Here is a 57671-nt window from a genome sequence, read left to right as displayed (position 1 = left end):
TTCTTAAAAGATGTCCTTCCGACTATTTTTACAAAGCTTATTTGCGCTTTGTCTAATGCTTGAAGAGAACATGCGCCGCAGGCATTTAAAAAAGTTTCGGCATTAAAGAAATTGCCCAGGCTCGACCTATTCTTCGATAAAGCAGGGCTTGAGTTGGTTTCTGCTTTATAATTAAAACAGCAGGCTACCTCTTTCTTCATGCCGTGGACGTGGATCATTTTTGAAATTGCAGCCGGTAAGAATTGCCAAATTTTATTCCTAAAACGGTCATATTTAAAAAGATTAAGCAAAGGGTTTTGATAAGAAAATGCGCTATGCAAGAAATTACAGTAACCATCGATAAAATGGCATCTCTCATTTAAAATCAAACACTCGAATTCAAGGCCTTTCTCTTTTGAACAAATATCGCCGATCTCATCCAGAGTCAGTTGCCTGGGCAGAATTATCCTTTCAGCCCCCATACCTTTATAAAAACCGGCGGTATAGGCATTAAAGGTAGTTGCGCCCACGCCAATATGCGTCTTTACCCTATCCTTATATTTCTGCAGCTCTTTGATTAACCCTAAATCTGCCGCAATAAAAGCATCTATCCCGCAATCGATGGCTTTTTTTACCTGATCCTTGACGTTTTCAAACTGATCTGCGGTGTAAAATTCATTAAGGGTAAAATTAACTTTTACCTTACGTATTTTTGCTTTTTTAACCAAAGCCTCCAATTCCTTGAAGCTGGACAAATTTGAGAATAAAGAAGGACGCCGGTTAAGGCAATATATATTGGTCAGTGATTTATTTTCCTGCTCAGTCATTACCCCGCAATAAAATTCACTGGCGCCGGCGTTAATCAAAGGATCGACTTCGCTGATATTTGTTATGGGAGAAACTATTTTGATCATATGTTTATGGTTAATACGGAGTATAGGCAAAGGGGACCGATTGAGAACTCCGGCCTAAAAAAACCAATAATCCGAATAAAACTATTATAAGCGCAACAGGACTCAGCCACCAGACCAGGTTTACTTTTAAAAAAGTTAATATTTTAAACAGCAGATCTTTTTTCATTTGCCACCAATTGAGCTATAAATCGACTCGGCGATAATCCTGTGCAGGCTGGCATTCGGATGCGGATCTTCGGAAGAAACCCAGAAATCCCGCGCATTCTTTCCTTTTAAAGTTTCTGCCAGGTCGACGAAAATAATTTCCGGGTGTTCTCTTTTTATCTCTTTCGTAAAATTCCGCGCGGCTTCAAAAGAACCTTCTTTAAAGCTGTGCATTTCCGGTATATTGATAAATACAAAAGGTATCCGGCGCTTATCGGCAATCTCGATCATCCGGTTAATCGCATCTTTTGCTTTAAGCCTTAAATTTGGGTCTTGATATAGCTTTGAATAATAGGCCCGATAATCATTGTTGGGATAATAGTATTTTATATTGATTAATTTACTCCAAATAAATGCATAAAGATAGGAATGTCTGCTTAGAAAATAACTTATACCCGAAGAAGGCCGGATATCTTCAAGATCATTTATATAGAAACCCAATATTATCATGTCAGGTTCTAAGACGCTAAGCCTTTTTAAAGCTGATAACTCTGAAACTGAATTGTAATTACCTACCCCTGAGTTGATTACTTCCAAATTTAACTTGGAGCCTTTATTTATAAGGGTTTCCAGAATATAAGGGTATGTTTCTTTAAAACTTACTCCCCAACCCATAGTTATAGAATCTCCTAAGACCAGTATCCGCTTTAAATTTTGCGGTTTTGGCGCTAAATACTCCCTATCGCTCCTTAACCCCAGCGAGTTTGTCTTTATTTCAACTCCATAAAAGCGAAAACTTTTATTCGGGGCATGTTCATGAGTAATAGAGCGATCGGAAGCTTGCTTTTTTAAATTTATTCCATACCTCCACATCTCCATCGCATAATTTGAGTATAACGGATAAGTTAACCTCAAAATTATTTCGATCAACAATAAAGAAAAAAATAGAGAAATAAAAGAAACTGTTAATTTATCTTTGGTTTTTCCCATTTCCCCGAAAGCGCCTTAAAATAACCGGTTAACAGCAACATCGCTCCAAACAGCAAGAACTTAAAGGACACCCTTTTATTGACTATTGTTTTTATTACCTTGACCGGCCGAAAATAAAAACTGAACATTGCTTTTCGCTGGATATTCCTGAGTTCTTTTACGCTCATTAGACCCACTGTATAAAATTCATTATCTTTATTTTCAAACCAGTCATACCAGCTGTTAAACCCGCTTAAATTTCTGATTTTACCTATTTTTTCCATACTGAGCTCATATAACCTTGAGCCTGGATAAGGCGTAGCTAAATTAAATTTCACGAAGTCGCAATCTAATTCTTTGGCAAACTTTACAGTTTGCTCGCATTCTTCGGCAGTCTCGCCGGGAAGCCCAAGCATAAACAGGCCAAGAGTAAGAATACCGGCGTCTTTTGCATAACGGACAGCTTTTTTGCCCTGTTCCAGGTTAATTTTTTTTCCGAAGGTATCAAGCACCCTCTGGCTTCCGGATTCAAAACCAAACTCAAGCATATGCAGCCCAGCTTCTTTCATTTTCTTGGTCAATTGCGGGTCAATCAGGTTAACCACGGTCTCGGTAACCCACCTGACCTTTTTATTTAACCCCCTTTTTATAAGTTGTTCGCAAAATTCCATTCCATGCTCTATGGAAAAAGGGAAAAAGGCGTCCACAAAACCAAAATATTTCGCATTGTATATCGTATGCATATATTCCATTTCATCAATGACATTTTCAATTTTTCTGTATCTGGTTTTGGCAAAAATTTTATTTTGGGCGCAAAAAATGCAATCAAAAGGACAACCTCTTGAAGCTGAAATCACCAGGGCAATTTCGCCGTAAATCGAAGCCAAGGGGATCTCTTTATATTTATTTAAATCGAACAGGTGAAACGCTGGATATGGTAAATTGTCCAAATCCGGAATTATGTAATTTTCTCGGTTATTATACAGTTTGCCTTCTTCGATATAACCGATCCCCCCTATCCCGCTGAAATTAAGCTTTCTTTCTATCCTCGAAACAACCTCAAGCATGGTGTATTCACCTTCACCGTGGACAATAATATCCGCTATGCCTGCGTTTAACAACTGTTTGGCAAATATCGAAGCGTGAATATTGCCTAAAATAATTTTAATATCTTTATTGTAGTTTTTGATCCTCCGGGATAAAGAGATTACTGTATCCATGCTTGCGCTAAGACAGGTTATGCCAACCAGATCAGGCTTTTCGCTTACAATACTGGCGAATAATTTATCTTCATTCCATTTTTCGGCAACCTGGTCAAAAACTTTCACTGGTATCGTGTTTTTCTCCAGTACCGCGGCAATATAAGCTAAGCCCAAAGGAATAACCGGAGTCAACATCTCCCGCTGCCAAATACAGCTTTTTTCGATGGCCTTGGATTGGGGGTTTATCAGCAATACCTTCATTTAACTTTTTGCTTACCTTTCAAACAGATACAATATTATCCCTTTAAACAAACAGCTTTCTTTTTCTTTATAGTTATCCTGCATCCAGCGCGCTATCTGGTAGGCTTTGGAATCAAAACAGTTTTTTTCATTAAAAAACCAATCTGAACATACCAGCCAAATCCTTCTTTTACCAGATACAAAGTCGTCATAGTCAATATTTTTAAACTTACACCCTTTTAATAAAAGCTCCCTGGCTTCTATTTTGTTCTCATTTGCCGGGAATAATACAAAAGCGGGCCTTTCATTAGCGCTACTTAAACTACTTTTCTTCAGATAATACATAAAAGGCACTGTCGAGCTGTAAGAAGTATGAAAAACGATGTCCCCATCTTCCATGTTTTGCGCCAAATAATCCGCAGCATCTTTATAATCATACTTATAGACTATGCCGATGCAACTTGCAGCATCTAGAGATCGGCTTTGATAATAATTATTTAAAGAAAAGGCACAAAACAAAGCAACAACGCCTAATAATAAAAAGGCATATCTGGTCCTTATTTTTGCTAGGCTATTGCCTATTAGTATATAGTAAAAAGGTAGGCTACCCAATACATACCTGTCGACATACCAAACTTTGACTTTAGAGATTAAAAACATGCTCAATATCGGCAGGACAAAACAACATAAGCATAGGACATAGTTTTTGACTTCATTTTTCTTTAACCTAGTTATCCCGAAAGCCAATATGCCGGTGAGAAATACCGTAATAAATACATATGCCTGCTTTTCTACATTATAACCTATGCTGAAATTTTTGATTGTAAAAAAAATATTTTTGGCTCCGATGGTTTTAGCCCAAGAGGGCACCCAAAGATATAAATCAGGCCCCAGCGAAGCTTTCAGTAAAATGATGCTGTTTATAAGCCAGGGCGCTAATAAAACAAAAATTACTGAATTATAAAATATCCATTTTCTAATCTGATTTTTATAATCTTTCATAAAAATCAGGAAAAATACCACCTGGGCGAACAGGAAAAAAATTGTCATATAATGCAGGTAGATATTTAAAACGTTTAAAATAACGTAACCAGTCCAAAATGCCAAAGCCCCTTTTTCCAGGGCTTTTAGTAAAAACAATGCTGAGCCTAGGCTGATTAATAAAATCAATGAGTATGGCCTTAATTCTTGAGAATAATAAATATGGATAGGAGAAATTGCCAACAAAAACGCAGCAATTAAAGCGGTTTTCTGGCCGAAAATCTTCAACCCAAATTTATAGATAAGCCATATTGCGGCTATGCCGAATACTACTGAAAATAACCTGAGGGTAAATTCATTCCTACCTGACAAAAGTGACCAAAAATAGACCGGTATATCGGATAAAAACGAAGGATACCTGTCCGGTAATGCGCCGAGCCGAGAAACGACAGAAGCAAGGTATTGCCCGTTAAAAATTGTATATGCTTCGTCGAACCAAAGACTCCTTACGCCTAAATGATAGAGCCTTAAAATTAACCCGCAGACTAGCAGAATGGCTAGAATAACCGGATTTTTAAGTAAAGGCTTATCTTTATTTGGCATAAAAATATAATGAAATTGAAGGAAAATCTTTTATTAATTTAATTTCTGTTGATACCAAGCTTTTGTCGGGATTACGGACCAGGAATAAACATTTCTCAAGCGCGCCTATCGGAGAACTCTTATAAGTTAAAAGGTTAAGCGCCGTATTAGGGACCCTTTTTAGGCCTTTAGTTCCATAATATATAATTTTATTCGGCGCCTGCATCCAAATCCTGCGGTTTACGGAAGAAGGAAGATCCTCTCCATCTCCTACTAAAGAGGTAATATCATGTTTTTGGCAGTAACCTTTTAACCAAACGCCGGCTTCGATTATGGATTTTTCCTGCTCGGGGCTTAAAAACTCATTTTTAATCAAAGGGAATTTTTGAAGTTTAATAATAGAATACGGAAGATAAACGATTGAAATCGCGGCTATTAAAATATAAAGGTAGTCTCCCAGCCTACTCTTTTTAACTGCCTGAATTGTTTTCTCTAAAATAAAGGCGGTTAAAATTGCCAACAAAGGTACGGCCGGAATTAACTGCCTAATTTTATAAATAAACATCCCACTGTAAAAAAAAGGCATAATGAAAATTTCAAAAATAAACTGCAACAATTGGAAAACCAAAACCGCCTGAATTAACCAAAGTTTTCCATCTCCCAGATATTTTTTCCGGTTAAATACAGAAAGGAATATGAATAAAATTATCAACGGACAAAAGGTTAAAAAATAGAAATTAACAAATTCCCCGGGGGTCACCAGGCTGTCTAAAGGGGGATGTGGCATAAGTAAGGTTCGATAATAAAGAGTATAAAACAGAGAATGCCCCAAAAGAAGCATGTTTGTGATTGTCCACAAGACAGTCGGCCCAAAAATTAAAATAACCGGTTTAAATTTTCCTTTCTTAATCAACCAAGCCGTCCAGATAAGCAGGTAAATGAAACCGAATTGGCTGATTAGAGGAAGAAACGATACGGCTAAAGCGGAGGCAAAAAGCTTTTCTTTATAGGCTGACCAGATTGCAACTAAAAGGAAAAAAGAAAACATCGCTTCATTTATGACTGAAATTGAACCGAGGAAAAATAGGGGGAAAAATGCCGTAAGAATTATGCTTAAAACCACTGTTTTTTTAGACAGTTTTAAAAAAGATCCAATTTTAACCATTAATATGAACACACCGATAGAATAGACTGAATTCATTATCCTTAAGCTTAAGATATTCTCAGAAAATATCTTTAAAAACAAAAAACAGCTTGATGTAAAACCGACCTTGGCAAACGGATTAATTAAGGCTATCGGATAATACAATGCTGATTTAGCATAACAATAATGTAGCGACTCGTCGATATTAAACAACTCAAAACGGTCTAATTTTATACTATAAATCTGGTCGGAAGCAACCCAATCAAAATATAAATAGATTGCTGATAGGCAGAATAAGATATAAAAATATGAGGAAAATTTTAAGCCGAAAATTTTCATCTAATAATCCACTAGCTGCTTCCGCTTTAAGCAAATCATGTCGGCGATAAGCGAGAATGCTCCCTTTAAAACAACTTTAACTTCATTAAGCGTCCTAATCCTTAGTAAACACCTGATTATATAAAAAATATCTAGATAAAAATCCCTTGTCCCCTTCCTTACCCAAAAATCTATGTCCGAGCGGCTAAATTCGTTAGTAGTATACATCGGCCACTGAACCTTTGGTTCCAGAAAAATAGATCTGCCAAAAAAATTTTTTGAAACTATTTTTTCATTAATTGCCCGGTTATAAAGCTCTGAGGCCGGATCAGGCGCCAATGCGTTATAAAGCACATAATCTGGTTTTATCCTCCTGACCATCCTTAAAGTCTCTTTAATCGTATCTTTGTTTTCCCCGGGAGAGCCGACAATCAGGTAAGCAATTGAACGTATCCCGTATTTTCTTGTTAAAACAAAGGCAGTTTCAATGTCGGCTACTGTAATACCTTTGTTTAGATTCTTGAGTATCTTTTCCGAACCAGATTCAACGCCGTAAGAAATCATATAACAGCCGGCTGCTTTCATAATTTTTAAGGTTTCCGGGCTAACACAATCAACTCTAGTTTTACAGGTCCAGTGAAGCTTAAGCTTTTTATCAATTATCCTCTGGCAAAGCATTCTAATATATTCCTGGGATATCGTAAATGTGTGGTCGACAAAATATATCTCATTAATACCATAGGTTCTCTTCAAATAAACCATTTCTTCGACTACACTTTCAACTAGCCTAGCCCTGTAATTCTTGGATAAACAGCAAAATTCACATTTAAAAATACATCCCCTGCTAGTTTCCATGCTTATAACCGGAGAGTAAAGCCCAAAAGGCGGATGCAGGTAATAATGTTTAATATTAAGTAAATGGTAAGCCGGAAGGGGAAGTTCATCAAAGTTAATTAACTCGATTTCCTGATTATAAAAATAACTTCCGTTATGCCTGAAACAAACTCCGCCAATACCATCCCAGCGCGTTTTTGCGGCTAAAGAACTGCAGATCCGCTTCATTGCTACCTCGCCTTCCCCCTGGACAACAATATCGATTTCGGGGATGTTTTTAAGTATCAGTTCGGGTGAAAGCACCGTACATAAACCACCAAGGATAATAAGCGATTGCGGATCTACCTTGCGGATTAAAGCAGAAAATTTAATTACATCCTGAAAACCAAAAAGTGTGCTACTTATTCCGTAAATATCGCTCTTTTTCAACCCAACCCTGGCTTGAAAATCTTTAATTGAAATATTTTCAGCCGGAATATCGATTATTTCAACTTCATGCCCTTCTTTTTCCAAAACCGAAGCTAAATAAGCCAGGCCCAACGGCGGAAGAACGCCTAAAGTAGTAAAACGAAACCTTTTAGCCGGCAGATTTATTAAAGTAATTACCATAATAAAATAAATTCCTTAACAATTAATTATCGGGTATAAAAAAATATAAAAAAACTTCGGGTTCTTCTTTGATCATCCGGGACCTAAAACCGGCTGGTAAAAAAGCGTTATTAAGGCTTCTTTTCGTATGCAAAAAAACCCCTGAAATTTCCTTTGGCTCTTTAAATTTATAGGTAATCGTATCAAACAACTCTATTTTATCATTATTATTAAAGTCTTTTGTAAAACAATAGAAGTTATATTTCTTTTCCAAATACATCCAAATCCTGCGGACATATTTATCGGTTATATCTCCTCCGTTTAAAAGATATAAATTCTTTATTTTATTTTCATTCATAAAATTATTTAACCAATTAGAGACTGACTTCAATTTTTCCTCCTGAACAGGAGAAATCCGTTCGGCTAACACTCTCTTATTATTTTCTAAATAAAAAAATTGCATTGCCTGTGAACTGATTAAAATTAAAATAAAGAAAAATGTAAAATAACTGGAATTTTTGCTTTTGGGTAATTTCTGGCTAATATAATCAATGCCGTTTACGACGATAAACGAGAAAAAAGGAATAATTGGGACAAGATAGCGAAACTCCCACCAAAAAGACCTTTGCGTATTGATTAAATAAATATTATAGCCGATTACGATAGTTAATATCGGAAGGATAAACAGGTTAATCAACAGGTTTTCTTTCTTAATCCAGGAGTTTATCAAGCCAAAAATAAAAAATACAGCCATAGGTAAAAAGGATACAAAAAACAGCGGGTTAATCTGGCCTATAGGCAGCATTGAGTTTTCGGGAGGACGGGAATAAGGGGAAATCTTCCCGGGATAAAAAAATGTGTAAGCTAAACCATGTTTTAATATGATTTGGTTAAGAATCACCCAAAGTAAGGAAGGAAGTAAAATTAATAGGCAGTAATTGTATTTTCGTCTAGTAAAAAAATAGACAACTGCCGGCGCAGCGTAAATAACGCCTAACTGGTGAGTTACGGGAAGTAACGAAATTATTACGCTGCTTAAAAGGTATTTCTTTTTATAGAGCAAAAATACAGACAAAATAAGAAATAAGCCAAAAAACGGCTCTACTATAGCGGATAGACAGCTAAGAAAATAAAATGGAGAAATTAAGGTAAGGGCAACCGGTGCGGCAATAAGCCAATTGCGCATTTTCGATTGCCTGGTAAAAAGATACAATAAAAACAGGGTCAAGACCGATAAAAACGAATTAATAATCCTTAAAGTAACAAAGGAAGGAGAAAATATCTTTAATGTCAAGGCTTGGATTATGGTAGGCAGGGGTTTGGCATACGGATTTAAGAGTACAAGAGGATTAATTAAGGCGGATTTGGCGTAGCAGAAGTGGAATATATCGTCTACATTATATAATATATAGCTGTCAAATTTTGGCGAAGTTATAATTTTCGATACATAAAGATCTAAAAAAACAAAAAAAGAGAAAATGCTTAAAAAAAAACAAAGATATTTTCTCTTTTCATATTTGTTATTGTATATTAATGTTTATATCGGTAATATCCTCTTCTTTAGCCCCAAGAGGATTGGCGGAATATTCCCCCTTAGGAGAATTAAATCCGGGTTGGGATTCTCCGGGCAACAGGTTAAATGCGCCGATATAAATATCCCCTTGATTTTTTGCCACTTTTAGCGAATAATTTCCGGGTTTATCCAGAATAACAGAAGCAACGTTCGGGTAGCCAAATCCCGTATTATTTACGGTTACTACAACACGTCCTTCTTTGTAATCAGGCATGGAAACTTCACCAGAAATTGTAATGGTTTCTCCTTTATATCTGCTCATCACGGGTACGGAAGGGATCTCTAAAAACTCTATATCAGCATCTGTTATATCTTCGTCTGCGATTATTAAAGGATTATCCAAATAGGGAGAAAATGGCGCTAGGTCATTGCGCTCAGTTTCACTTCCGGGTATAAATGTTTCATTGGTAAGATTGAATACTTTTAAGTTAACTTTGCCCGTTCCCTTTGGCACTGCCAGACAATAAGCTCCTGGTTGAGATATAGTATATTTGATTATTGGCTCTTTTTCTTCCTGGCCGCCTATTACCCTCTGGACTGTAATTAACAGCCAGCCATTTTTAAAACTGGGGTATATAATTTTACCGCAAACATTAACCTTACTAGGATTTTCGGCAGCATAAGAATTTAAACAAAAGGCGGTAAGCGATACCAAGGCAATAAAAAGAGCCGTAAAGAAAAAAACTGATTTATTTTTCATTTCAAGTCCTTTCATTAATTTACCTTTGCCCATTATTTAACTTGCTCCGTAATTAAATAAGGCTTTTTACTAAAGTTATCATACCACATTTTCAGGAAATATTAATTTATTTTAGCTGGCTTTTTATGTTTTTACCGGACAACAATCTCCATTTAAGCGCTAATAAATCCGAAGCAATCGCCAAAACAGTTTTAAAATTCAACACCTTTTGCCTTCCATATAACCTGGGGTAGTGGGAAATCCCTACTTCTTTTATTTTTGCTCCGTTTTTAAGGGCCAATACAACCATTTCGGTATTAATAATAAAACCGTTCGAATTTAAAGTCAATGTTTTTAATAATTCTTTATTAAAAAACTTAAATCCGCAATCTATATCTCTTACCTTAATATTAAATATAATCTTTATAATAAAATTAAAAATATTACCTAAAATACACCGGTAAAACGGGTCCTGTCTTTTCATGCGAAAGCCTATTACCATATCATATAACAAACAATAGGGAATAAGCTTGGTGAGATCCGTAATGTCGAATTGTCCGTCTGCATCCATCATCATCACATAATCTTTTTTTGATTTTTCTAATCCCGATTTGAAAGACGCTCCGTATCCTTTATTTGACAGATGGCGGACAATTTTAATATGGTTACCGTAATCCTTTAAACCGTTTAAGATTTCAAAAGTTCTATCCTTTGAGCCGTCATCGACTACGATAATCTCGAAATCTGAAATAATGGAAGAAATTTTATTCAATACGGATTTGATTACCTCATCAATGTTTTCTGCTTCATTGTAAGATAATAAAATTACCGATAAGCTTCCAGTAAACATAACGTTTTTTAGAAAAGATTATTCTTGATATATTCTGCTAACAATTCTGCAACCAAGTAATGCCCTTTAGCGCTAATGTGCCCCTGGTCCTGAAACAGGCCGTTCTTTTGCCCATCTTTAAATAAAGGCGTAATATCTATGCTTGGTTGGCAACCATAGTCTTTATCGACATTAACCACTTTATCGTCTCTAATGCCCAGGCCCGTCAAAAAAATTATTTTTACCCCCTTATTTTCTGCTAGCTTTAACATTTCTGACAGGTTATCTTTATGCTCTTCCAAAGTGACCCTAACCAGGCTCTTAGATGAATTTCCTGACCTTTTATTTCTTAGCCGCCAAGAATCATTTAGCAAATTTTGTTTTACCAATCTATATATAGAGCTATTATCTTCCAAAAAGCAGGTTAAATTAAAAAAAATGGCCGGTAAAATTTTAACCTTAGAATCGCTAAACGGCGCCAGGCCCGAGAGTCCTAATCCATCCGCCTGTTCCGGGTTTACGATTATTAAATCCGGATTAAAATTTATCAGTTCATTTTTAAACAGCCTGAGCATTTGTAAAGTAGAATACCCCGGCATCCCAAAATTATAAACTTCAAAAGTAAGCGCCCCGGGCAAGCTATTTAATTTTTGTTCGACTATATTGCTAAACCTTTCATTTTCAAATAAACCTTCTCCGCATGTATTTGAGCCTCCTAAACAAAATATCCTGTAAGTTTGCTGGCCTTTTTCTTTACTTATTTCTCTTTCCCGAAAACCGATTGAATTAACTCTTAATACCCCTTTATAATGGGTGCTTGGCTTAGTATAAAACTTACTGGGAGAAAATCTCCAGAATAACAATCTGTCTCTTTTAAAAACTCCCGTATTAAACATTTCGCCTATGTTTGTAAATCCCGTCCTTTCGGAAATATCGTTTTTTCTCAAGAATAACTCAGCCGAAAAAAGAATAAAAATGCATACAATAAAACTAATCAAGGGTTTTTTTAAGTTTGCGGTTTTCATTGACTCTTCACCTAAAAAGAAAAATATTCCTATGGCCGGGAAATAATTTATGCCTTTGAATCAGCTTCCTTTTATTTATATTATCGCTTAATTTTTTAAGTAACTGACCTTCCAATAAGCAATTGGTTATTACAGGAGCTGAGCCGTCTTTTAAGCTACTATTGATCAATATCATAAAATTAAACTCACCGATTTTTTCAATAAACCTTTTTGCCATAGATTTGGCATTGGGCATTGAGCTTAAATCATCCGCCAGAATAAAAGCTTCAGAGTTATCCAGATACGCTCTCAAATAATAAGAGGCTAGGAAACCATTAATCTCCTCGTCTTTAGTCCCGATTATACCCACTAGTATTTTACGTTTAGAGCTTACATCTTTTTTTATTTTTTCAGCAAATCCCTGAATTATTTTTTCATAATTATTTATTTTTATCGGCGCTTTATATAAGCCTGTTCTTCCCCATTCAGGCAGAGGCACAACATTGTAAAATGCCACAAGCTTGACTATTTTAGGTCCAATCCGGTAAGAAACCGCAAAGAATTGCAGGAGTGAATAAACAATAATAAATAAAATTAAAGGGATTTTTATCTGTCTACCCAGCTTCATCACCCCTACCGCAGTCAAAATTGCAATCGCCGGTAAAAAAGCAAAACAATAATGCTCCCATTTTGCCGACATCAAGGTGAATATGACCAGAGGTATTAAAATCCACAATAAAATTATATTAATTACCGGTTCAATCTTTTTGTGTAGCCAGAAAAGACTAAAACAAAATACAATATAAAGCGGCAGCGAAACGTGGTCTATAATATAAAACAGCTGATAAAACATCCATTTGACTGAAAAAACATCAAAATCTAGCCCAAACAAATTATATTTTTCCGGAAGATAACCTGCCAGAAAGTGAGTCAGAAAAATATGCGATAACTTGACAGTTGAGGCGAATAACCATATGGAGCTGATAAATAAACAAAAAAAAATAAATAAAACAAAGTTAAAAACTTGCCGGCGGATATTACCCCCATTCTGATTACGGTCCTTAAAAATAGAATATAAAGCAAAGGTTAAAGGACCGATAAAGAAAATTAAAAATTGACCTTTAGTTAAAATGCCTAAACCTGACGAAATTCCGAGAATAATTGAAAATAATCTATTCTTGAAATCAGTTGTTTTAATCAAAAAATAAACGCACATGGTAACCATTGCCGTTAAATGAAAGTCCAGATCATACATCCTTCCTACTCCGAATAAGCTGGGATAAAATGTCACTAAAAAAGCTGCTAGCAATCCTGCTTTTATGTCATAGCACCGCTTGCCAATCAGGTAGGTAAATATAGCCAGCAGGGCAAGAAAAATAATATTGGAAAACCTTACAATAAATGGTGTAAAACCAAAAATTGAATTGACCAGTGAGGTTACAAAATAAACAAAACCCGGCCATTCAAATTGCGGCCAGATATTCCCTGGCTTAAAAAACATTATGAATTCCTTAATTTTACCAAAAAATGTGATATCGCAGTTTAAAAGCTCCTTTAAATTGTAGTAAAAATTTAACTGGTTAATTAGGTGGGATACCGTGTTTACTACGTCATGCACGGGCGTAAAAAGACAGTCCAGCTTAAGCCAAATATAATTATTGATAGCATGAAATATTATTAAAAAAAATAAAATTACAGCTACAATTATCTGTCCTTTATATTGTGCTTTCACTTGGCCTGGTAAAGAAAAATATTCTTTTTATCAAATTCGTTTATAATTTCATCTTTGTCGATTATCTTAAACGACTCAAAATAATCTACAATTTCATTTATTTTTTCTTTTGTTATTGTAGTATTATTTTGACCTAGATAACCGGTGTTGGATAATAGCTGGGTTAAATTCAAGCCACCGGCAGCGGAATCGTTGACTACCATTAAAAAATTATATTTTTTATAATCATTGAAAAAGTGGTCTTTTTTAGACCACTTCCAGGGAAGATCTGGTTTATAGGATTCCATATAATATGTCAGAATTGGCGCGCCTTTAAAATCAAATTCGCCTGGCGGAGAAATTATACCGATATTTACCTTGCTTAAATCCCCCCTTCCCCCTATCTCTTCCATAAATCTTTTTACTACATGCTGATAATTGCTTTTAAACGGAGGATGGACATAGAATAGAGATTGCCTGGTCTTAAGGCTATACCGGAAAACAAGGTCGGAGCCAAGGTAAGAATAAGCATAATAATTAGCCACGGCCAATACAAATATTAAAATGAAAGTTAAATTTTTAAAAAACCGTTTTTTTATGTTTTCTACTCCCACAACAGTTAATAGGGTTATTGCCGGAAATGCTGGGAATAAATAACGCGCATCTTTCGGAGATAGGAAAGAAAATATGAGATAAGGGACTATAACCCAGATAAGTAATTCTTTGGGAGCTTTTTGGGATTTACAAAGAAAATAAACGCTAAAAACAAAAATAATAGCAAAAATCGGGGTGATATATAAAATAATAGCGTTCAAATAATAGATCCAATTGTTTATACTGAATAATTTTGTTATCAGGCTGGCATTAGCAACTACCGGAAAAAAATCTTTGCCTGCAGAAAAGTTGATTGCTTGGCCCGTGTAGGTCGAAAAAATACTGCTAAGAAAAGCGTTTTTTACCGACCATTTATCCGGATTATCGCTCCAAAAACCATAAAACCAGACAGAAGTAACTGTTAAAGCGGTTAATATTGCCAATAGAAAATTTTTTAATTTTACTCGCCGATTATCTTTTGTCCTTACCGCTAAGAAACATAGAACAACGGGTAAAATAAAAAAAGCAGCCTGAGGTTTAGTAAGAATACTTATGCCAAAGGTTAACCCAAAGATTACGGCATATAAACGGTTTTTAAATGCATCACTTTTTAAAAAAAACAGTATACATAAGCTAACCATTGCAACCAGAGGAAAATCTAAAAGGTATTCCCTGGATAGGCCAAAAACACCGGCATACATCGAAACCAGAAATGCGGAGAATATACCTGTGCGTACATTTCGGTAATAGTAACCCAAAAAATGAACCGATAAAATAAGAATAATGAAATAAAAACTTGAAGTCGCCAATTTTACCGCTATAAGTGAATGGCCAAAGATAAAACGTAATCCTGCGGTAACCAGATAGACAAAAGGCGGCCAAAATCTATATATTATTTTATTGCCATTGAATAAATCAAATATTCTTACGAATAGATTCCCTTCGTCTGCTTTAAGATATTTGTAAAAATTTAAAGAATTGGCTAGGTGCAATGAAGCATCTCCAAAGCCCAAAGCGGAGTTCTTAGTTAGCCAAATATAGTTATTTATGATATGGAACAGGATAAGAATGGTTAAAAAGAGAAATGCAAATTGATGTTTAAACCTTGAAGATTTTTCCATTATAACGCCAGCCTAAGCCGTCCGAGTTCGACTTTGAAATTTTAATATTTCTTTCAGGTATTTCCCGACGATTAATTTAGCGCCTAAATACATATCCTTGACATGAAATCCTCTTTTCAATAACAGCCTTAAGATATGTCTTGGATTTATGTAATACCTAAACATTGCTTCTCTCTGCAGATATAACAGTTTTTCCCTTGTGATATTTTTGGGAGCATAGATAATACTGCCGTTTGGTGAGATCCAATCTGACCAACTTGTAAAATCTTCGGGTTTAGCGTTTATTAAGCTGTCTTTGCATGAGTTATATAATTCTGACCCCGGCTGGGGAATGGTAATATTAAATTTAGCTATATCCGGGCTTAAGCGGATTGCAAAATCAATAGTCTGCCTGCAGGTTTCCTCCGTATCTTGGGGAAGGCCTAACATGAATAAGCCTAAGCTTTGCACACCGGCTTTTCTTGTATAACTCATCGCATCCTCTGCCTGCTTCAAGGTTGTCTGTTTTCTTATGCTATCAAGGATCGACTGGTTGCCTACTTCAAAACCATACATTATCAACCTTAAACCAGCTTGCCTCATTTTTTTTAAAAGCTCTAAATTAACTTTATTTACCCTAGTCTCGGTTATCCACCTTATTTTTTTATGAAGCCCCCTTTTCATAAGTCGTTCACAAAAATCCAAACCATGCTCGACGGAAAAAGGAAAATAGGCGTCATTGAAACCAAAATAGCGTATCTTATACTTTTCGTGCATATACTCTATTTCATCCAGTACTTTTTCGGTATTTCGATACCTTGGCTTTTTGTACATAATATTCTGTGAACAAAAAATACAGTTATGCGTACAGCCGCGGGAAGCCTGGATCGGCAGTATTATTTCATTATATATGCCCAACATAGGATACCTTTTATAAAGATCAAACGCAAATGTCTGCCAAGCAGGATAAGGTATTTGGTCCAAATCTTCGGTTAAATAGCTATCGGGATTATGCACAATCCTTCCATTGGAAATAAAACTTATGCCTTTTACCTCTTCTAGCTTTTTTTTCTGGCCGATGGCTTTAACCACTTCGACAAAGACATATTCGCCTTCTCCGCGGACAACAATATCTCCGGTTGCCTCCTTTAACATTTCTTCCGGAAAAACCGTGGCATGGATATTCCCCAGGACAATCTTTATATCCAGGTTAATCTCTCTTATCAACCTAGCCAGCCTTTTGATATTAGATATCGAGGGAGTTAAACAGGATATACCGATTAGCTCATACTTTTCGCGCCTGATTTTATCAGCGATATATTCATTGGTATTGCCGCTGGCAAATTGATCTTCTACATCGACATCAATGCCGGCCTGGATTAAAGCGCCGGCCAGATAAGCTATTCCTACAGGAGGAACAAAAGATATTACTGATCTGTATCTTTGGCCGGGGGTGGCTATATCGGAAATTGGATTTAATATTAATAATTTCATTTAGTTTAGTTATCATACCAACCGGGTTTTTTTAAGCGCATAAATCCGGTAGTACCTGCAAATTTCTTTCTTCTTAAAATTATATCCCTGATTTCGCAGATAATCATCCTCATGGTATTAAAGAAAAACCACCAATAAAGCCCTCTTTTATGTTTATAGGGAGAGAACAGGCCTCTTATTAACCAGTGAGGCCTATACAATATATACCGCTTATTAAGCTCCATGTTCAACTTGCCAAGTTCTTCCATTGATAATCCATTATTAGAACGCATTATTGGAGTAGCCCAATCGTATTTCTTAAAATCTTTTTCCGCCAAAGCATCATTTTTTAAGGCATCTTGGTAAAGAAATGTTCCAGGAACCGGGGCCACTGGATGGAAAGCCGGATAATCTATGTCTATTTCAATGGCATACTTCACCAAATCAAACATTGACTCTCTGGTATCAAAAGGCAGGCAGGTAATAAAAGTACCTTGCCGGAATACCTGTGGATATTTCTTTTTAAAAATAAGAAAAACTTCTTTTACTAAATCACGGGTGTAAACAGATTTTCGTATTTTTCTAAGATCCTCCGTGCAGCCCCGCTCTACGCCAATAAGAGGGTGCGTTAATCCTGCCCGGACCATTTTTTCCAAAATACCTGCCCGCTCATCCCGCAATAGATAATCTGCCCTTAGAAAGGCCCACCAATGCAGATCTTTATAGTTTCTTTTTAACAACCCGTCGCAAAAATCATTGGTCCATTTAGAATCAACGTTAAAAGTAGGATCTGCCCAAATAATGTATTTTCTATTATATTTTTTGTAAACGATATCTACTTCTTCTAATGTCCTCTTCACGCTCTTGGTTCTGTATTTAGGGGCTACATCCAGCTTGCCTTTTTCTATATCTGTTTCTAGGTGCTGGCCCCAAAATGTCCACAAAGAGCAAAAATTACATCTATCGATACAGCCCCGAGAATGCTCTAAAGTAACGCTCTGGGGCCAAAGATAACCAAACGGTGAATACTTCCCCATGGGCATAAGATCAAATGCGGGTAAAGCAAGCATATCCAGATCTTTTATCAAAGGCCTGGAGGGCGTCCTGATTATCTGGCCATTATGCTTATAAGCAATTCCCTTAATTTCAACTAAGTTTTTTTTCTCATTAAGCGCCTCGATTAATTCTACAATTGTCTCCTCACCTTCAAATCTGACAATAAAATCAATGGGAAAATCCGTTAAACTATGATCGACCATCCAGGAAAAAAAATGCCCCCCGGCAATAGTAATTACAGCAGGATTAATCTCTTTGGCCAAATTAAATAACCTTACCGCTTCATGGCAATAAAGAGCCTCCTCTGCAGCTCCAACTATATCCGGATTCTCTTCTCTTAATATCTTACTCAGAGTTTCCCATCCGATTTTTTGTGGTGGGCAATCAATAATCTTTACCTCTATATCAGGAAGTTTTGACCTTATCGCCCCAGCGATACAAGGTAAACCTAAAGGGAGTAAAAAATTATCAGATTCATTTATGAATGGCCACAGATAGCGTGGAGGCCTAATGAGTAATATTTTTTTCATTTTTGTTTAAATAGAAGTTTTGCTTTAAAATAAATCTGGTAGATAAATTTTAAAATACTTAATTTAATCTCTGTATAAACTAAAACTGGATTTAACTTATCTAAAAAATATCTTCCCTCTTCTGGTAAAATTACCAAACTCACCTTTACGTTGGGAGCCATTCCTATGATAATAGCATTTCCTAAACAGGGCCTAAAGATACAAACCGTAGATTCTGCTCCGACTTTAACAAAATGTTAGATTGCCCTTATGGTTTAGCTTGGCGGCTCTAGGCCTGCAACCAACTCACCTGAGACACTTCTCTTTCCAAACACTTTAACACAATATTCAATAGCTTCTAAGTATTTTTTCTGGCCAATATATTCACATTTCCCGGGGCATACTTCCTGAAATTTATACTCGCCATAAATTTCCAGGCAAAAAAGAAATATGGTCAACCCCCCCCAGAGATTTTAAATAATTATATTTAGAGAAATCCGCGGGGCTGGTGGACACTGAACACCCACCAGGAGCCTTGTTTGGCTCTTGATTTCTTTTATATATGGCTATAAAATTACTAATTCTTCGCCAAAAAAATAACCGGTATTAAAATTAACCATCGTAATTTTTACTTCTTCCTGGGCGGCCTTAACTGTCTCTAAAACATCCTCAACGCTCTTCCCATATTCTTCCGTATGCCCTAGATTTAAACCCACCGAGCAAAATTTACAATTAACTGGAGGAGTCATCCTCCAAAACTCACAAACCCTTGATGAATATATTCCCAAATATGCCCCCTGCATTACGCCGATACGAGACATAATTTTTCTGGCATATGTCAACTTATCATAAAATTTTGGCCTAGCTGGCAATCTAGCTTTGCAAATAACCACATTATTCTTCTTGATAAAATAATCAGTTTTGTCCTTTTACTAAAACATAGGGCGATTTTTCTATAAAATGCTCCACAACCGGAACATTAACATATAAATCTTTTCCTAAAACTAACTCTAATTCGCTTTCTAAGCCGACTCTGGTACGTAAAATTGGCCGGGCATCTTTAGGCAAGCCGCAGGTAGAATCTATTTTGACGCGCCGGCAAAATAGATCTAATTTTAATAAGCATGGGTTAATTTTCATATCTTTATAAGATAGGCAATAGCAAAACCGGCCTGCCCTACGATCAGTATAAAATACATGTGAATCCATGCAATATGGTTTTTTCTAAAGTAAGCTCTTGGAAGTTTTGCATAATCAATTTAGTTGTATATAGGCCCCCAGATAGTTAAAAGTACTAAAGGTAGCGCCGCTGGCCTGATTATATACATAATAATGCCCAGAGGAATAAGTAAAAAGGCAGATAAAAGAATAGGGTGATCATCTGTGTTGCTCTTTTTACGCCGTATAAGACCGGTAACGTTTTTATCCCGAATTTACCATCTCCTTTTATATCGCTAAAATCCTTTGTGGTGGCTGCGCCTGCAAGATATAAAGCAAATATCAGTCCGATAAACCATGGTTGAATATTAAATACTAGCTTACTTACACTCCAACCAGCAACAATCAGAAGCATCCCCCTAGGTAAAGCAATAAAAAGATTACTAAGAAAAGGATATCTCTTGGCCCTAAGGTGAGGAACAGAATAATAAAATGAAATAATTGCAGTTATTAATATAATAAAAAATAATTTTAAGTTTACCAGTGAAGATAAAAATAACGCGCTAAAATACAGTATAAATGAAAAGTTAATTATCTCTCTCTTGGATATTCGCCCGGAAGCCAGCGGCCTAAAAGGCTTGTTTATTTTATCTATCTCTAAATCGAAATACTGATTAATCACATTGGAGGCACCATTTAGTATGGCTGCCGATAAAGCGCCCAATAAACAAGTAAGATTGGGCATAGTTCCAGCGGCAATTACCGCTCCTAACAAAAAACCCACCATTGGAGCAATCAGCGTAAAAGGACGGACTAATTCTACATAAACCTTCAATTTATATATCATAAAATTAAAATATTTTACAGTTTAGTCTTCTCTTTAAAGCTTATTTTAATATAATTTATTGCCTCTGCGGCCTACAGGATCAAAACCAAATAATCTCTCTAATCGCTGGGGAATTTTTTCGGAAAGGATAGCCAGGCTGGCGGCTGCCAATGCTAATTTTTCACTAAAAAGGTCGCAACTCTTCTTATACGGTAAAGCAGGATCACCGTTAAAGAAATAATTAACATTCAGGCAGGAGACTATCGAACGGCAGAGGCTGAATAAGTCACGCTCTCTCTGGCAACACTCAAACCGCCTATCCGTTTTCTCAATAAACTTTTTATATTTCTTACCGTCAATACCCCTATCTATCCCAAGAAATAAGGTACATGGGTGAATCGACCCATCAACAGCCACTGCAATCTGCCCCCTAGCCGCCGGGCATCCTCCTGAAACTTCGTGATTATAGTATAATCTTTGCATTAGTTTAAAAAATCGGTTAAAAAAGTTTTGCTGTAATTTAGGTTACCCGAAATAACATCTTCAACTTAGCGTAACGCCAGCTTTTCAAAAGTATCTACTGCTTTTAAGGCAGTTTCTACTAACATTTAGGTGTCTTTGGTATCTTTCTTAGATTTTTCAGTCAGATCTTTTAGAAATCGCCGGTTAGAATATGTACCATGGTCATTCCAGCAATAGACACAGCGCAAATTACAATTTGAGGCCAAATTAATGGTTAAATCAGTAAGACAGGCGGATAAATTTTGATCGGTTCCTGAGGATATTTTTTTCTTGGAAAGAGTAAAATACTTGATTATGCTAGGGGAAATCTTAAACGTCTTAGCTAATGCTATAATTCTTTGCTTACTAAGAATGCCTGGAAATAGCGAAATTCCTTTGTTCCACTTTTCCAACGCAGTATAAATTTCAGGAACTAGATCGTAAAAATCTCCAGTAGCTGTAGAGATACCTATATAACAACCTAATTTATAAACTAAAACAACTGGCGAAATTATCTTCGTAATAATCGGCCTCTAGAAAATAATATTAGACCATACTTAGTTATATCTAGTATAGTCTTAATTTTTATTAAATGGGGGTTAAAGCTAACACTATTCTGATAGGTTAAGAAATTTCTACCACAATACCCTGCCTGATCGGCAGTAACGAGAAAGTTTTTTCTTAGCTTTTGTAGTTTTGTTTACCTTCCGTGCTTTTGCCTTCTTATTTATCTTTTTTGCTTTCATTAGTTCACCTCCGTAAAGGAAATTATACTATTAATTAAAACTAAATACAACTAAAAATATGCGCCAGGAATACCTAAATCTCCGTGTATTTTCACATTACGGCATCATTTTAGATTACTAAAATTATACCTTATCACTCTTACCTATGTTTTCCATAAGAAGGGGCGTTTGTTTTAATAAGGCCTTAAGATAACTGCATATTATTGTTATTCTCTTGTGCCGAACCGATACTATTTTTAATATTTGGTTATAACTTTCCAGGGCTATCCGGGATTCCTCCTGGGTGAGAATATGGCTGCTATATTTAGCTTCTTCAAAACGTTGCGTAAACCTAAAGAAAAGACTTCCATCCATTGCATATTTCTTGTCTACTAAAGAAGCAAATAGCAATGGCGGCATATAGAATTTATATGGAACGCCGAAAATAACCATTAGTTTATTGAGATTACCATAGAGAGCTATTATGAACTCTCTTGGAGTACCATATAGCTTAAGGATACGCCACTTAGTCTGCTCAGTTAATATATAGAAATAGGAATAAAGTATAAATACGAGTAACAATAAAAAAGCTAGAACCTTGGCGATCAGTTTCAATAACCAGTATTTCTCCTTGGCTACTTCCACAGCAACAGGCAAGCTAGTTAGCCCTAAATAAGTGGCGTGTATTTTTGCCTGGCCGGCTTTCAAAGCCCTAACCTTGAATTTATCCATCTTAGCTATCCTTAAATTATCAGATACCCAATCAACCAACAAAGTAATATCCCTACGCGAGGAATCACCAAATAACCCTTCCGCTTTCAAGTTTGCCTGCTCACCTGTAATTATTTTCAGAGCTGCCGGAGATACTGTTATGGATACCAACTTTGGTTCCCTAACAGCGACTTTAACGCATTCGCTCTCCATATCTTTGTACTGAACACAAACCTTTGTCTCTGCTGCAGAAATAGCTTTAACTAAACCACTGCTGACAGTAGCAACGAACTCATCACTGCTTGTCCATTTACTCAGAATAGTGATATCTTGCTCTGTATTGTTTTGCCGTACACCAAACGCAGAAAGCTGCTGTTCTTCCCCTGCTCGGATATCACAAGATGACGGGAGTATCTTTATATACTTGAATTTTTCTTCTTCGGCAATTTTATTTTTCAGATTAGCCAAATCGTCTTTAATATCTTCGAGTAAATTATCAGAAGATTCTTCTTTTTTGATTATATCCTGGCTGTTTTCCTTATAGTTGGCAACCGATGATACCGCTATTTTAGAAGGTGAGCTCTCTAAACCTTCCAGCGTTGCCTGTATTTTTGCTATTCCGACAGATTCACCAACAAAAACATTATCCGCATCCGTCCTTAAAATTGCTTTATCCAATATCTGCCAACTTACGTTTTTAGTAACATCATTGACGCTGTTATCCCCATAAGTAGCAATAACAGAAAGCGGTATTTTAACCTGCGTAAGCACAGAAAGATAAGCAGGAACAATAGCTATTTGTCTTAATGGATAGTGATAAAGCCCAACAGGATTCTCTGTCACCTCCACATCCTGAGGGAAACTTTGTAATCCCCTATATTTACAAAATACCTTAAATTTTCCCGGTGAAGACATCTCAACATGCGAATCATTTAATTTTAAAGTTTTATTGTTCTGTAAGGCATACCATTCCACATTATCGGTCACATCCCTTATGCTATACTGTCCACCAGAAACAAATGTACCATAAGCATGAAAATTAATCGGAGTTCTCAGGCCAGCGTAGGGCTTGTATGGAAAAATATCCAGGCTAATAAGTAAATCCTCCTGCGGCTGCTTATTTGACTGAGCTACGGAAATAAAACTCACATTGCTATATTTGCCTTCGTATAATGCCACCACTTGATAGTCGCCAGGCTTTTTGGGCACAATAATGCCATCCCCTACGATATTGAATTCATCAGGATTGCTCAAAACTAATTGGGATTGCGATGTAACATTGGTTGTTTCTTTCAAACCGGCTAATATCTTTAACTCTAGAGGAACCCCTACGTATCCATTGCAGAAACGTGGATAAAGATATACCTTAATCGGATTTTCTAGATAAACATATAATCTCTCCGGGCCGCCGTAATACCATAATTTATCGCTGACTGATATCGGCGCGCCATATTTATGCAGCGCATCCTCCTGGCTAAGGCCAGAAATAATTTTTCCATCAGCAGTTACCTTTTCTTGATATACCTGCTGCGCATAACTAGCTCTACAGAGAAAAGATAAGGTTAACAAAATAGCCAAACATATTTTTTTTGATTTCATCAGTATACCTGTTCCCCTAATTCATTTTTAATTCGGTTAGCTTCTGCCTGCGGAATCATTTCCACTACCGTAATTTTACACCTTGCGCTAGGGCCACCTTTATACCGGCAGAGTATCTCTGTTGTGCCTATGCCTAAGGCGCTAACTAAACCATGCTGATCGATAAAGGCTATACTAGGGTTTAGAGAAGACCATTCTAGTTCCGAGCTACTTTCTCTGATAAAATTATTATAGGTCGTTACGGTTTTTAAAAGAATATCTGTGCCTAAGGGTAAAACCGCATAATCAGGCAATAAGTATATTTTTAATGATTCTCTATCGCCACTATTAGTTAATGATTCTGGAACGATTTCTGACTGGGATTCTTTTTCAGTCTGTTTAAATTCAAGCGACTTACTTAACGCATCTATATTTTTGATTAAATCCTGCTTGGTTTTGGTTTCCTTCATTTTATCTAAATTCTCTTGCAAAAAAGCAGCTTGCTGGGGCAATACACTCTTTAAACTTTCAATATTTTTGCGTAAGCTATAACCATCCCTTTCCAAAATAAACATCTTCTTAGCATCAGCGGCTTTCTGTATCAGCTCCTTCATTTTTTCAAGCTCTACGGTAGATTCTTTTTTAGCTAATGCGCTTATCTGTTGGTTGATTGCCGAGAGCACATCTTCAACTTGTGATATTGTTTGGGCATTGGCTAGTTTCTCCATAAGCTTATCCATCAATTCTCTTTGCTCATCTTCAAGGGATGAACTCTGAAGCAGCTCAGATACTTTTTCGCTATAATCCAAAGAACCGGTTGCATATGCAGATTTATCCTGTTCTTGTGTTCCAACTAACTCGTTTCTCACACTAAGAAGCTGTTCTGTAATCTTGATATCTTTTATTAAATCATCTTTTTTATCTTTACCGATATTGCCTTGTTTATAGGCTGCATCTATGGTTTTATGCATTTTTGCCGTAGAAGATGCAAGCTTACCTTTATTATTTTCAGCAGCCATCTTCCTTAAATCCTCTAATAAGCCTTTACTACGTTCGCCAATATTAGATTCTTTAATTTGTTTTTTCACTGCATCACTGGATTCCTTAATAAGGCTATCTAATTTTGCCTCCAGCATATCCCTTGCCTCCTGAGGCAATTGAAAATCACTCATCTCGGTTAAGTTTTCTAAAAGCTGAGTGATTTTCTTTACTGCATCCTGGCGGTCTTTAGATTCTTCGATCCCATTAAGAAGTTCCTCAAGATTATCGGGCTTATCTCTGGAAGCCTCTAATTTCTTACGTAGTTGGCTGCTTTCTTTAGACACAAGCATTTCTTTTTTTAAGCTAAGCAGATCTTTAGCTTCGCCAATACGCTTTAATTCCTCTGAAGGCTCTGTTGCGAGCATTTTTTCTATTGTTTTATCTATTTTGACAGCTGTAGAAACTTTCTCCATTTCGTTAATCTGCCAAACTAAATCGTTGAGCTCTTTCTTTTTTACAGCATTGTAAGCATTGGCCTTATCCTGAAAAGAATCTATTTTTTTATGAAACAGCTGAAAAGATTTCCATTCCTTCAGCTGTTTGGAGATCTGATTAAGCTTCCTTTTAGCACTATCGGGCATAAATTTATTATTGATATCCTTCTTAAGTTGTTGGCTGTATTTATCGATCTGCTCATACGAACCGCTATATTCTATCTTATTGACAGAACTCAATATAGAAAACCTCTGCAGTAATCCAATATGGTTATCGTTAATAACTTTTCCTATATTATTTTTTATCTGGGCTAATTTTCTCATTATCTTTCTGTTTACATATCCTTTAACCTTATTACTTAACCCGGCGGTGTTAGTTAAATTAGATGCTGCCGATTGATCGTTGATCGCTTTCAATATGTTTTTTTCCGCCTTATTAACTTCAAAGGCATAGGCAGCTTCCTGAACCAGTAAATCCTGCATCCAAGCAAGCATCTGATGCATTTGATCGGCAGAAGAAAGCCCAAGCGTAAAATTAGTCAACTCCTTCTGAATTTGCTCATCCTGTAAAAACGTATTTTTTTCTCCTTCCTGCGGCTTTTGCTCTTGCCAAGAGATCGCATCCTCATCCTTTAAAAACCCTCGTGAGCTAATTTGGCCTAAAGGCACATTCATAAATAATACCCAGCCAATAAAAATAGCTGAGAATAAAATAGTGACAAACAGTGGATTAACCACGCGATATTCTTGGCTGGTTTTCTCAGAATAAGTAAAAAGATTATGGAATTTTATTTTGGCTATTATCGAAGTTACAAGAATGAATTCTGCGGCAAGAATTAAAAAATATTTATTATAGCCTCTTGTTAATGCGCATAAACAAAGAAATAGCAGAATACCAAAAATCTGTACCGAACCCAAGTACGACCGTAGGCATAGGCTAAAACTATTCACTACTATTAAAAAGGATAAACCACTAATACAAATAACAATTAGCTCTCTATAAAGAAATGAAGATTTAAATGCAGCATAGACTGTCCAGGATAGAATTAAAATACTGGCAGCCAAAGTAAATATCCTCCTAAAATAAATAATCTTCTGGTTGCTGATATAGGCAACGACTGACCCTATAATAAATCCGCTAAACAGGTAAATTCGCATGCTGGATGCTTCCTGCGGAAAAAAGAATAATAATGAAGACAAAAACAGGAACGTCAAAAAATATTCTAAAGAATAAAAACGGTATTTGCTTTCCATAATAAAAATCTCAGAATTTCTCTTCTAAATTATCACGACAGTTAATATAAATAGGGTTAAATTTTGCTCTTTCGGGTAAATCAGCATAATGATCTTTACTATCCTTAATTCCAGAAGAATCTTTAAGGAAGCTGGAGGAATTAAGAATTACCGGAATCAGAGATACGTTTCTCACACCCAAAGATAGCATAGCGGGAAGGAACACTTGATTTCTATCTGTCATTACGACAATCAAACTGGAATCTTCTAGAACATTTCGGTGGAATGTTTCAAAAAGCTCTAGTAAGGTTATCCTGCTCTCCGGCTGGGCAATGGTCAAAAACCTAAGAATTTCCTCTAAATGCCCAGCACCTTTGTTAAATGGAATATGCACTATTTCCCCGGCGTGAGAAATAATCTCTACGGATACGCCTGAATTAATAAGGTATTTGGCGATGGAAGCAACTATTTTTATGGAATACTCGGCAACAGATTCTTTGCCTTCCCCAAAGTTATCATCCTTTTCTAGATTAAACATTAAGGTCGCCCTGAAAAAACTCTGGCGCTGAAACTCCTTAACAATCAGTTGGTTCTTACGTGCAGAAACCATCCAATGCACTTTCTTTAAAGGATCTCCTCTTCTATACTCCCGCACGCCATAAAATTCATCGTCATCTCCGCTTACCCGCGATGTTTCAATACCCATCCACGGAGAAGAACCTTTATTTAAATGCGGAAATTTACGAATATTGAATGTCCGCGGATAAACATAAAGCTCTGAGTGAGCCGGATATTTTTCTTTAAAATAGAATAGGCCCAGTGGATCAAAAAAATAAGCGGTTATCGGACCTATATCATATTTTCCTCTTTGATGACATAAACAATTATAGGTTAGCCTATTTATTGAATCAGGCCGCAAAAAATCAAAAAGAATGAACTTTTGCCTTTCTGAAGCAACTGCACAGCCCAGATGATCCTCTAAAATAACATCGAAAATCGGAAGGATACTTTTATTAGCTACTTCTAATACAATCTCTAGAAAATCACCCTCTTCTATTTTAAGCGTTATTTTCCGTACTAGAGCTGGCCTTCTAGTAAAATATACCAAGATTAACCACATAAAACTTACTACTGGTAAAACTAAGAGAGACCAAAAAAGAAAATAATAAACAACAAAAGGGCTCTTCAGGCTCATAAACAGGTTAAACCCCAAGAAAACCAGGAGAAATATCCACTTTACTAAAAATTTCTTACGCATATTTTTTGTACTTTTTTTACGATATGGAAGTTTGTTTTAATATGCCCTCAATAACTAATTCCGGGGTCGTCCCTGAAATTACGGCCTTAGGATGCAACACAATCCTGTGTTTCAGTATATAAGGTAAAAGCTTAATAACATCTTCGGGTATAACATAGTCTCTTCCTTCAATGAATGCCCAGGCACAACTGGCTTTCATAATCGCTATCGAAGCACGCGGGCTAGCTCCCTGCTTTACCACGGTTGATTTACGGGTTAATGATACTAAGTTAACAATATATTCTAATACCGTGGGGGATATTTGGATTTTCTTTACCTGCTCCTGTAACTTTAAAATATTTTCTAGGGTCATAACGGGCATAACATCTTCTACCGGATGTTTAATCTTTTGTCCGCAAACTATCTTGGCTTCCTCCTGTACAGATGGATAACCCATATTAATCTTCATCAGAAACCTATCGATCTGGGCTTCGGGTAAAGCATATGTCCCCTGGTACTCAATGGGATTCTGTGTAGCAATGGTCATAAAAGGCCAGGGCAAGACAAAAGAGGTCCCTTCAATAGTAACCTTATACTCCTGCATGCACTCTAAAAGTGCCGATTGCGTACGCGGAGTAGTCCTGTTAATTTCATCGACCAAAAGAATATTCGCAAACACCGGCCCTTTCCTGAAATCAAATTCTCCTGTTTTAGGGCTATAAACGAATCCACCGGTAATATCCGTAGGAAGCAGATCCGGTGTAGCCTGTATCCTTTTAAAATCCGCACTTATGGATTTAGCCAAAGCTAAAGAGAGCATTGTCTTACCTAAACCGGGAATATCTTCAATCAGGATATGTCCATTTGTCAATAAACCTATGATTAATAGTTTTACCGATTCTGTTTTTCCTACAATAACCTTCTCGATGTTAGTTATTAATTTTTGAATATCTTCATTTACCATTGCTTACCTCCTTATTTAATTAATAAATTTGGTACAACCATTTTTTTATTCATCCCCTTAAAAACTTCAAACCACAACAAACTCATAATTCCACTGGCGAGAGCAACCGCTAAATCAGCTACAGACAAAACTGAAAAATGAAAAAGATTGCGCAGCAGCGGTAAATAAATAACCAAAAGAAGGGCACTCACCGCTCCTACCGTTACAATCCAAGAAGCTCTGTTCTTTAATTTAATAATACTGAATAAGTTTTTGGACCAGGAAAGGTTAGTCGAGATTAACATTACATTTGCAAATACCAGGGTGGCAAAAGATAAGGTACGGGCTTCAAGCTCGCCTTTCTTCAAATACAACGCCACTATAAACACTAAAAATACAACAATTAATATTCCTAAACCCTGCAAAAAACTAAAAATAAAAGCTTCTTTACTGAATAAGGGTTCCTCTAAATTACGCGGCGGCCTTTTCATAATATTCTTTTCATCCGGGCAGGCCTCAAAGACCGTAGAGCATGCCGGATCGATAATCAATTCCAAAAACGCAATGTGCGCAGGCAAAAGTACTATCGGTAAATTAAATAAAACCGGCAAAAATGACATTCCTGCAATCGGCACATGTATAGCAAAAATATAAGCCACGGCTTTCTTTAAATTATCGAAGATTCTCCGGCCAAGTTTTACTGACGCAACAATTGAGGAAAAATCATCATTAAGCAATACTAATGCCGAAGCTTCGCGGGCAACATCAGTCCCCCTCTGCCCCATAGCAATACCGATATGCGCTGACTTTAATGCGGGAGCATCATTAACCCCGTCTCCGGTCATCGCCACAACTTCCTGATTAGCCTTTAATGCATCGATAATAAGCAGTTTTTGTTCAGGCACCACTCTGGCAAATACGTTAATTGTCTTTATTTTTTCCTTCAGCTGGCGATGATCCATCATCTCTAATTCAGTTCCGGTTATATATGATTCAGGATTCTTTAAACCAATCTCTTTGGCAATATTAATAGCTGTTCCGGGATAATCACCAGTAATCATAATCACCCGCATCCCTGCATCATAGGCCTCGCCAATTGCCGCGGCCACCGTTGAACGTACCGGATCAACAAATCCCAGGAGCCCAACAAACCTGAATACAAAATCATGCTGTATATCCGGAAGCTCCTTCTTCCTAAAAGATGCTTTAGCCACCCCTAAGATACGTAATCCCCGCTTCGCCATCTCCTCTATGCATTTTAATAATTCTATATGTTGTTCCTTGTTAAAATGACAAAGGTCTGCGATTGCTTCAGGAGAACCTTTAGTAGCAATGACATAATTTTGTTTATCCGGAGACTCCCAAACATGTGACAAAGCCAAAAGTTCCCTTGATAATGGATACTCTTTGATAATCTTCCAATTATTATGAATATGCTCGGAGCCAGATAAATAGAATTCTCCCAGGCGTTTGGCTTCTTTTTCTATAGGGTCAAATGGATCTTTCTGGCTAGCCAGGATGGCATACTCCATAAGATCATGGACAGCCTCAGGCAAATCCTCTGATTTTTTAACGTCAATTCCATAATGAATACCATTAACGCACATAGAGGTTAAATGCATGGCGTTGAGCGTAAGAGTCCCTGTCTTATCCGTGCACAAAACCGTTGCTGCCCCCAAAGTCTCTATAGCCGGAGTACGACGGGTCAGAACCTGGCTTTTAGAGATCCTCCAAGCTCCCAGGGTAAGAAAAATAATCAAAACAACCGGAAACTCCTCTGGTAACATAGCCATGCTCAAGGTCAGGCCCGAAAGTATTCCGTTTAACCAGCTTCCCCGGGTCAAACCATAAATTATTGTCACCAACAAACAAAGAATCCCGCCGGCAATAGAAAAATTACGTACAATTTTTCCTATTTCTTTCTGTAACAAGGTATTTTCCTGACGGATACCTTGCAAAGCTTTTCCTATTTTACCCATCTCAGTATGGATTCCGATTGAAGTCACTCTTGCAATGCCGTGTCCTTGCACAACTAAAGTTCCGGAATAAACAAAGGGGAGGTCGTCTCCGCCTGGCCGATTAATTGTATCCTGGTTTATACTTTCGGATTTACGTACGGCTGCGGATTCGCCTGTAAGAAGGGATTCATCAACTAATAAATTAGAACATGATAAAACTACCGCATCGGCAGGGACACGATCGCCTTCGTTAAGGATAATAATATCATCTTTGACCACCTGGGCGCCGGCAATCCTTTTTTGGATTCCGTCGCGAATAACTTGGGCTCTGGGGCTTGAAAGGTCCCTTAATGCCTCCAGAGTCCTTTCGGTTTTTCTTTCCTGATAAAAAGTGATCCCCACGACAACCAAGACAAAAGAAAGCAGCATAACAGCATCGCTTATCTCACCCAAAAACAAATAAACCATGCCGCTTCCAATTAATAAAAGCAACATGGGTTCTTTTACTACGCCAAAAAAAATTGCCAAAATACTGCGTTTTTTTTGGGAAGGGAGCTCATTATACCCGTATTTTTTTAAGCTTTCTTGAACTTGTTTTTCAGAAAGCCCTTTAAGGTCTTGTAGCTCTTCTGCCATAAGCATTATTATACAACTACTTCAGTAATTGTAAAACCGATTATGAAAAAAAGGGGGACGGTTCTCTTTTTTAAGAGAACCGTCCCCCTTAATTTTTATCTTATACCTTACTTTTCTTTCTGTAATAAATCCAGCAGCGCCTTGATAATTGTTAACGGCGATGGCGGGCATCCGGGAATATGCAACACTACCGGCAATATATCTTTTATCGGGCCTTCGATATAATAAGAACCTTTGAATAATCCCCCATCTAATGCGCAATCTCCAAGCGTGATGACAAATTTCGGTTCAGGCATAGATTCATATGCGCTTTTCAAGGCAACCAGCATATTTTTAGATAAAGGGCCGGTAACCAGAAGCGCATCCGCATGGCGAGGAGAAGCTACGAAATTTACGCCAAATCGTTGTAAATCATAAATCGGGTTATTAGTTGAAATGATCTCTGATTCACATCCACTGCAGGAACCTGTGTCTACCTGGCGTATATGCAAAGATTTGCCGAATTTTTTCCGGATCAATGCTTTTAGTTTGAGCCCAGTAGAGTTTAGTTCTCTGACTAATCCCGGCTCAATATGCCTAGTAACCACACCTTTCAATATCCTATTTTTTAGTATAAGTATCATAGATCATTACCTGAATATGACAAATTAAAACTCTTATTGCAAACCGGAAAATCCGGGATGATATTACCTAATACGGCAAAAGTCAATCCTTGCCAGTTATGAAAAGAGGCATCTACAATCTTAGCCCTCTGAATTACTCCAGCAGAATCAGTTTTAAGCCAATATAATACGGGGCCTCTGCATCCCTCCACGTAACCCAAAGCACTGCCACCCTTTTGTTCCGGATTTACCCTAATATTACCCCCTGTAACAAGTTTTTCCGAAAATTCCTCAATCAGCCTACATGATTCAAAAAATTCTAAAGCCCTAACCTTTAAGCGGGCTAAAACATCGCCGGATTCCTGAGTGATCATCTTAAATTTCGCTTCCTCATATACCCCTGGAAAATACCTCCTTAAATCCGTAGAAATTCCCGATGCGCGGCCAACCAAACCAACCACACCCAAATCCTGGGCAGTTTTTCTTTTTAGAATACCTGTTGTATCCACCCTATCCATAAAAGAAACAGAATCATTTAATATTTTAACCAATTCATTAAAATCTTTCTTTATGTTCTTAAGCGAACAAAGAAGCAGATATTTTTTAGCGCTATCAATGTCTACCGAAACTCCCCCCACCAGATTAACTTTCTTAAGATACCTGCTTGCACAAAGAGAGTCATTTAATTGAAGAATTGCTTCCTTAATAATCGAAGCAAAGGCAGCTGGAAAACTAAAACCAACGTCTATAGCAATTCCTCCTATATCATTGACATGATTGTACATACGTTCGAGCTCTAAAAAAATACCCCGCAGATAAGCTACTTGCGCAGAAATTACTAATCCGGATATCTTCTCAGCCGCCTGCGCAAACGCCAAACTATGGGCAAAAACCGAATTGCCACAGACACTCTCTGATAAATTAATTGCCTGAGAATAAAGCTTCCCTTCAAAAAGCTTCTCCACCCCCCGATGCGTAAAACCTAATCTGGTCTCCAGGTTAATAATCGGTTCACCGGAGACGCTAAAGCGGAAATGCCCCGGGCCAATAATTCCGGCATGCACCGGCCCAACCGCAACCTCAAACACCCCTCTTCCTTCTACCCTGCTAAATTTATACTCTCCTAAATTTCCTTCATGGACTTTTTGAAAATCTTTACGTAAGGGATAATTTTCCTGCGGCCAAACTTCATCATGTAAATGCAGCCGCCTTAAATCAGGATTACCTCTTGCCTGGATACCAAACATCTCCCAAATTTCTCTTTCAAAAAGGCTGGCAGAATATATAGTTTTTGCCAATGAATCAAAATAAGCACTCTCCTGTAAAATATCTGTGCTGACGGTAATCCATTGTCTTCTTCTATAACTAACAAAAACACAATTTATTACGAATTTATTCAAGCCATTGCGCTCATCCAAGGCAAAAAGCATCATTACGGGTGAGGCAAGCATCTTGTGCAAAGTAAAACAGGCGCCTTTGAAGATCTCAGGAGACACCTTTATACATACCTGGTCCGGATAATCTTCCTGGACACATAAAGCAGAAAAATCCGGTAATTTATTTTTTATCTCTGAAATAAGTTCTGGGCAATCCATAATAAATCCTTATTTATAAAAATCAAACCAATTCCTGGAATTAAAATAAGAAATAATAAAAATGAAAACACAAACTTACCGCTTAAAGGCTCTTTTGTAACTATCATTTCTTTGGGAAGATTTCCAAAAAGCATTTTGCCAAAATGATAAATAAATGCCCCAAAAATAATTGCCAGGGATAATAATAATAAACCCGCAACTAAATAAGAACCACTTGTGAAAGCGCCGGTTAAAATCATAAGCTCGCTAATAAATAATGAAAAAGGGCAAAATCCGGTAATAGCAAACACTCCCAAAAGGACCGTAACGCCTGTAAACGGCATTGCCTTAATTACTCCTCGAATAGCGTTCATATTGTGCTTTTTGTAAACGCTAACGATATTACCTGCTCCAAAAAACATAAGCGACTTGGTTATTGCGTGGTTAAAAACATGCAGCAGGGCGCCCATGATAGCCAAAGGAGCACCTATTCCAAAACCAATTGCGATAATACCAATATGCTCAATACTACTATAAGCAAGAAGGCGTTTGAGGTCTTTCTGGACCAGAATAAAACCGCTTGAGATAATTAAAGAGATTGCTCCAAACAAAATCATCAGGTTGCTAAAATACCCAAACCCTACTCCGTGTATTATAATAATACCAAATCTTAATATTGCATAGATGGCAGTCTTTAACAAAACTCCTGAAAGAAGGGCGCTGATTGGCGCTATCGCCTGACTATGCGCATCCGGTAGCCACGTATGCATGGGCGCTAATCCTGCCTTTGTGCCATAACCAACTAAGATAAAAATAAAAGCGATTTTCAGGATATTTTTGTCTAATATGTGCGCAACAGGGACCATGGACGACCAGTTCAGGCTCTTTTCCAGCCCGGAAATAGAGAATGCATAAGAGAAAAGGATCGTACCTAAAAGTGCAAAAATTATCCCTACTGAACAAATAATAATATATTTCCAGGCCGCCTCCACTGATTTTTTAGTATTATAAAATCCTACTAAAAACGCCGAAATCAGCGTAGTCATTTCAACGGCCACCCAGAGTATCCCTAAATTATTCACCGCAGGAACCAGAAACATCGAACAGCAAAAAAGATTAAAAAGAAGATAGTAAATCCTGGCCTTTCTTCTGGAGATTACCCCCTGCTCTACATCCTTTTTTATATATCCAATAGAGTATAACGCCACAACAAAACTAACTATGGAGGTAACAAAGATAAAAAATGTACTTAATGTATCCATGTATATAAAATTAAAGAAAGAGATGGTGCTTTTTGATAGGAATGTTTTCCCTAGAAGAGTTGCGCCACAAAATAATACTAGCAGATAACCAATACAATTGATTATCCCCAGAATCTTTTGCCTTCTGATTAACAAAGTCGCCAAGGAAAGCAACAGCGGAATCCCTAAGATAAAAAATATTTGCATAATTACCCTTTTAAGTTTGAAAGTTTATTCACATCAATATGCGTAAAAAGTTTATTAATCCTGTAAACAAAAAAACCCATAATTACTACGCTTACAAACACATCGAAAAAGATAGCAATCTCTACAAAAAATGGCATCCCACCTGAAACCGCACAAGCCAACAGGAATAAACCATTCTCCATAACCAATAAGCCGATAATTTGAGCAAGCGCGCTCATCCTGGAAATCATTAAAAATAAACCTGCCAATACCGCAAAAAAAGCAATTGTCAAAATGCTAATCTGCGCCTGGCTGCTGGGAGCAACTAGGCGCGCAGAAAAAATCCAAGCTAAATATGCAAGTCCTAAAGCACATAACAAAGATAACTGAACATTAACAAATAACCCAATATCTCCGCTAACCCTCATCTTTTTCATAATCCTGTATAATAAATATGGAATAAGGAGTACTTTTATAACGAACAATAACGCGGCAACAATATACAGGTCAAGCTGGTGCTCATCAAATGCCATTATCGAAGTTACCAAAAATAAAAAAAACGACTGGCAGCGAAAACTACGGATTAGAACAGGCATCCTTTTGGCAACAAACATAAGGTATGTTAAGACCAGAACTCCGAACAAAATTATTGCCTGCATAGTTAGACTCCTAAAATAGCGCACACAACTGCGATAACCCCTAAAACAAAAGCAAACCCTAAAAAATCAGCCACTCTGAATAAACGCATCTTGGCAACAAAAACCTCGACCACTGCCACAGCAATTACTATAATAATTATCCAGACAAAATACCATAAAATCCATAAACCTGAAAAATTAACCGGAAAAACTATCTGCGCAATCAGGAAAAACAAAATCATCTGTTTTATATATGAAGACCACTCTATTAAAGCCAAAGATCTTCCCGAATATTCCAAAACCATCGCTTCATGCACCATAGTTAATTCAAGGTGCGTCTCCTGATTATCTACGGGAATCCGGGATGTTTCGGCAAGAGTAACCATAAATAAAACAATAGCGGTGATAAACGAACAAATTGAAACCGGATGAACCCCGCTAAACACCGCGATATCCGTTGAGCCGAATTGTAAAAATACACAAAACACTACCAGGCAAAATGCCGGCTCAACAAGGCTGGAAATAAACATTTCTCTTGATGCGCCCATTCCGCCAAAAGAGCTGCCGGTATCTAAGGCTGCCAGGGCCATAAAAAAACGTCCCAAGGCAAAAATGAATATCAGGGACAGAAAATCCCCCATCTGATGCATCGGGCTGAAGATAAACACAGGAATCAGTATTGCCGCAGTAAGCATCGAAGAAAACACGATAAACGGGGTAACCTTAAAAATCCAAGAAGAATCTCCTGAGACTACCTCTTCTTTGGAAAAAAGCTTTACTAAATTGTAATACGGCTGGAAAATACTCTGGCCACGGCGCATCCTGATATTATTTTTGACCTTAGAGATCAAACCGCTTAAAAGCGGGGCCGCCAAGAGGAATAAAATCAGTTGTAGGATAATAAAGAAAACCTTTGTCATTTTAGAATTTATACATAAACATAATCAACAATAACACGGTTACAAGAATGTATGATAGATACAGATGGATGCTTCCGGGCTGAATTCTTCTCATAAACTTGGCTGACTTAAAAACCCAGGCAATTACCGGAAGATAAATATACTTCTTAAATACGGAAGTAGTATGTGTTTCATAGGAAAAAGACTTAACATGATAAAATGACTCCCTGATTTTTTGAGTCTTGCGGTAAGGAAGTAAGAAAAAGCTGAATGCAATCCTAAAAGGCTTTGAAAAAGCAGTTGCGGTATATTCGTTACGCGAATCGAGTTTGTAGTAGCCACAATCCCAAGTTTTATAAACTCGGCGCTTTTTACCGAACAAACTATAGATGGCAAAACCGCCAGCTCCCAGGACAATTAACCATAACGCAAGCAAAGGCGTAGAAAGATAAATACTTTTACCTATCTGAGGATTCAAAGTAAAGTTGTTTAAAGAGAAACCCATATTGCTTATATCAATGTTTGTTACGCTGCTGGCAACTTTTGCCAATAATTTCATAATCACTGCCGCGGCCAAACCAAAGACAACGATTAGAAATGACAAAAAGAGCATCCCCGCCCTCATAGATAAAGAAACCTCTTTGGCGCTGGCAGCATAATGACTCCTGGGCTGTGCCAAAAATGTTATCCCAAAAGCTTTAACAAAACAGGCGGCTGCTAAACCGCTTGTTAAAGCCAGCATCGCCGCGCAGAGGCCCAAGAAAAGCTTAATTCCTCCGGCTGTATTCAAAGCCCCCAGAAAAAATGCCTGTAAAGTAAGCCATTCGCTCACAAATCCATTAAGCGGCGGCAATGCCGATATCGCCATCGCCCCTATCAAGAAATATGCGGCAGTCTGCGGCATTTTTTTAATTAATCCGCCTAATTTCTCGATATCGCGAGTTCCGCAAGCCTTATAAACACTACCGGCGCATAAAAACAGGAGCCCTTTAAAGATCGCGTGATTAATCAAATGATATAAACCGGCAATTAAAGAAAATATAACTAGGTAAGGCAGGTTTATGCTGACAAAAAACATCGCCAGGCCCACGCCTAACAAAATTATTCCGATATTTTCCACGCTGTGATATGCAAGTAATTTCTTTAAATCATGCTCCATAAGCGCATAAATCACCCCTACTAAGCAGGAGATAACCGCCAGAACCAAAACCAAGATCCCCCACCAAGAAGAATCTACGCCAAGGATAAACATTACAAACCGGACTATTCCGTATATAGCAGTTTTAATCATTACACCAGACATAATACTTGAAATATGGCTGGGGGCCTGCGGATGAGCATAGGGCAACCAAACATGCAGTGGGACAATACCGGCTTTTGTCCCGAAACCAACCAGTAGCAGTAGAAAAACAATATTTTTAACTTGAGCCGGCATTAATTGACAGGCATTTTTAACGGCAAAAAAATCAAAAGAATGGGCATATTTATACATTAACAGGAAAGCAGCCGATAAAAAGGCCGTACCAATATGAGCCATTACGATATAAATCAAGCCTGCCTGAATGGATTTCTCATGTTCTGAATCAAAAACAACCAGAAAATATGAAACTAAAGACATGATTTCCCAAGCCACGAGGAAAATAAGAATATTATTTACGATAACTACTAAGACCATAGAGAACACAAACGCAAGCAACAATAACCAACCAAAAATTATCTTACGGCGGGAATATTCATTTTTTAGGTAACCGCAGGAATAAATTGCAGAGGGTAGAGAAACCCCCAAGATAACAAAAAGAAAAAATAAAGAAAGAGGATCAAACAATAAAATATTCAGGTTTCCCATTTTGTTTTTTTAAGATTTTTGGCTTAAGGAAGGAGCTTTTATCTATAAACTTCAGAATAAATTAAGGCTTTCTTGAGTAAAAAGTATACAATAACGGTTATTTTTGTCAATATTATTCTAAAATCACTCTGAACCTAAAGTAAAACATGTAAAATTTATTTCCATTTATTTTTTACTGACTATTCTTTCGATAGTATCCTTAAAAATAGTAACCTTGCCTGTGGTAGTGCCTATATTTATTTCTAAGGTCAGCCGATCCTCTGTCTGGCCCACGATAACTCCCTTAAAATGACGGCCATTCTTTAAATACACCATATCGAATTCTATTTTTCCTTTGGCAATCGTCCCAAGCTCATCTTTAATGCCCTTGGCATCCTGCTCGATAAAAATCTGTCTTTGCCTTGATAAATTTTTAGCTTTTTCCAGGGTTGCTAACGCGCTTTCATATTCTCCAAGATTCCTCTCTATGCTTGCCAAAGTCAAATATCCTTCTCGGTAATCCGGATTGAGTGCCAAGGCTTTATCTATGAATATTTTTGCCTCAACATATTGGCCGATACCGTTATAGGCATAGGAAATATTATTTAGCAACACAGGATCGTTGGGTAATACCAGGAGTTTCTCATTGCAAAAATTAATTTCTTTTTGATATTCTTCAGACGCTTCTTTTATAAGCCCTTCATTCTTATAAATATCCGCTAAATCATTATGCACATTAGGATAATCCGGCTGTATCTGAATTATCTTTTCATATTCTAAAACAGCATCTTTTGGCCTACCGGCATCTCTATACACACTGCCCAGGCTATATCGAAAATTTATTTTTCCCGGATTCAAATCTACGGCTTTTTCCAAAAATTCAGCGGCGCGGGGATAATCTTCAAGGTTCATGAATGCCAAGCCTAAATTATTAAGGACAACTGAATCTTTAGGATTGATAGATAATGCTTCTTTATATTCATCAATTGCTTTATTAAAAATCATTTTTGTAAAATATATATCCCCCAATAATTTATGTGCGACAAAAAACTTCTCATCTAGACGGATGGCTTCATTTAGCATATACAACGCTTCATCATATCTGTGTTCAATATAATAAAAATGCCCCAATGTATAGTAGGCAGCGGAAAAATCCGGATTGATCTCTAGGGCCTTATTCAATAATTCATACCCCTTTGATTTTTTTCCTGACAAATAAGCTTCTACACCGCTATTTATTATATAGGTTGAATATTTTAAAAAAGCCAAATTTAAAGAATCCTTAATTTCTTGATTATCTGGTATATTAACCTCTGCGTCTTTTAGGATGTCAATTCCTTGCTGGTAGGAACCTTTACGCAGATACATATCTGCCAAGGCTTCGTAACTCCAAAGAAAATGTTTATCTAATCGGATTGCTATTCTGTATTCCTCCAGGGCCTTTTCCTCAAGTTTCTCTCTGTCGTAGGCATTTGCAAGGCTGTAATGCGTCCAGCTAACTGAAGGATTAAATTTAAGGGATTTATTAAAGTAATCTATAGCATCTTTATATGAATTAACCTTGTAATAATTACATCCGCGGTTGTAATAAAATGCCGCTAATTTATTCCTACCTATAAGAATAAAAACAACCAGTAAAACTAAGAGGACTACTAACTCAAAGATTTTTTTCATCAGTAATATTTGCAGATAATAAAATACAAAGCTTTTGGGAAAGGAATTACCACCTAACTATTATACAGCACAGAATGGAGATAACAAGAGGGGAAGACAAACAACGGGGCTTAGAAATCCTTATAATAGTTGTATGTAGATAATGCGATATCAGAAATAAGCCTTTTAGCCGGTTGTGCGAATTTATTTTCATGTTGAACTAAAACGCAGATTAAGAAATTCCCTTTCTGGGTATACACTATCCCTGCGTCATGGCAGATATGTCTTTCAAGGCCTGTTTTATGCGCAGCGAAAACTCCTTCTTTTGGCAAATTCTTAGGAATGCGGTCGTTAATTTTTTGCTGGCCCAATAAGATTAAGCATCTATCGGATATTCCCTGGCTCAAGAATTGGCCACGATAGAGCTTCTCCAGTATATATGCCATATCGGAAGCAGTGGTATAATTCTCTTTGCCTGCGCTCCTACCTTTAAAATCCATCATATTCCGCACAATATTGGTATTTTTTAGCCCCATCTTCTTAAAATACATATTTAAATCGTCAAAACCCAATAAATCTATCAAAGCATTAGCAGCAGCGTTATCACTCAAGGTAATCATTGGATCAAATAAATCTTCTATTATAAACCGGGAGCCAACAGGATAGTTTCCTAAAACTTTCGAACCGGATACCTTTTGGAAATTTTTAAGCGCTATGCTGTCTTTAAGGTTAATTTTACCTTCCTGCTGAGCATAAAAACAGGAAAGCATAACCGGAATCTTTACCAGGCTTGCGGAAGGAATTAAAATGTCATCATTGAACGAAATCACCCAACCCGTATTTAAATCCTCTACCACCAAGCCAACCTGGCCTTTAAAATGCCCCACTTTGCTTTCTAAGGTTCTTTTCAAACGAAACCACTCTTCTTTTTTTCTATTTAAAAGGTTATGTTCTTTTACAGTAATCAAATTCTTTTCATATACCTTAAATGAAGAAAATACGGTCGCACCCAGAACAATAAGTAAAATTATTAAAAGCAGTACTTTTATTTTCATAGCTTTTAGAATTAAAAACTCCCAGCCGGCAGGCTTTTATGTTAAATTTATTAATGATTATATTTCATAGATAATAATCGGAGGCATGCGATAGAAAGCGACTTTTCTTTAAATGTTAAATAAGAAATAAGCAGTTCCGGATAAGTAAAATTGTCAATAAGTATATGGGTTTTATTCCCAGAAAGGGTTTCATAATCCTTAACCAATATCTTAATTAGGTTATTTTACTCTAAATTTTAGATAAAACAAGAGGGATTAGGTGGCTGGGAATCATAGTGGGGACAAATTAATCTTAAAAACTATTTAACAACAGCAATACAGGTTTTTATGTATTCAATAAGCTCCTCCTGAGCAACTCGAGGCATGCTTATAAATTCTACACCGACTTCATATTCTTCAGTAAAATGATTTTCCCTAATCCAGGCGATCTTGACAAGCGCTTCGCAACTGAGATATGGCTCCAGAACCAATTTGATCCTCAAACAACTGCCTTGGGGTATAAAATCATGAACTAAAAATTTTACACCACCCTGGCTGATATTCTTGGTGATATATTCTCCTATTTTCTTAGAGGAAACAATTTCATACATTATTTGTAACTTCTCAGAAACTCTTATAAATTTTCTACGCTCTTGCGCTTTATCCATTATCTCCCCTGGCGTTAGATTTTGCCTAAATATATGCCTAGTTAAATATGCAATATTAATGAGAAGGTTTCAATAGTATTTTCTGATATTAAGAAAACGCTTCCTTCTTAAAAAATGAGGCAATTAACATTATCGGAGGGAAAACCTACAGCTGGATATACGGAAAGTAATAAAATTGACCAAAATCTGTTGTTCTTAAATTAGCCCTTTTGCTTTATTTCGACGGGATAAAATATCTTGCTCTATCTTCTTATATTCTTCAATGTCACAGTGAAGTTGCTTACAGATAATTCTTTCTGTTTCTGCTTTTGTTTCTGCAATCTTAATAAGCTCCTCCTGTAATTCTAGGCGTTTGGAAGTCTCCTCCTTTAATTCCTTCCACCTGCGCCAAGAGAAAACAGCAAAACAAATGCTTAAAGCTAAAAGTCCTGTGATAATTTCATCCGCCCAAGTTATAGTATCAGGATATTTTTTAAAAAATCTCACAAGAAATACAAAGATGTTAAAGAAATACGAAAGCACAAATATAAAGACATTGATTAAAACCATTACAACTAGGTCCTTAGAGGGCCTAACAAATCTTATCTTTGTGTTTTTATTTTTTATTTCCTGTGCTTTAGTCATTTTTGTAGCCACTTATAAATAAGTGATTCTATCTTTGTAATCGAATTTCAACTAACACTGCTTAAAATTTCTTTAATTTTGCTGGATAACGATTCTGGGTCAAAAGGCTTCTGAAAATATGCTACCGCCCCGGCCTTCTTAACCCTTTCTTCCAAATCTTCTCCTTGCTGTGCTGTTAAAACTAAAACCGGTATATCAAAAGTTTTTATAGAACCTTTTAGATTCTCCAAGACATAAAATCCTCCGCCGGCAGGCAAACCTAAATCTAGAATTATTAAATCCGGCTTTTCTTTATGCGCCAAACTTATACCAAATAAGCTATCATAAGCTGCAGTAATCAAATACCCTTGAGGTTTAAGTAAAGTAGCTAAACCAAACGCTAACTCTTGCTCATCTTCTATTATGAGGATTTTCTTAGAGACACTCTCTTGCATGATATTTACCTTTTTGTTAATCTAAGGTCAGAAGGCAACAGGAGAATAAACCTGCTACCCTTACCAACTTGGCTCTCTACCAAAATCTTACCCCTGTGCATTTCTACGATGTCCTTGGTAATAGCCAACCCCAGGCCAGTTCCTTCATTGGCAGCATTGAGCCGTTCAAATTTATTAAAAAGCTTCTCCATATCAGCATCCGGTATCCCGGGTCCAGTATCTATACATTCTAATTTCACGAATTTGTCATCAGGATAAATCTTTAAAGTAACCATCCCGTTTTCAGGAGTAAATTTTATTCCATTACTCAAAAGGTTAATAATCGCTTGAGAAAGCTTGTCCTCATCGCCCCAGACGGATAAATTTCTATCCGAAAATTCTTTAATTATCTTTATGTTCTTTCGATCTGCTAAAATTTGCAATTCTTTTATTTGTTTTTCTAAGATTTCTGTAAGGTTAAGCTTATGCCTTTTAACATCAATAACCCCGGCCTCGATTTTATGTAAGTCTAGCAGGCCGTTTACCAAACGAACCATACGCTCAACCGTTAATTGACAAAGCCCAAGGGCATCTTTCTGCTCTTCATTTACCTGGCCGATAACACCAGTAGAAATATTATAAATATTGATCTTAATTGAGGCCAAGGGATTCTTTAGCTCGTGAGACACTGTTGCGACAAAGGTTGATTTTAACTGATCGCTATGTTTTGCCTGTGCAGCATAAGCTAGAATCTTATTAAAAATATTCTTTAAGATACTATAAACTATATAAAAACCGCAAAGAGAGATAAATAAAGAAAGCATCACTATAAAACCAGTATTGCCGATAAGGACATCCATAGTAAATAACCTGCTTGTTAGAAGATAAAAGAACACCAAAAACGGCACAACAACCATTAAAGAAAAAGCTATATTGAGTTTCTTATAGGGATCCTCTTTTAATTCCTGCAGCACTAACTTGTAGCTTATTTTGTTGGTTTTATCTTGTTTTTCCATAATCTCATTTGTAGAATGGCGGCATTTTGGATATGAATACCAAATACAATTTATCCCTATCTGGGGGGCAGATTTTCAACTAGTTTTATTATACAACAGGTACAGAGTTTATTCAATAAATCTATTAATTTCTTGGTGTTACTTAAGCTGTAATATTTACTATATAACCCATTGCCTTTAATGGGATTACACACTAACTGCGTTTCTTCCCTATAGAATTAAAAGTTAGTTTTCCTGCAGAAAAAAATGTGTATGCAAGCAGGGTTTCGGTGGGAGCTGTCTATACAGAGTTACTAATCGGCCTAAATATAATCCAAAAAGTATGTGAAAAAATAAAATGCCCCTAGCAGTAAAAAATCTGCTTGCTCTGAGATTGAATACGAAAAGGCCTAACCCCTACCCACCTGTTTGGTTAAGCTTGATAAACTATTTTTCTTTAGGTTTAGATGGCTTATTTTGAACCAGCGGGATACTTATAGTTAAAACTCCATCTTTATAATCTGAAGTTATTCGGTTTATTTGTGCATCTTCCGGAAGCATAAAATTACTTAAAAAATTACCATAGCTTGATTCTTGATTATAGTAATCTTTACCTTTGCTAGCCTTATTATTCTTATTTTGCCCGGAGATTATTAGCTGTCTGCCCTTAACCTGGATATCTATGTCATCCTTAGTTATACCGGGCATGCCAACTTTTACCATATAAGATGTACCATTATTGCTAAAACTTATACTAGAACCAAAAGACGCTTTATTATCACCAATATTGGAGGCAGCTGAAAAGTTATTCTCAAAGATACGATTCATTCTCTCCTGCATTCTATTTATCTCTGTAAAAGGATCCCAAGAGCTCATTTTATAAATAATAGGTAGATTATTCTCCGGCAGCACCTCTATAGGAACCGGCTGATAACGTACAAACGCTATATTTTTAACATGTTCGGCGTTATACCTCCCAAGTAAATATGCGTTTTCAAAAATAAAAATTACCGCTAAAACAGCAATAACTCCGATAATAATTTTATTTTTCATACGCACCTCCTTATTTTTTAACAATATTTTATAAAAACAGAAAAATCTTGTCAATATTTTTTTAAAAGTAGTTTAAAGGAATAACTTATTTACTGGTGGAGAATTCCAAGAGATTGGAATTATTGGAGATGATTTTTATGGTAAACCGTTACCTCCCAAACAAAGATTCGCCTTTTCTTGAACCATCTGGATTTCTCTCTATATCAACCTGCTGGCCATCATCATAAGTTCTATGCTCTGTCCAACCTTCATCGTAATTGCCTTGCCCTTGGCCTGAGTAAGAACCGTACCCAGGATCATAACCGCTTCTTTCCACAGACCATTTGCCTCTATAAGCAGCTTGCGAAGGATTTTCAGCTTCAACATATTTTGCTGAATAATATTGTGTTCGTGTACCAGAAAATAAGTCATCTTTCTGGCTGCAACCAACCAAAATAAAAATAGTAAGTAGAGACAAATTAACAACTTTCCCCATACTATTTCTCCTTTTTAAATCTTTTTATGGCCGAAAAAAATAATTTATAGATAACTTTTTATTCTATCTAGAATTTTAGTGCAGGCTTCTTTGTCTGCGCTCACCCCACCCACACGAACCTCTACCTTTGTAGAAGTATCAGTGATTTTCCTAACATCAACCCAGATTTCTTTGCCATCAGTATAGTGGCTTCTAAACGTTGTAACATTGGTTTCCTTTGCTTGCTTTGCTATTTCAAAATCAAAAGACCTCAAAGCCAATTCAGTAGCTTTTATTGTCCGATCATAAGGAGCGTTAAACTGCTGAGTTAATTTTCCGGAGAGCCAAACTGCTGTGCCAACACCACCTACAGCCCCTGCTACTAACAGAAAACAACCACACAAATTTAAAAGTAATAACCCTGAGAAGATAAAAACCCCTATTTTCTTAAACATATCTTTCCTCCTATGTTTAAAATATTCTACCTGCCTTAACCTCTTATGAATTTCTGCTTTTTTATATTGGCCAATTAATTTTTGCCTTTTTAATCATAGTTATCAACTGCCCAGCGTTGTCGCCCGCCGCACCGCAGAACTCCAAGTAGTTCAATTGGTTGTAAAGATGGAGATCCGGCGAAGCAAGCGGACTTTGCTCAGTTTAGTAGATCCTTTACCTCCGGTACCCATCAGAAGGCCCCGGGTCTACCCAAATACCATAGTAGAAGCTCTAAAGATTAAGGCCTTCATCAGCGGCGGCACAACTAGAATAACCTGGGCAAAAACCTGTAGAGAACTCAATATGTCGGAATCCAAATTAGCACACTTATTAAAAATAGTCAATAAATTGCCTCCGGAGTTCGTCGAAAACATGAAGCAACGCGACGATCAAGAAACGCTGAGAATCTTTACCGGCAGAAGACTTCTAAATATTGCCCGCCTTAAAACTATCCAAGAACGCCGGGACATGATTGAACACCTATTGCCAAACAAATAGTACGCACTTCAAAAATAGAATTATTATTTAAAATTTGACGCGTGTGCAAGTTTAGCTCTTCCTGCACCTTAGTATCTGGATTATCTACTAAACAGTGCTATTCTTATTTTCAAGAATATTTAAATAGAGAGTTACCTTTTCTAAGGCTTCGTAAAAAAAAGAATGGTCTTTCTCTAAGTATGCTTTAAACTCTTTAAGTTTTGAAATTAATCCGGCTTTATTATTTACCGCTTTAGCAACTGCATCTGCAACACTATCCCGGGCAGTTAAACACAATTCCCCTTTGGGTGGTAATCCGATATCTGCAAAGTGATACTGATTTAGCAATCTAATTGCTCCTAAAAAAGCAAGCTCAATTCTTGTCGAAACTGATACTGCTATCCCAATCTTTTCTCGGAATAGTTCAGCAACTCTAGAGTGAAGGAACTTAAGTCGTTCATATGGCTCACGACAAACCCTTTCATGCAGTTCTCCGTTTCCGTCATCAACAGGAAAAGAATCACTCATGGCCTCAAGAACTAAATTCATAGCAAAAATGCAATCCCTATCAAGAAAAAGTTGATGATCATAGAATGACTTTTTGAGCTTATAGTACTCTTCAGAAGGAACCGATTTAGTAAACTCTTGCAGATCAGGATCATAACCGACTTCAAGCCATTTCCGTTCAATTTCAGCAATCTGACTAAGCAACGCAGCAAATGCCTCTCTCTGGTGATCAAAAAATAATGACGTCCGAAGTTGATATATCTGTTGCTCATATAATACTGCTTGCAATTTTGCATTTAATTCGGCCTTATGAGTTTCGAGCTTTTGGGCATATTCATGCTGTATGGATTGTTTTAGGCGCTCTGTAATCCAGCCCCGCAGAAGCCAAACCAATAAAGCTCCACTTAGACCACCAGTAATAATATTAAGGAGTATTTCCATTTCGGCTACCCTTTTTCTCTAACTCCTTGCCCTTCGACTAATGGGATCATTAAAAAATTTCTCAATTCTAAAACCAAATATACTTCATGACAGGCCGTCTAAGTTATAAAAAGGAATGGATATGTTCAGCAATAACCTTAGATAAAATAGGGGGAACGGCATTGCCTATCTGGTTATATTGAGATAAATAGTCGTGATCAGACCGGCCATTTTTCTTTGATAGCTTCGATGATATAAGAGTTCTCTTCCCCATAAATCGATAATTATCGGGGAAGGATTGAAGACGAGCAGCCTCTCTCGCAGTTATATTTCTGTTTAAATAGGGGTGAATAAAGCTAGAGTAAAATGATGCCGGAATTGTATAGGCAGGCTTATTAGGATAGAGCCTGCGATTGTTCATATTATATGAGCTCGTCGAGATCTCACCATTTCCGTTTCTCTTCCTTTCTTTGTATTTAATAGAAACGTGAGAAACCGATTCTCCAATATTAATATGACTAAACCTTTCGATAATTCTTTTTGTATGTTTCATAGCAGTATGGTTATACAGTATTTTTTGACCTCCCCTTGCCCACATCTGATATTTTGATTTTGGTTTTTCCTTATAGTCCTGAATTTCCTGTCCTTCAGATGCATTGATTCTTGGCAAATCAGAGATTGCCTCTTTAACGGTGATTGCCTTTTCTAGGGCCCTTGCCCTCTTATTTATATAATGCGTTTTCGGTGGGGCATCTATAGATATATTCTTCCTGTGTCCAACAATAAATACGCGCTCTCTCAATTGCGGAACTCCATATTCAGCTGCATTCAGCGTCCATATATTTAGATTAGTATAGCCTATATCAGAAAAGGTTTTCCTTATCATTTCAATCATCTTGACGCCATCTGAACTGCATCTTGACAATATTCCCTTTACATTTTCCATTATAAAAATAGTAGGCTCTAAATATTGAACCCATTTAGCAAAATTCCTAAAAAGAGAGTTTCTGGGATCATTCGGATCTCTTTTTAAGGAACCGGCATTACTAAACCCCTGGCAAGGAGGCCCGCCTATTACAATATCAGGAGCTTTTCTGCAGGCTTCTAATATATCCTTCTCCGTTTCATAATTCCTAATATCGTCCTGCACTATAAGCATCCCATTTTTATTATTTTCGGATAGCGTATCAGTTGCCCATTTATCTATTTCCAAAGAAAAACATAGGTCGTATCCGGCCATCTTAAATCCTAACCCGAAACCTCCAGCCCCAGAAAACAAGTCTATAACTTTATATTTATTTATTTTGCCCATTTTATCAATGTATCTCTGCTTCTACGAAGTTAGGAACGTATCTATATATTTTACTGTACTCTTCTACCAGTTTTTCTGTTAAAAATACGGGTCTCTGTTTCTTCTTTATTTTTGATATTTTATCATAAGGCATAACCTTATCCAAAGACCGCATTTCTCTAAAAGTAAGATTGGGAACGATTATTTTATAAGGGTCGTATTTATCCCTTTCACATTTAATAAAATCTAATTTTTCAAAATGGCATTTTTTTATTTGAGCATCATCATTTTCTGCATAAAGTATTCCCCCAACGCTTAGCATGGGCGAAGAGTCTTGATAATAAAAATTAAAAAGTTGTTTATAGGCCAGCTTATTTGTAAGCCCACCATTTCTTTTTGAGAGAACTTCATCTATCTCGTTATTTACAATGTTATAACAAACTCTCGGATAATTTTCGTTATCCAAATCTTTTTCTTCAACGCCAATTGGAATCTTTGTCTTACTAATTCGTTCTGTTAATTGCACATATCTGTTTTTTTCACTATTTTGATCTGTAGATTTATCGGGTTTAACATCTATTGTTATCAATATAATACTTCCTGTCTGTGCTCGCGAAATGAAAGTACCAATATCGGTAAGCATACTATCCTTTAATGGATCATCGTAATCAAGCCAAAGGATTATCTTTTTTGTCCAGCTGATTATGGGCAAAATATCATTCGCTTCTCCAAAGCGCAATTGAACACATCTATAAGGACAATTAAATTCAAATCTTCTTTTGTCCTCTTTCTCTTTCTCAATGCTTATCAAATCATTTAATCCAAGAGACTTGTGTATAAGTAAAAAGTCAGTGAAAAATGTCGCACCGAAACCAACATACCTATATTTAGCCAGATCGCAGAAAATTATCAGTTTTCTTAATGCTTCACAAAGCATTTTACGCTCAATTGATTTCGCTGGCCGAAGATCATAATTTATCTTTCTATAGCTTCCAGACATTATTCTTTACACTCCCGGCTATAGGTATAATCAAAGGTTTTTTCTCCAACCTGTTTTGGCGAGGAAATCTTAAAGAATTTTTTTAACTTTTCTACTTTATCCTCTGTTCTTATGTATCTTATAATTACTTCGTTTGTTTTTTTAGCCAATCTTTTTTGAGTTGGGGCAATAAATTTTGAGGATGTTCTAACATCTAAATAGTCTTTTAGACTCGCGGAATCTATCTCTTTTTGCAAGTATTTTTCTTCCAGTTTCTTATTTAGATATGCTCCACTTTCATCGTGAACTTTATTAAGAAAATCAATTATAGGCCTCATTAAGCTGATCATCTCTAATTTTACACTTTGAAATATTGGAGAATCTGTATCTACGCTGGTTTTTGATGTGTTCCACGGTAAAAAAGATGGTAATCTTGACTCAAAAAGAACAAATCCTCTAAATCTGCTAAATTGGCCATGATATTCAGGGATTTTCACCGAAGTTTTCACTCCCCATCCGGTAACTTCTGTCTGTTCAGGACCCTCTATAAGTCTGTTATTGCAAAAAACATACCACCCTCCCGTCTTTAGGTCCTGCGCACCTATACCAGCATATATTTTAACTTTCATATTGCCATACATCTTGAATCTTTTTGCCCAATATGCAGTTGTGAACTTATCGCTATTTAATAACTTCAATTGATTTGATTCAATGGGATGATCATTAATTTTTATTACTAGTCCCTTTGAAACATGCATTAGATGCTGTAGCTCGAGCTTTGCTTTTAATTCAGATAAAAAGTTCTTCTGCTTGAATCTCTCCTTTACATCTGGATTTAAAGAGCTAACTATAATTTCTGTTCCGCGCTCCGCTAGCGGAAACCTCTTTTCTATTAACTGCTTAAACCCAAAATCCCAGCTTTCCTCTTTACTCCATTTATTAACATCTATTTCGATAGAAAAAGATGCCTTTTGTGATATAGATTTTATTTCAAACTTATTTCCCATCTTAAATAGAGCCCTTTTCATGCCGATTCCAAATTGCCCAACTGAATAATCTATCGTAATAGCTTGCGAGGGCCTCCCAAATCGAAAAGCGTACTTCTGCGCCAGTTCTTTATCTATCCCGCCACAGTTATCTTTTATTCTAAAGCCATCTTCCGTTAAGATAATATTTACCTCTAGGCCTGTAAATTTCTTCCTTCCTTTCAATCTAATAGCCCCATCCATACAGTTATCAACTAAATCGCTTATTGCATCAATTAATGATATATCGCGAGTCAACATTGAAATGAATAATTCTTTACTGGGTTTTCCAATAACTACATTTGGATCTACGAGAATCTGTTCTTTTGGGCTCATGACTTCCTCCTGATATTTCTATACAATAATAAATATAACATTATTGTCGCCATATTAATTTTCTTTTTTAAATTTCTTCCCACATTCCGGGCACTCGACCTCGTTATCGAAAAACAAACTACAGGGCACGTCGGCACCGCAATGCGGGCATTTCACGACATCCGCGCCCATGGTGAAATCATATCCCATAAATTCATCAAGTAAATCATCTGCCATAAATTAAAATATATACTAGCCACAGGTCTATTCTTTAAAAAGAACCTTGACTCTTTTAATTTCATCATCAGTAAGTTCATAAAGTTTAAAAATCATCTTGTCTAATTTTTTAATGTGCTCGCGAACTTCAGCTTGCTTAGAAGAATTATCTTGATATCCCGAACTTTTAGTTAAAACCAAAATGCTGTCGACAATCTCAATGAATGATTTTTGTTCCGTGGAAGCAAGTCTCTTAATAGGTAAAGTCTCCACAGTTTCAATATCTGTTTGTGCCATTACGCGACCAGTTTCAAGTGAAATCGATTTGTAATAATAATTGAGGAGCTTTGAGTTGATAATCGCTGTAATGAATTTTAAAGAATAAGCCCCATCAATTAAGTTTCCAATGTGAACATTATTCAACGCGAGTAATCCATCTTTATCATAAGCACAGATTAATGAATCTCCCGTTTGCCTCACAAAGAGCTTTTCTTTGAAATAATCCACGCACTCATATCCGCTTTTAATCTTCCCCTTGTCATATAACAAATAATTTCCTGCCGGGAAAATAGTATACTTATTAATTTCACCGCCAGAGATTATTCCCTTAAGCCACTTCTCTCCTTTCTTACTATCGCTAATGATTGAATCTTGACCATTTTTCCCTATTAAGCCGCTACTGAACTTAACGACCGATCCTAGCTCAACGGTATCTCTCTCGATTTTTGAGACCAGATTCATTGAGCCTTGATCAAAAAATAACCTAAAACGATTATGCCGAAGTTCGTTAAAAAAGTTTTGCTCATATGAAAATGATTTAAAAGTATTGTCCTGAACTATTTTATTATCCTCTGCAAATCTTGCTGTTATCTTATGTGATGGATTAACATCGCTTTTTTTCTGAAAAAGGTACACCACTGAGAAACCAACCGTTGCATCAAATACGCTGTAAGGAAGTAATAGAACTGATACAATTTCATTAGTTCGTAATATAAACTTTCTTATTTTTGAAAAATACCTGCCGAGGAGAAAACTATCTGGCACTATAAATGTTTGCAAGCCTCCGTTTTGTTTACAGATTCGAATAGCCTTATCCATAAAAACCGCATATAGGCTGATCTTGTATTCTGCTGAGTTTGGATATTTGCGTTTTAAAAAATCCTTTTCTTTAGTAAGCATCTTCTGCCCGCCGCGTAATCCATAGCTCACATAAGGCGGATTAGCGATAACCACATCAAATCCCTTTTTCCCGTGATACACCTCAGAAAAATAAACCTCAAAGTCAAAGTTTTGATTATTATTTGTAATCTCCTTGATTAAGTCATCGATCTTCTTTTTGTATTCGAGTTTTCGCTTTGGGCTGGTTTCATTAAATAAAAGCGGCTTTAATCGCTCGAGATCATCGAATAGACTCTGATTAAACAGGTTCTTCTCGACATCCATCAATGAATTGCCACAGACAATTTTATAATCGAGGTTTGGTAATGGCTTGATCTGCTTAATGTCTTCTTCTTCCACGACCAACGAAAGCCATAACCGAAGTTTAGCAATCTCTACTGCACCAGGATCGATATCTACTCCATATAACGATTTTTCAATACACTCGCGTTTAAAATTATAAATAGTCCTGTCTTTGCCTTTGATGTAAGCAGTCAATACATTCCTCGTTTTAACAATTTCGCCCATCATGCCAACCGGAAATGCGCCGCTCCCAATAGCAGGATCGCAGACTTTAATATCAATTAGTTTTTTATCAATTAATTCAGCGTTTTGACGAATACCCTCGGGAAGCTTATAAAAATAGGTGTTGGTTTCCCTACCCTTAGCTTCTACGATTGTCTCATTTTCACCAAGGTGTTCGCCATGCTTAATGAGCGTTTCGATATCCTCCATTGGAACATTGCCTTCGAGTTCTGTTGCCAGATAATTGATCACGCTCTGCTGGCACATATAGTGGACGATCTCGCGGGGCGTATAATAAGTACCTTTTGATTTGCGGTCTTTTACTTCCAGAAGATTCTCAAAAACTTTTCCGAGCATCTCCGGATCAACTGCCACTTCTTTCTCAAGAGGCTCATCTTCCTTAACAGTGAAATTATAGCGGTCGAAAATATCCAGAATGCCATTCCCAGTATCACCCTCTTTGGTCTTATAGGAATTAGAGAATAGATCATTGGGCAAGAGAATATCTGTATGCACCCAGTCGTAGTTGTTAATTGGATCAAAAAGACCACCGTTTAAAAAAGGAATACGGCAGTTAAGCTTGCTGTAATAATCGTCATCATGGCTTCGGTCAATACGTAAGGCTTCATAAAAAAGCGGCTCTAAGATATCATTAAAGAAATTCTTATATGAACCATGCTTACTTTCAAATAGTTCGCGCAGAAAGCCTTTCGGTCCTGTCCCCCAGTCGGCATCGCGCTTAACACCAAACCATCCCTTTTTCTGCAGAAAGTAAAGAAAAACTATTTGCCCCAAGAGCTTCTTGGAAAAATCGACTATATTAATTTTCTTGTCTTCAAAATCGCCCTTGATTTTCTTATCCTTCTTAACAATATCTTCCAGGGTTTCTTCTGTCCATAAAAAGAGTTCGCGATATTTCTCAAAGAACTCTTTTGTGACTTTTTCGATATTGAAAGCTTCTTCGAGTTGGGTAATGTCCGGATTTCTTTCATCGTCAGCGACAAGATCAACGAGTTGGCTTTGAGCAGTATGGCTATTTTCATTAATTCCAACAAGGAAGGACCACCTACGTGCCGGAGTAAACTCCTCTTTTACCCTCATCCGGCCTTTCTTGCCTTCCTCAAACCGGTAGTCCATCTTAACCAGGGAGAAACGCCAGTCTTCGTCGTTCGGGGCAACAAAGGCAACCAACGCGGCATCCTTCAATTCTCCGCCTCGGCTGCCATTCAAATACCAGGCAACAAAATTCCTCTGCATAGTGCGGGCACGCTCGATAGACGTCTCTTTTTTGAGCTTTGCGATAAGTATATCTATCTTATGCTCGCCGTCGGTATATTTCCCTATCCGCTCCAGGGTATTGATATATTGCTCATAGGCATCGGGGATATAATTCCCCTTATACATAAAGGTAGCCTCTTCCACATCATTGAGCAAGTTCTTCACAAAACCTACGAACCTGCCTTTATCAAAGGTCGATTCAAAGGTTTCCTTTATAAGTGCCTGAGCCTGTTTTTTATCCATAAATTATTCCCCGCTGAAGTACAAAGATAGAATTACCTCGCGTTTCCCGAAAACAACCGGCGAATATTCAACATAATGCCCTTCCAAGAGCCGCCCAGGAATATGGGTCTGAAGCGCTGCTAAAACTTTCAATGGATTCATTACATCCTGTTTTAATTCATCCAAGGCTTTGAGGGTCTCCTTTGTGGTCTGTTTAGGAAGCCCTCCTTCCTCAAGTTGTTTTATGACTTTCCTCAAATATAGTTCCTGATCATCGGTGAGCTGGCGCGTATTTTTTAGTGTTACTTTTAATGTCCTAAGGATATTGGTTGCACTGTCCCTGCCGCCCTTACCTTTGAAGTGCGCCTCTGCCATCTCTTCCGTCGTGGCAAAGATAAAGGCTTCTTTATTCATATCTAAAAGCTCGTAGAATTCCCCTGGCAACTTCTGCCTTTTCTCCTCTGAATCGCTTTCCATCAGCTTTGCCGCTGAAAGGAAATCAAGCTCCTGAGGCTTGTCGTTAACCTTGATGATATAAAACTTATCAAGCTTACCTCTTCTGAAATAGGTAAGAAGTGACTCTTTATGCTCCTTATTGATTTTCCCGGTGCGGGCTTTCTTGGGCAGATGCTTGATTTTCTCAAATAAGTCCGGTTCTTTATCTCGGATGTTCTTGATAATCTGCAGGTATTTCAATTCGCTTTCTTCCTTTTCATCCTCTCCGGTTATGACCTGCCTGGAGATTAACCTATTGAAGAGCTCATGAGAGCCAATCGGCTCACCTTCGGTTAAAAGCTCCGCATCTCCACCCAAGAGGGTCAAAAAGGCGTTGATTTTAGCCTCTGCGGCTTCCCTAAGCTTTATCTGGTCATTGGATTGCTTCGTGGGGAAAAAGTTGAAGGTATAGATTTTGGAGAATTTCGTATCAACACGATTGATACGGCCTACCCTTTGCATCATACGAGTCGGGTTCCAGGGGATATCGTAATTAATAACTGTGTTGGAACGATGCAAGTTGACGCCTTCCGACAAGACCTCGGTAGATACGAGAATGCGATATTCGTCCTTTGGATGCCGGGCCCGGGCATCAAAATTCTCGATTACCTTGTCCCGAGTTGCCTCTCCAGATCCGCCAGTAAATAATAGAGAAGCATCTGGAAACTTCTTGTTTATGTTGCCTGACAGATATTCGGCGGTTTCTCTCGATTCGGTAAAGACAATGAGCTTATTGTCTTTCAGGGTCTTATTCTTTGAAAGCTCATTCAAGAATTTAAGCAGTTTCGGGTCGCGAGTCACATCCTGCCATAAAACCTTTACTTCTTTTAATATCTTAAAATCGCTCTTGAGGTCCTTGATAAGGTCATCCGTGAATTCTTTCCCAGGATATTTCTCTGCCTTTCCCTCATCAATTAAATGTTGCACAGTCTCATCGTCGTCGTTTTCCAACAACTCAAAAATCTTATTCGTGTATTTTTTGCTTACGTATACATTGCCTTTCTCGAACTCCTTGATAAACATCTCGTAGGAATGGATAAACCTGTCTATGGATTGCCTGAAGGCGAAGAAACTGCTTTCAAGCCTTTTTACCAAAAGTATCTTCATAAACTTGCCCATGTTGCGCTGGGAAATCGCTTCCGGCTGGGATATGCGACCCTTATAATAAAGCATTGGAGTATAGCGGGCATATTTGAATTTCTGTGTTATGAGCTCGATAGTCTTATTGAAAATGATATCTTCTTCATTGCTCAATTCGTAAAACAGTGGCTCCGGCTTTTGGGCATCTGGGAATTTTAGCTTCTGGTTCTTGAGGTCTTCGGAGAAATAATTGGTAATCTCCGTCCTAGTCCGGCGAACCATCAAGTATTTAAGAACCTTATCCCTGATTTCTTTTGAATTTTCTTTTACAGTCTTAATATACTCCGCATAATCTTTTTGCCTGTCTAGCCCTTTGAGTTTCCTATGTAGGCCATTGAAGAATCCCTCCAGGTCGGCAAGGTTAGGGATAGTGCTCTTTTTTGCTTTCTGAAATAGTTTAATCTGGCTCAAGACGTCCTTGGGTGAATTATTATAAGGAGTAGCGGTTACCAAGATGACTCGCTTGCCACGGCAAATCTCTGCCAACTTTTCATAAGTCATGGTAGCTTCTGTCCGGAAACGATGAGCTTCATCAATTATGATATTGGTGTATTTTTCAGTCCCTCGGTCAATAATGTCGTCGAGCTTTCCAAGAGACTCAAAGTCTGCGGGCATTCTAAAATCAGAAAATACATTTGGCCAAGAACCCGGGTTAGCTTTTTCAAGTAATACAGGAGGCGCGATAACCAAAGTTCTTCCATCGAGCTGACCGGCGAGCATCGCCGAAATATAGGTCTTCCCAAGACCTACGACGTCAGAAATAAAAACTCCTCCATATTCCTCAAGGATCTTCTTGGCATTTAGGACCGCTTGCTCCTGGTACTCCAACCTCTTGAATTCTTGCGGCAGATATTTGATAAAAACATCCTCTGCCTGGCTCAATTCGTCTTTGAAATATTCGTATAGGAATTTGAGATAAAGCTGATGAGGAGTAATATTCTGGTTAAGCCATGTCTTGTCTTCTATGGTCTGGATATACTTTTGGCTGACATCAACGGAGTCTTTCCAGAGCTCTTCAAATTTCTGCTTGGCAAACTCATAATCGGCCCGGGTCTTTAATTCCACGTTGAATTCAAGGTTGTCAACCAGACCTGCCTGAGTAAAATTACTGGAGCCGGTAATAACCCGACCTACATCGCGATCACCCTCTGCGAAAGTCATTATATAAAGCTTGGCGTGGATATTTTGTGAAGGGTATGCCCTTACTTCCAATTTCCTGCTCTTTATCCACTCAATGAATTTAACCACTCCTTCTTCCACCTGGCGAATATCCTCAGAACCCTCCAGCTCCTTTTCAACCAAGCCCTGGAATTCCTGCTTTGTTTCTGCGTGAGAAAACTGGAGCATTTGTTGCTTCTCGGTTACTGCTTTGTTAAGCAGATCGTACGTCTGGCGGCTTGTGCTTATTCCGATAAGGACGCGGATTTTCTCGGTTGCCTCCAGGGACTTATATATCGCATAAAAACCGCTCGTATAAAAGAACCCCACCAGGCAATCAAAGAATTTAGTATCTTTTATCAGGACCTCAAATCTGTCCTTGAGATTCTGATCCCTTTCATTAGTAATAAATGTTAAATCGCTGCTCATCTTTTCTTTCCTTTACTCATCCAGTCTGCGCGATCCTTCTCTATCAAATCCCGGATGATAGAAACGATGGATGCGCTTTTGTTTTGCTTCTGCAATTGAAGGGCTTTTTCTTTCAAGAAAAAATATTGATCTTGCGTAATTTCGATGGTCGTTTTCTTTATGCGCTTATTGGCAGGCATGTTCCGCTCCTTAATGGTTGCTTAAGTATCATTACCCGTATACCCGTAATTATGGATTATAACACAAAGGATTGATATTGGAAACAAAAAACCTCCGCC

General features: G+C 37.2%; 49 protein-coding genes (1 of these 49 running past the window's edge). 2 read left to right on the top strand and 47 right to left on the bottom strand.

Features of this window, described 5'->3' with window-relative positions:
• The 7 genes from PHC29_05945 to PHC29_05915 all read right to left on the bottom strand — a co-directional run.
• Positions 1-893 carry the 5' portion of a U32 family peptidase gene (locus PHC29_05945; protein MDD5109031.1) on the bottom strand. 151 nt of this gene lie to the left of the window's left edge, so 893 of the gene's 1044 nt are visible here — the first part of the coding sequence; the start codon lies at positions 891-893; the stop codon falls past the left edge of the window.
• Positions 894-1055: 162 nt separating this feature from the next.
• On the bottom strand, positions 1056-2027 hold the full coding sequence (locus tag PHC29_05940) for an SGNH/GDSL hydrolase family protein (GenBank protein MDD5109030.1): 972 nt from the start codon (positions 2025-2027) through the stop codon (positions 1056-1058).
• Entirely contained in the window at positions 2003-3469 is a 1467-nt protein-coding gene (locus PHC29_05935; protein ID MDD5109029.1) for a radical SAM protein, read from the bottom strand. Before PHC29_05935 ends, PHC29_05940 begins: the two co-directional genes overlap by 25 nt.
• A 12-nt stretch (positions 3470-3481) precedes the next feature.
• On the bottom strand, positions 3482-5032 hold the full coding sequence (locus PHC29_05930; protein MDD5109028.1) for a glycosyltransferase family 39 protein: 1551 nt from the start codon (positions 5030-5032) through the stop codon (positions 3482-3484).
• Positions 5022-6494, bottom strand: a complete 1473-nt coding sequence (locus PHC29_05925) for a hypothetical protein (protein ID MDD5109027.1) — start codon at positions 6492-6494, stop codon at positions 5022-5024. Before PHC29_05925 ends, PHC29_05930 begins: the two co-directional genes overlap by 11 nt.
• Positions 6495-7916 (bottom strand): radical SAM protein, encoded by a 1422-nt coding sequence (locus tag PHC29_05920; GenBank protein ID MDD5109026.1) that lies wholly within the window; start codon positions 7914-7916, stop codon positions 6495-6497.
• Between the two features lie 22 nt (positions 7917-7938).
• Positions 7939-9081, bottom strand: coding sequence for a hypothetical protein (locus PHC29_05915; GenBank protein ID MDD5109025.1), 1143 nt, complete (start codon positions 9079-9081; stop codon positions 7939-7941).
• Between PHC29_05915 and PHC29_05910 the strand changes: the two genes are divergently transcribed.
• Positions 9074-9268 carry a hypothetical protein gene (locus PHC29_05910; GenBank protein MDD5109024.1) on the top strand — a complete coding sequence of 65 codons (195 nt, stop codon included), beginning with the start codon at positions 9074-9076 and terminating at the stop codon, positions 9266-9268. The two genes, PHC29_05915 and PHC29_05910, sit on opposite strands and share 8 nt — an antisense overlap.
• Positions 9269-9415: 147 nt before the next feature.
• On the opposite strand, the gene PHC29_05905 is transcribed toward PHC29_05910, so the two are convergent.
• The 32 genes from PHC29_05905 to PHC29_05750 all read right to left on the bottom strand — a co-directional run bounded on the left by PHC29_05905 (position 9416) and on the right by PHC29_05750 (position 45718).
• The gene (locus PHC29_05905) at positions 9416-10183 is read right to left on the bottom strand and encodes a hypothetical protein (GenBank protein MDD5109023.1); all 768 of its coding nucleotides are present in this window, start codon (positions 10181-10183) and stop codon (positions 9416-9418) included.
• 91 nt (positions 10184-10274) lie between these two features.
• Complete coding sequence (locus PHC29_05900) at positions 10275-10997, bottom strand: glycosyltransferase family 2 protein (protein MDD5109022.1); 723 nt, start codon at positions 10995-10997, stop codon at positions 10275-10277.
• A gap of 8 nt (positions 10998-11005) precedes the next feature.
• A complete protein-coding gene (locus PHC29_05895; protein MDD5109021.1) occupies positions 11006-12001 on the bottom strand; it encodes an SGNH/GDSL hydrolase family protein in 996 nt (331 codons plus the stop codon).
• A gap of 7 nt (positions 12002-12008) precedes the next feature.
• Positions 12009-13481, bottom strand: coding sequence for a glycosyltransferase family 39 protein (locus tag PHC29_05890; GenBank protein ID MDD5109020.1), 1473 nt, complete (start codon positions 13479-13481; stop codon positions 12009-12011).
• Positions 13482-13708: 227 nt separating this feature from the next.
• Positions 13709-15277: a glycosyltransferase family 39 protein gene (locus PHC29_05885; GenBank protein ID MDD5109019.1), complete on the bottom strand. Its 1569-nt coding sequence runs from the start codon at positions 15275-15277 to the stop codon at positions 13709-13711.
• 141 nt (positions 15278-15418) lie between these two features.
• Positions 15419-16879: a radical SAM protein gene (locus PHC29_05880; protein MDD5109018.1), complete on the bottom strand. Its 1461-nt coding sequence runs from the start codon at positions 16877-16879 to the stop codon at positions 15419-15421.
• A 5-nt stretch (positions 16880-16884) separates the two neighbouring features.
• Positions 16885-18444 (bottom strand): cobalamin-dependent protein, encoded by a 1560-nt coding sequence (locus tag PHC29_05875; GenBank protein MDD5109017.1) that lies wholly within the window; start codon positions 18442-18444, stop codon positions 16885-16887.
• Between the two features lie 254 nt (positions 18445-18698).
• Positions 18699-18881 carry a hypothetical protein gene (locus PHC29_05870; protein MDD5109016.1) on the bottom strand — a complete coding sequence of 61 codons (183 nt, stop codon included), beginning with the start codon at positions 18879-18881 and terminating at the stop codon, positions 18699-18701.
• A gap of 108 nt (positions 18882-18989) precedes the next feature.
• Positions 18990-19316 (bottom strand): hypothetical protein, encoded by a 327-nt coding sequence (locus PHC29_05865; GenBank protein ID MDD5109015.1) that lies wholly within the window; start codon positions 19314-19316, stop codon positions 18990-18992.
• Between the two features lie 22 nt (positions 19317-19338).
• Positions 19339-19563, bottom strand: a complete 225-nt coding sequence (locus PHC29_05860; GenBank protein MDD5109014.1) for a hypothetical protein — start codon at positions 19561-19563, stop codon at positions 19339-19341.
• Positions 19564-19741: 178 nt separating this feature from the next.
• Complete coding sequence (locus tag PHC29_05855) at positions 19742-20428, bottom strand: UbiA family prenyltransferase (protein ID MDD5109013.1); 687 nt, start codon at positions 20426-20428, stop codon at positions 19742-19744.
• Positions 20429-20473: 45 nt separating this feature from the next.
• Positions 20474-20890, bottom strand: coding sequence for a hypothetical protein (locus tag PHC29_05850; GenBank protein ID MDD5109012.1), 417 nt, complete (start codon positions 20888-20890; stop codon positions 20474-20476).
• 887 nt (positions 20891-21777) lie between these two features.
• On the bottom strand, positions 21778-23943 hold the full coding sequence (locus PHC29_05845) for a hypothetical protein (GenBank protein MDD5109011.1): 2166 nt from the start codon (positions 23941-23943) through the stop codon (positions 21778-21780).
• A complete protein-coding gene (locus PHC29_05840; GenBank protein ID MDD5109010.1) occupies positions 23943-26555 on the bottom strand; it encodes a hypothetical protein in 2613 nt (870 codons plus the stop codon). The genes PHC29_05845 and PHC29_05840 overlap by 1 nt, the downstream gene beginning before the upstream one ends.
• Before the next feature lie 106 nt (positions 26556-26661).
• Complete coding sequence (locus PHC29_05835) at positions 26662-27888, bottom strand: DUF58 domain-containing protein (GenBank protein MDD5109009.1); 1227 nt, start codon at positions 27886-27888, stop codon at positions 26662-26664.
• Between the two features lie 16 nt (positions 27889-27904).
• On the bottom strand, positions 27905-28831 hold the full coding sequence (locus PHC29_05830) for a MoxR family ATPase (GenBank protein ID MDD5109008.1): 927 nt from the start codon (positions 28829-28831) through the stop codon (positions 27905-27907).
• An 11-nt stretch (positions 28832-28842) separates the two neighbouring features.
• A complete protein-coding gene (locus PHC29_05825; GenBank protein ID MDD5109007.1) occupies positions 28843-31404 on the bottom strand; it encodes a cation-translocating P-type ATPase in 2562 nt (853 codons plus the stop codon).
• A gap of 107 nt (positions 31405-31511) precedes the next feature.
• Positions 31512-32027 carry an NADH-quinone oxidoreductase subunit B family protein gene (locus tag PHC29_05820; GenBank protein ID MDD5109006.1) on the bottom strand — a complete coding sequence of 172 codons (516 nt, stop codon included), beginning with the start codon at positions 32025-32027 and terminating at the stop codon, positions 31512-31514.
• On the bottom strand, positions 32024-33601 hold the full coding sequence (locus PHC29_05815; protein ID MDD5109005.1) for an NADH-quinone oxidoreductase subunit C: 1578 nt from the start codon (positions 33599-33601) through the stop codon (positions 32024-32026). Before PHC29_05815 ends, PHC29_05820 begins: the two co-directional genes overlap by 4 nt.
• Positions 33571-35028 carry a proton-conducting transporter membrane subunit gene (locus PHC29_05810; GenBank protein MDD5109004.1) on the bottom strand — a complete coding sequence of 486 codons (1458 nt, stop codon included), beginning with the start codon at positions 35026-35028 and terminating at the stop codon, positions 33571-33573. Before PHC29_05810 ends, PHC29_05815 begins: the two co-directional genes overlap by 31 nt.
• Positions 35029-35030: 2 nt before the next feature.
• On the bottom strand, positions 35031-35666 hold the full coding sequence (locus tag PHC29_05805; GenBank protein MDD5109003.1) for a hypothetical protein: 636 nt from the start codon (positions 35664-35666) through the stop codon (positions 35031-35033).
• 2 nt (positions 35667-35668) lie between these two features.
• On the bottom strand, positions 35669-36565 hold the full coding sequence (locus tag PHC29_05800; protein ID MDD5109002.1) for an NADH-quinone oxidoreductase subunit H: 897 nt from the start codon (positions 36563-36565) through the stop codon (positions 35669-35671).
• A gap of 1 nt (position 36566) precedes the next feature.
• Positions 36567-38390: a proton-conducting transporter membrane subunit gene (locus PHC29_05795; GenBank protein ID MDD5109001.1), complete on the bottom strand. Its 1824-nt coding sequence runs from the start codon at positions 38388-38390 to the stop codon at positions 36567-36569.
• A gap of 165 nt (positions 38391-38555) precedes the next feature.
• The gene (locus tag PHC29_05790; GenBank protein MDD5109000.1) at positions 38556-40043 is read right to left on the bottom strand and encodes a tetratricopeptide repeat protein; all 1488 of its coding nucleotides are present in this window, start codon (positions 40041-40043) and stop codon (positions 38556-38558) included.
• 110 nt (positions 40044-40153) lie between these two features.
• A complete protein-coding gene (locus PHC29_05785) occupies positions 40154-41077 on the bottom strand; it encodes a class A beta-lactamase-related serine hydrolase (GenBank protein ID MDD5108999.1) in 924 nt (307 codons plus the stop codon).
• Positions 41078-41376: 299 nt separating this feature from the next.
• Positions 41377-41724, bottom strand: coding sequence for a PilZ domain-containing protein (locus tag PHC29_05780; protein MDD5108998.1), 348 nt, complete (start codon positions 41722-41724; stop codon positions 41377-41379).
• Positions 41725-41919: 195 nt separating this feature from the next.
• Positions 41920-42348 carry a hypothetical protein gene (locus tag PHC29_05775; protein MDD5108997.1) on the bottom strand — a complete coding sequence of 143 codons (429 nt, stop codon included), beginning with the start codon at positions 42346-42348 and terminating at the stop codon, positions 41920-41922.
• 47 nt (positions 42349-42395) lie between these two features.
• Positions 42396-42782: a response regulator transcription factor gene (locus tag PHC29_05770; GenBank protein MDD5108996.1), complete on the bottom strand. Its 387-nt coding sequence runs from the start codon at positions 42780-42782 to the stop codon at positions 42396-42398.
• 5 nt (positions 42783-42787) lie between these two features.
• Positions 42788-43777 (bottom strand): HAMP domain-containing sensor histidine kinase, encoded by a 990-nt coding sequence (locus PHC29_05765; protein ID MDD5108995.1) that lies wholly within the window; start codon positions 43775-43777, stop codon positions 42788-42790.
• 426 nt (positions 43778-44203) lie between these two features.
• The gene (locus PHC29_05760) at positions 44204-44809 is read right to left on the bottom strand and encodes an Hsp20/alpha crystallin family protein (GenBank protein ID MDD5108994.1); all 606 of its coding nucleotides are present in this window, start codon (positions 44807-44809) and stop codon (positions 44204-44206) included.
• A 148-nt stretch (positions 44810-44957) separates the two neighbouring features.
• Positions 44958-45284: a hypothetical protein gene (locus tag PHC29_05755; protein ID MDD5108993.1), complete on the bottom strand. Its 327-nt coding sequence runs from the start codon at positions 45282-45284 to the stop codon at positions 44958-44960.
• A 44-nt stretch (positions 45285-45328) separates the two neighbouring features.
• Positions 45329-45718, bottom strand: coding sequence for a DUF3568 family protein (locus PHC29_05750; GenBank protein ID MDD5108992.1), 390 nt, complete (start codon positions 45716-45718; stop codon positions 45329-45331).
• A 193-nt stretch (positions 45719-45911) separates the two neighbouring features.
• Between PHC29_05750 and PHC29_05745 the strand changes: the two genes are divergently transcribed.
• Positions 45912-46256: a hypothetical protein gene (locus PHC29_05745; protein ID MDD5108991.1), complete on the top strand. Its 345-nt coding sequence runs from the start codon at positions 45912-45914 to the stop codon at positions 46254-46256.
• Between the two features lie 87 nt (positions 46257-46343).
• Here the strand turns inward: PHC29_05745 and PHC29_05740 are convergent, their stop codons facing one another.
• The 8 genes from PHC29_05740 to PHC29_05705 all read right to left on the bottom strand — a co-directional run bounded on the left by PHC29_05740 (position 46344) and on the right by PHC29_05705 (position 57572).
• The gene (locus PHC29_05740) at positions 46344-47183 is read right to left on the bottom strand and encodes a hypothetical protein (protein MDD5108990.1); all 840 of its coding nucleotides are present in this window, start codon (positions 47181-47183) and stop codon (positions 46344-46346) included.
• A gap of 103 nt (positions 47184-47286) precedes the next feature.
• The gene (locus tag PHC29_05735) at positions 47287-48474 is read right to left on the bottom strand and encodes a DNA cytosine methyltransferase (GenBank protein ID MDD5108989.1); all 1188 of its coding nucleotides are present in this window, start codon (positions 48472-48474) and stop codon (positions 47287-47289) included.
• Positions 48475-48478: 4 nt separating this feature from the next.
• Positions 48479-49453, bottom strand: coding sequence for a hypothetical protein (locus tag PHC29_05730; GenBank protein ID MDD5108988.1), 975 nt, complete (start codon positions 49451-49453; stop codon positions 48479-48481).
• Positions 49453-50793, bottom strand: a complete 1341-nt coding sequence (locus tag PHC29_05725) for an ATP-binding protein (protein MDD5108987.1) — start codon at positions 50791-50793, stop codon at positions 49453-49455. Before PHC29_05725 ends, PHC29_05730 begins: the two co-directional genes overlap by 1 nt.
• A 54-nt stretch (positions 50794-50847) precedes the next feature.
• Complete coding sequence (locus tag PHC29_05720; GenBank protein ID MDD5108986.1) at positions 50848-51009, bottom strand: hypothetical protein; 162 nt, start codon at positions 51007-51009, stop codon at positions 50848-50850.
• A 27-nt stretch (positions 51010-51036) separates the two neighbouring features.
• Positions 51037-54192, bottom strand: a complete 3156-nt coding sequence (locus tag PHC29_05715) for a TaqI-like C-terminal specificity domain-containing protein (GenBank protein ID MDD5108985.1) — start codon at positions 54190-54192, stop codon at positions 51037-51039.
• A gap of 3 nt (positions 54193-54195) precedes the next feature.
• A complete protein-coding gene (locus PHC29_05710) occupies positions 54196-57393 on the bottom strand; it encodes a helicase-related protein (GenBank protein ID MDD5108984.1) in 3198 nt (1065 codons plus the stop codon).
• Complete coding sequence (locus PHC29_05705) at positions 57390-57572, bottom strand: hypothetical protein (GenBank protein ID MDD5108983.1); 183 nt, start codon at positions 57570-57572, stop codon at positions 57390-57392. Before PHC29_05705 ends, PHC29_05710 begins: the two co-directional genes overlap by 4 nt.
• Positions 57573-57671 lie beyond the last annotated feature (99 nt).

It is taken from the genome of Candidatus Omnitrophota bacterium (genome assembly GCA_028712255.1).
Classification (GTDB): Bacteria; Omnitrophota; Gorgyraeia; order Gygaellales; family Profunditerraquicolaceae; genus UBA6249.
The sequence above is the reverse complement of the archived record's forward strand: the minus strand, read 5'-3'. Positions and strand labels throughout refer to the sequence as shown.

Excerpts from the sequence above, each read along its gene's own strand:
- PHC29_05800 (MDD5109002.1), bottom strand. The coding sequence starts at position 36,565 with ATGACAAAGGTTTTCTTTATTATCCTACAACTGATTTTATTCCTCTTG.
- PHC29_05795 (MDD5109001.1), bottom strand. The coding sequence starts at position 38,390 with ATGGGAAACCTGAATATTTTATTGTTTGATCCTCTTTCTTTATTTTTT.
- PHC29_05810 (MDD5109004.1), bottom strand. The coding sequence starts at position 35,028 with ATGCAAATATTTTTTATCTTAGGGATTCCGCTGTTGCTTTCCTTGGCG.
- PHC29_05900 (MDD5109022.1), bottom strand. The coding sequence starts at position 10,997 with ATGTTTACTGGAAGCTTATCGGTAATTTTATTATCTTACAATGAAGCA.
- PHC29_05860 (MDD5109014.1), bottom strand. The coding sequence starts at position 19,563 with ATGAAAATTAACCCATGCTTATTAAAATTAGATCTATTTTGCCGGCGC.
- PHC29_05925 (MDD5109027.1), bottom strand. The coding sequence starts at position 6,494 with ATGAAAATTTTCGGCTTAAAATTTTCCTCATATTTTTATATCTTATTC.
- PHC29_05915 (MDD5109025.1), bottom strand. The coding sequence starts at position 9,081 with ATGCGCAATTGGCTTATTGCCGCACCGGTTGCCCTTACCTTAATTTCT.
- PHC29_05895 (MDD5109021.1), bottom strand. The coding sequence starts at position 12,001 with ATGAAAACCGCAAACTTAAAAAAACCCTTGATTAGTTTTATTGTATGC.
- PHC29_05715 (MDD5108985.1), bottom strand. The coding sequence starts at position 54,192 with ATGGATAAAAAACAGGCTCAGGCACTTATAAAGGAAACCTTTGAATCG.
- PHC29_05760 (MDD5108994.1), bottom strand. The coding sequence starts at position 44,809 with ATGAAAAATAAAATTATTATCGGAGTTATTGCTGTTTTAGCGGTAATT.
- PHC29_05805 (MDD5109003.1), bottom strand. The coding sequence starts at position 35,666 with ATGCAGGCAATAATTTTGTTCGGAGTTCTGGTCTTAACATACCTTATG.
- PHC29_05875 (MDD5109017.1), bottom strand. The coding sequence starts at position 18,444 with ATGAAAAAAATATTACTCATTAGGCCTCCACGCTATCTGTGGCCATTC.
- PHC29_05780 (MDD5108998.1), bottom strand. The coding sequence starts at position 41,724 with ATGGATAAAGCGCAAGAGCGTAGAAAATTTATAAGAGTTTCTGAGAAG.
- PHC29_05725 (MDD5108987.1), bottom strand. The coding sequence starts at position 50,793 with ATGAGCCCAAAAGAACAGATTCTCGTAGATCCAAATGTAGTTATTGGA.
- PHC29_05730 (MDD5108988.1), bottom strand. The coding sequence starts at position 49,453 with ATGTCTGGAAGCTATAGAAAGATAAATTATGATCTTCGGCCAGCGAAA.
- PHC29_05750 (MDD5108992.1), bottom strand. The coding sequence starts at position 45,718 with ATGTTTAAGAAAATAGGGGTTTTTATCTTCTCAGGGTTATTACTTTTA.
- PHC29_05940 (MDD5109030.1), bottom strand. The coding sequence starts at position 2,027 with ATGGGAAAAACCAAAGATAAATTAACAGTTTCTTTTATTTCTCTATTT.
- PHC29_05855 (MDD5109013.1), bottom strand. The coding sequence starts at position 20,428 with ATGATATATAAATTGAAGGTTTATGTAGAATTAGTCCGTCCTTTTACG.
- PHC29_05850 (MDD5109012.1), bottom strand. The coding sequence starts at position 20,890 with ATGCAAAGATTATACTATAATCACGAAGTTTCAGGAGGATGCCCGGCG.
- PHC29_05755 (MDD5108993.1), bottom strand. The coding sequence starts at position 45,284 with ATGGGGAAAGTTGTTAATTTGTCTCTACTTACTATTTTTATTTTGGTT.
- PHC29_05765 (MDD5108995.1), bottom strand. The coding sequence starts at position 43,777 with ATGGAAAAACAAGATAAAACCAACAAAATAAGCTACAAGTTAGTGCTG.
- PHC29_05790 (MDD5109000.1), bottom strand. The coding sequence starts at position 40,043 with ATGAAAAAAATCTTTGAGTTAGTAGTCCTCTTAGTTTTACTGGTTGTT.
- PHC29_05920 (MDD5109026.1), bottom strand. The coding sequence starts at position 7,916 with ATGGTAATTACTTTAATAAATCTGCCGGCTAAAAGGTTTCGTTTTACT.
- PHC29_05815 (MDD5109005.1), bottom strand. The coding sequence starts at position 33,601 with ATGGATTGCCCAGAACTTATTTCAGAGATAAAAAATAAATTACCGGAT.
- PHC29_05930 (MDD5109028.1), bottom strand. The coding sequence starts at position 5,032 with ATGCCAAATAAAGATAAGCCTTTACTTAAAAATCCGGTTATTCTAGCC.
- PHC29_05825 (MDD5109007.1), bottom strand. The coding sequence starts at position 31,404 with ATGGCAGAAGAGCTACAAGACCTTAAAGGGCTTTCTGAAAAACAAGTT.
- PHC29_05880 (MDD5109018.1), bottom strand. The coding sequence starts at position 16,879 with ATGAAATTATTAATATTAAATCCAATTTCCGATATAGCCACCCCCGGC.
- PHC29_05710 (MDD5108984.1), bottom strand. The coding sequence starts at position 57,393 with ATGAGCAGCGATTTAACATTTATTACTAATGAAAGGGATCAGAATCTC.
- PHC29_05735 (MDD5108989.1), bottom strand. The coding sequence starts at position 48,474 with ATGGGCAAAATAAATAAATATAAAGTTATAGACTTGTTTTCTGGGGCT.
- PHC29_05705 (MDD5108983.1), bottom strand. The coding sequence starts at position 57,572 with ATGCCTGCCAATAAGCGCATAAAGAAAACGACCATCGAAATTACGCAA.
- PHC29_05835 (MDD5109009.1), bottom strand. The coding sequence starts at position 27,888 with ATGCGTAAGAAATTTTTAGTAAAGTGGATATTTCTCCTGGTTTTCTTG.
- PHC29_05770 (MDD5108996.1), bottom strand. The coding sequence starts at position 42,782 with ATGCAAGAGAGTGTCTCTAAGAAAATCCTCATAATAGAAGATGAGCAA.
- PHC29_05935 (MDD5109029.1), bottom strand. The coding sequence starts at position 3,469 with ATGAAGGTATTGCTGATAAACCCCCAATCCAAGGCCATCGAAAAAAGC.
- PHC29_05840 (MDD5109010.1), bottom strand. The coding sequence starts at position 26,555 with ATGCGAATTTACCTGTTTAGCGGATTTATTATAGGGTCAGTCGTTGCC.
- PHC29_05820 (MDD5109006.1), bottom strand. The coding sequence starts at position 32,027 with ATGATACTTATACTAAAAAATAGGATATTGAAAGGTGTGGTTACTAGG.
- PHC29_05785 (MDD5108999.1), bottom strand. The coding sequence starts at position 41,077 with ATGAAAATAAAAGTACTGCTTTTAATAATTTTACTTATTGTTCTGGGT.
- PHC29_05890 (MDD5109020.1), bottom strand. The coding sequence starts at position 13,481 with ATGTTTTTTAAGCCAGGGAATATCTGGCCGCAATTTGAATGGCCGGGT.
- PHC29_05720 (MDD5108986.1), bottom strand. The coding sequence starts at position 51,009 with ATGGCAGATGATTTACTTGATGAATTTATGGGATATGATTTCACCATG.
- PHC29_05740 (MDD5108990.1), bottom strand. The coding sequence starts at position 47,183 with ATGGAAATACTCCTTAATATTATTACTGGTGGTCTAAGTGGAGCTTTA.
- PHC29_05845 (MDD5109011.1), bottom strand. The coding sequence starts at position 23,943 with ATGAAATCAAAAAAAATATGTTTGGCTATTTTGTTAACCTTATCTTTT.
- PHC29_05905 (MDD5109023.1), bottom strand. The coding sequence starts at position 10,183 with ATGAAAGGACTTGAAATGAAAAATAAATCAGTTTTTTTCTTTACGGCT.
- PHC29_05775 (MDD5108997.1), bottom strand. The coding sequence starts at position 42,348 with ATGACTAAAGCACAGGAAATAAAAAATAAAAACACAAAGATAAGATTT.
- PHC29_05830 (MDD5109008.1), bottom strand. The coding sequence starts at position 28,831 with ATGGTAAATGAAGATATTCAAAAATTAATAACTAACATCGAGAAGGTT.